Raw genomic sequence first — 57,671 nt, 5'->3', positions numbered from 1 at the left:
ACCACCTGTGGGACCTCGACGTCCGCGACCAGCCGTGGATCACCGGGCCCGAGATGGAGCCGCTGCGCCGCGACTTCCGGCCCGCCGACCTGCAGGCCGCGCTGAAGGGCAGCGGGGTGGACGCCACGGTGCTGGTACAGACGGTCTCCGACCCGGACGAGACCCCCGAGATGCTGGTGCTGGCCGACTCGGTGGACCGCATCGCGGCGGTCGTCGGCTGGGTCGACCTGACCGCCCGCGACGTGCGCGAACGGATCGGCCGCCTGCAGACCCACCCGTCCGGCGGCTGGCTGAAGGGCATCCGCCACCAGGTGGAGGGCGAACCCGACCCGGACTGGCTGGTCCGGCCCGACGTGCTCAACGGGCTGGCCGCGGTGGAGGACGCCGGCCTGGTCTACGAGCTGCTGGTCCGCACCGAGCAGCTGCCCGCCGCGATCAAGGCCGTCGGCCAGTTCCCGCAGCTGACATTCGTGCTCGACCACTGCGCGAAACCACCGGTTGCCAGCGGTGAGCTGCAGCCGTGGGCGGACCGCATCCGAGCGCTGGCGGCTCACCCGAACGTGGTGTGCAAGCTGTCCGGTCTGGTCACCGAGGACGACTGGGCCCGGCAACCTGATCCGGTGAGCCTGCAGCCCTACGTGGACGTGGTGCTGGAGGCCTTCGGCCCGCGCCGCCTGATGTTCGGCTCCGACTGGCCGGTGTGCCTGCTGGCGGCGGAGTACGGCCAGGTCATCGACGTGGCCAGGCGGCTGACGTCGGGCCTGGACGACCGGCACCGCACGGCGGTTTTCGACGCGAACGCCCGAGAGGTGTACGACATCTGAGGACTTTGTCCTCTGTCCGAGCCCGCGCCCCGACGTGTGCGGCCTGCTCCGTTCGGCGTAACCTGGCGATGCCCGCCCCACCCCGCCCCCTCGGTGAGGCGGGCTCTTCTCTAGTTTCCGCTGGCTGATCTGCGTGGCGGTGCGGGTGGCGGAACCTCAGACGCCGCCTCGACTGCGGGAGCCCGTTCTTATGTATGTCCGATGCACGGCGAACAGACTGTCCTCGCCAGGCGACGTCTGAGAACCCGCGGCGGTGCAAGCGGCGTGGGCGGGTTATGCGGCTGCGGCGCGTGCGGCACCTTCCGCGCGGTGCCAGCAGTGCGTTGCGGTCGCCGTTCACCGCCGAAAGCGGCTCCGCCGCTTGCCTGACGATGGCCGGCCCGCCGACTGGCCTCGCCACTTCACCTCGCCTCGCGGCTGCCGGGTTCTGGTCGGGGCCGGTTTCCGGGCTTGCCGCGCTGCTCCTGCTTCGGCGGTGGCGGCTGTTTCGGCTGGGCTTGGGTCGTGAGTGGTTTGCGGGGTTATGGCGCCGCAAAACGCTCACGGGCTTTGACCTGGCGAAATGGTGTGCGGGAGCTGGTGCGGGGCCTGCCGCCGTCGGCAGGCCCCGTCGTGGGTCAGCGGGTCCGGGTGACCTTGTTGAGGCCTCGGGGGTTGTCCGGGTCGAAGCCGCGGGCGAGGGCCAGGCCGAGGGCCAGCTGCTGGACCGGGAGGATCTCCAGGACCGGGGCCAGCTCCTCCGCGCAGGCCGGGACCGGGATCCGGTGGCTGGCCGGGATGTCCGCGGCCGCCGAGCCGATCGCGCAGATGTCCGCGCCGCGCTGGGACACCGCTTCCAGCGGTTCGCGCATCGCCGCGCCGCCGATGCCCTGGCTGGCCAGCGCGAGCACCGCGGTGTCCGCGTCGACCGCCGCGACCGGGCCGTGCAGCAGGTCCGCACCGCTGTAGGAGCGGGCCGACAGGTAGCTGGTCTCGGCCAGCTTCAGGGCCGCTTCGTGGGCCGTGGCCAGCGAGTAGCCGCGCGCGGTGGTGACCATCCGCTCCAGGAAGCGGTAGCGGCCGACCGCCTCGTCGACGGCGTCCTTGCCGTCCGCCAGGGTGGTCTCGGCCAGCTCCGGCAGCTTCGCCGCCTGCTCGCCGGTGCCGCCGCGCACCGCGTCGATCAGCAGGTAGAGCGCCAGCAGCGTGGCGCCGTAGGTCTTGGTCGCCGCGACGGCCTGCTCGCGGCCCGCGCGGACGTCCACCGACAGCTCGGCGGCCGAGTTCAGCGGCGAGTCGGCGGTGTTGGTGACCGCGACCGTCAGCGCGCCCTGCTTGCGGGCGGACTCGGTGACCTCCAGCAGGTCCGGCGAGCCGCCGCTCTGGCTCACCGAGATCAGCAGCACGTCGGTCAGGTCCGGCTGCGCGCCGAACAGCGTGGTGGTGGACGGCGAGGCCAGCCCGGCGGGCAGCTGCAGCAGGGTCTCGACCAGGTACTTCGCGTAGAGGGCGGCGTGGTCGCTGGAGCCGCGCGCGGCGAGCAGCGCGAAGCGCGGGCGGCGCTGCGCGATGGTCGCCGCGACCTCGGCGATCGCGTCCCGGGTGGCCAGCAGGTCGGCGAAGATCGCGGGCTGCTGGCGGATCTCGTCGGCCATGTGCTGGCCGTGGGTGGCGGTCATCGGCCCATCCCTTCGATTGAGGTCTAGACCAATCGTACTCGGGAACGGCCCCGGGGCTCAATCTTCGCCCGGAACGAAGGCGGCCGCCTCCACAGCCGGAAAGCCCGGCTCGTGGAGGCGGCCGTCGGCTTGTCAGCCCTTGACGGCTCCGGCGGTGATGCCGGAGACCATCTTGCGCTGCACGATCAGGAAGAACACCAGCACCGGCAGGGTGAACAGGGTCGCCGACGCCATCGTCGCTCCCCAGTCGGTGCCGAACGCGGTCTGGAAGGTCTTCAGGAACACCGGCAGCGTCTGCAGGTCCTCGGAGCGCATCAGCACCAGCGCGTACAGGAACTCGTTCCACGCGGTGATGAAGGCGAACACCGAGGTCGCCACCAGGCCCGGGCCCAGCAGCGGCAGGGTGACCCGGCGGAACGCCTCGGCCCGGCTGCAGCCGTCCACCATGGCGGCCTCCTCCAGGTCGATCGGGATCCCGTCGATGAACCCGCGCAGTGACCAGATGGTGAACGGCAGCGTGGTGATCCAGTACACCAGGATCAGCGCGGGCAGCTTGTTGAGCAGCCCGAGGTCCCGCATGAACAGGAACATCGGCACCATCAGCGCCTCGAACGGCACCATCTGGGCGACCAGCACGAGCATCAGGAAGCCCTTGCGCCCGCGGAAGCGGAACCGGCTCATCGCCAGCGCCGCCAGGGTGCCCGCGACCAGCGAGCACAACACCGCGGTGAGCGTGACCAGCAGGCTGTTGCCCAGGTAGCGCAGGAAGTCCGAGCCGAACAGCGCGGTCGTGTAGTTCTCCAGCGTGACCGCGCTGGGCACCAGGTCGTAGGACGTGGACAGCACCTCGCCGCGCGGCTTGATCGAGCTGGTGAACATCCAGTAGGTCGGGAACGCGAACACCAGCGCGATGGCCAGGGCCAGCGCGGACAGCCCGATTCGGCGGATCGTCACAGCTCTCCCTCCTGGGACCGCAGCAGCAGGCGCAGGTACTGGGCGCAGACGATGACGAGCACGATCACCATCAGCACGCTGACCGCGGCGGCCACGCCGAAGTGCTTGCCGGCGATGCCCTCCAGGTACTGCAGCACCGGCAGCGTGGTGCTCTCACCGTTCGGGCCGCCCTCGCGGACCGCCCAGACCTGCGAGAACACCTTGAAGTCCCACAGGATCGACAGGAACGTCACGATCATCAGCACCGGCTTCAGGTGCGGCCAGGTGATCGAGGAGAAGGTCTGCCAGCCGTTCGCGCCGTCGATCCCGGCCGACTCGTACAGGTCCTTCGGCACGCTGAGCAGCGCGGCGTAGAGCGTCATCGCCACGAACGGCACGGCCTGCCAGACGATCAGGATGCCGACCACGGTGAGCGTGCTGGTGCCGCTGGCGAACCAGGAGGCGCCTTCGAAGGAGTCGAAGCCCAGCAGCACCAGCGTCTTGTTCAGGATCCCGAACTGCTGGTCGAAGATCCACTGGAACACCGTCGTCGCGGCCAGCTGCGGCATCGCCCACGCCAGCAGCAGGCTGATCTGCAGCACCACCCGCGGCACCACCGGGATGTGGTTCATCAGCAGCGCCAGCAGCAGCGCGATGACGACCGTGGCGCCGACCATGGCGGCGGTGAACACCACGGTCCGCAGCGCGATGACCCAGAAGTCGGACCCGGTGAGGATCTGCGCGTAGTTGTCGAAGCCGGCCCAGACGACCTCACCGCGGGTGAGCTCGCCGAGGTCGAGCTTGCGGAAGCTGGTGATGATCACGTTCACCGCGGGCCAGCCGAGCAGCACGACCAGGGCCAGCACCGCGGGCGCCATCAGCAGGTAGGGCAGCGACACCGTCATTCGGGGGCGGCGCCGGGCGGGTGTGCGTGGCGGTCATGATCAGTTCTTCGCCGCCAGCAGCTTGTCGATCTTGTCGTTGGCCTCCACCGTGGCCTCCACGATGGTCTTCTGGCCGGTCAGCACGGCCGTCATCATGTCCTTCAGCGGGTTCTGCCCGGACTCGACGGCGGCCCACTGCGGAACGGCGGGCGGCACCTTGCCCGCCTTGGACGCGATCGCCATCGCGGCGCTGACCGGGTTGGACTCCAGCGCGCTGGTGTCCTGCGAAGCACCCGGCACGACACCGCTCTGGGCGATCTTGGTCTGGTACTTCTGGCTGGTCAGCAGCTTCAGGTAGTCCTTGGCGGCCTCGGCGTCGGCGCTGCCCGCCGGGATCGCCAGGTTCGAGCCGCCGAGGAACACCGGCGCGGTCTTGCCCGGGAACTTCGACGGGATCGGGAAGGCGCCGGAGATCTCGGCGATCCGCGGGTTCTGCTCGGCGGCGGTCTGCACCTCCCAGGGCAGCGCGATCATCATCGCGGTCTTGCCCTTGGCGTAGATCTCGGCCTGCTGCGGCTCGGCCTCGTCGGTGTCGGCCGGTGCCTTGGTGGCCGATTCCTTGACCAGCTGCTGGTAGAACGCGATGCCCTCGCGGGCCTGCTCGGTGTCCAGCGCGCCCTGGTAGTTCGGGCCCTCCTGCACCGCGAGCTCACCGCCGGAGTCCCAGACGAACGACAGCAGCGCGTACCAGGACTGACCGGGCAGGTAGAGCGACTGGAACTCGGGGTCCGAGCCGTGGGTCTGCTGCAGCTTGGCCAGGACGCCCAGCAGCTGCTCGCGGTTGGTGGGCATCTCGGTGATGCCCGCCTTGTCGAACAGCTCCTTGTTGTAGACCACCACGCGGTTGGCGGCGTAGAACGGCACGCCGTACTGCTTGCCCTCCCAGGCGCCGGACTCGCCCAGCGCCGGGACCCACTGCGACTTGTTCAGCGCTTCGGCGTCGGCGGTCAGGTCGAGCAGCGTTCCCTCGGCGGAGAACTGCGGGTTCTGGCTGTTCCCGAGCTCGATCACGTCCGGCGGGTCGTCGCTGGCCAGCGCGGTGGTCAGGCGGTCCTGGATGCCGTTCCACTGCTGGATCTGGTAGTCCACCTTCATGCCCGGGTGGGTCTGCTCGAACTCGGCGTTGAGCTCGTCGATCAACGCGTCGGACGCGGAACCGTCCATCAGCCAGACCGTCAGGGTGTTGTCGCTGGCGCCGGGTCCCCCACCGCATCCGGCTAACGTCAACGACAGCGCGGCCGCGGCCGCGAGCGCTTTCCAGGCCTTCAATTTTCGCCCCTTCCTCCGCCGCAGTGCGGAGTTGCAAGCTTTTGGTGTAGACCAATGCGATGAGGATTGTGGTGCCGCACACCCGATGTCAAGGGTTCGCGGGGTTACTGTTCACCCACGCATAAGGCTGGCTTGAGCTTCAGGAGTCGATCGCCGTCTGGCCCGGATGGGGCGACGGTGCTCGCCGCGCCGTTCGGTTCGGGCATGCTGAAGAGGTCTGGACGACTTCGGCGAGGCGACGACCACGGCGCTTCTGGGGTGGCAAGGTTGTGGCGGTAGGAGGAACGATGCTCGAAACGTCCGTGTCCGGCGGGGCGGACTCATCGGGTCGCGCGCAACGCGAACCGAAGTACTGGGGGCTCAAGCAACATCTGCTGGACATGCTCCGCTCGCTGCCGCCGGGATCGCCGATTCCCACCGAGCGGTCGCTGGCCGCCGAGTTCGACGTCTCCCGCACCACCGTGCGCCAGGCGCTGGCCGAGCTGACGGTGGAGGGCAGGCTGCTGCGGGTGCAGGGCAAGGGCACCTTCGCGGCCAAGCCGAAGGTCGCCCAGCGGCTGCAGCTGAGCAGCTACACCGAGGACATGCGGGCGCACGGCAGGCAGCCCACCTCCCGCCTGCTGGAGGTCGTCGAGGAGCCCGCCGATCCCGAGCTGGCCGCCCTGCTGGACACCCGGCCCAGCGCCACCGTGCTGCGGCTGCGCCGGTTGCGGCTGGCCGACGGTGAGCCGATGGCCATCGAGACCACCCACCTGCCGCTGAGCCGGTTCCGCGGCCTGACCGGCCGGCTGGAGTCCGGCGGCTCGCTGTACCAGGTGCTGCGGGAGAACTTCGAGGTCGAGCTCGGGCACGCCGAGGAGACGATAGAGACCGCGCTGGCCAGCCCGGAGGAGGCCGAGCTGCTGGGCTCCGAGGTGGGCCTGCCGATGCTGCTGCTGTCCCGGCACTCCTTCGACACCGAGGGCCGCCCGGTGGAGTGGGTGCGCTCGATCTACCGCGGCGACCGGTACAAGTTCGTCGCCCGCCTCAACCCGCCGAGCTGATCCACCCGCCGAGTCAGAAACCGCAGGTGGTTGTTCTGGCTGGGTGGCGGAACCCGAGTGCTTCCCCGGGCTGCGGGTCCCTCCCGATGCATGGCCGAATGCGCGGCGGAGGGGCCGCAGAACGCTCAGAACCCGCGGGTGCTCACTTCGCGTGCGTGCTCGGAGCACCAGCGCGGACGGCTTCGCCGACAGGCCGTTACGCGGAGTGGGAGTACTCACGAAACGCGCTGATCAGGAGAAAAGCCGCGCCATCGACCGTTTTCCGTTCTGGAGAGAGTGCGTTCGAAGTGCGTGGGAGCCATGGTCAGGCAGAAAGAGGATCCGCAGGGCGAGCCGGATGAGAAGGACTCGGACGAGGAGAAGTCCAAGAAGATCGAGATCAAGCCGGCGCAGGTCGCGGGGGCGGCCACCGCGTCGGTGACAGCGGCGTTCCTGGGTTCCAAGCTCGGGGTGGCGGGCACCGTCATCGGTGCGGCCATGACGAGCGTGATCATCACCGTCGGCGGCGCGCTGTACCAGCGCTCGTTCGAGAGCGCCCGGGACAAGGCGCTGCACGCTGCGGTGAAGGCCAAGCGCGCCACGCGCGCCCATGCCCGCCAGCTGGCGACCGAGGCCCGCGGCGCGGCGAAGGCGCAGGACGAGTCGACGCGCCTGCTGTCGCCGGAGGTGACCCGCCGGATCCGCGTGGAGTCCGGCATGCACTGGCCCGGCGGTGAGCAGGTCGTCGATTCCGAGGGCACCAGGAAGATCGACGAGTCGACCACGTTGCTGGCCGTGGAGAGGGCCGAAGCCCCGGTGTCGCCGCCGGTCGACCGGCGCAAGCGGAGGATGCGCTGGGTGGTGGCGGCGGCCACCTGCGCGGTCGCGTTCGTGGTGAGCATGCTGGTCGTCACCGGCTTCGAGGGGATCACCGGACGTCCGCTGTCCGGCGGCGAGAGCGGCACCACGCTCGGCCAGGTGCTGGACCGCGAGCCCCGCAAGGAAGTGGCTCCGCCCGCCGAGGAGGTCGAGAAGCCGGTGCGGACGCAGACCCGCGAACCCGCGCCGACCACCGAGGTCCGGCCGACGCAGGAGCCCACCCAGCAGCCGACGCCGGAGAACCCGCAGCCGAGCCGGCAGCCGACCCAGTCGCCGTCGACGGAGCAGACGCCGACCCAGCAGCCGACTCGGACGCAGGAGCCGAACCAGCCGACGCCGCCGACGGAGCGGTTCCAGGATCAGCTCCGTCCGGAGTGATCCGCCGGCTGTGCACAGTGCCGGTTCTGCCCGCGACCACCGCGCTTCCGAGTCCGGAATGCCCGGTTGGTCTTGGGCAGGACCGGCACTTCGCCGTTTGTGAGCGTTCTTCATATTTCCCGCTTCGCGTCCACCGTCGAAAGTGGCACCTCGGGCCGGTCGGCGGACCAATCCCCGGGTGGTGCGAACGGCCGCCGGGCTACCTCGATCAGGCCGTTTTTGCGCATGCTGAGGCAAAAGGTGGATGTGGGACCGCAGTAGTCCTCTGATACTGGCAGCGCGACGGGGGCTGAAGAGATCCAGCTCACAAAGAGGGAGACAACAGATGAAGCGCAGACTCGCGGCTCGGTTGGCCGGGTCCGTGATGCTGGCAGCCGGAACGGTGGCCGCCCTCACGATGCCGGCGACCGCTACCGGATCCGCTCCGCCGGAGACCCCGGCGGCGACGACCCAGCTCGATGCGATGCAGCGCGACCTCGGCCTGACCCGGGACCAGGCGCTGCAGCGGTTCGACCAGGAGGCCGAGGCCGCCCGGGTGGAGCAGACCTTGAGCCAGTCCTTGGGCGGCGCCTACGGCGGCTCGTACTTCGACGCCCAGCAGGGCAAGCTCGTCGTGCTGGTCACCGACCAGGCGCGCTTCGACGAGGTGCGCGCGGCGGGCGCGGTGCCGCGGCTGGCCAACTTCAGCGCTGAGCAGCTCAACGGCGTCATCGCGGGCCTCAACGCGCGCAGCGCCGACGCCCCGAAGGCCGTCTCGGGCTGGTACCACAAGGCCAGCGAGAACGCGGTCATCCTCACCACCCGGCCCGGTTCCGCGGCTCTGGCGGCCCAGTTCGTCCAGGCCACCGGCGTCCTCAGCGAGGCCGTGCGCGTCGTCGAATCCCTGGAGAACCCGCGGACCTACGCCGTGATCGGCGGCAACGCCTACTACATCGGCAGCGGCAGCCGCTGCTCGGTCGGCTTCTCGGTGCAGGGCGGGTTCGTGACCGCCGGCCACTGCGGCCAGACCGGTGCGACGACCTCCCAGCCCACCGGGCGCTTCGAGGGCTCGACCTTCCCGGGCAACGACTACGCCTGGGTCAGCGTCAGCTCCGACACCCCGGAGCCGCTGGTGAACAAGTACGACGGCACCACCATCGGCGTCGCGGGCTCGACCGAGGCCTCCGAGGGCTCCTCGATCTGCCGCTCGGGCTCGACCACGGGCTGGCAGTGCGGCACGCTGGAGGCCAAGAACCAGTCCGTGCAGTACCCGCAGGGCACGGTGACCGGCCTGACCCGCACCAGCGCCTGCGCCGAGCCGGGTGACTCCGGCGGCTCGTTCATCACCAACGACCAGGCCCAGGGCGTGACCTCGGGCGGCTCGGGCAACTGCAGCTCCGGCGGCACGACCTACTACCAGCCGGTGAACCCGATCCTGCAGACCTACGGCCTGACCCTGCTCACCCAGTAAACCCGTCTCCCCGCGCGGCCCCCGGTCCTCGACCGGGGGCCGCGTCGCGCAGGGGGTCGGTCGATTCCGCGCGGAATTGACGCCGATCTGGTCAGGGGAGGCGGTCGCGGAGTTCGCGGGCTGCTGCGCGGGGATCTTCGGCCTCGGTGATCGCCCGGACCACCACGACGCGCTCGGCGCCTGCCTTGAGCGCGTCGTCGAGGTTCTCCGGGCCGATGCCGCCGATGGCGAACCACGGCCGACCGTGGCCGCGGTGCTCCGCGGCGTGCCGGACCAGGTCGAGCCCGGCCGCCGCGCGGCCCGGCTTGGTCGGCGTCGTCCACACCGGGCCGGTGCAGAAGTAGTCCACGCCCGGCTCGGCCGCCGCGGCGTCGGCCTGCACCACGTCGTGCGTGGACCGGCCGATCGCGATCTGATCGCCGACGATGCGCCGCGCGATGTCCACCGGCAGGTCGTCCTGGCCCAGGTGCAGGATGTCCGCTTCGGCGGCGAGCGCGACGTCGGCGCGGTCGTTGACCGCGAGCAGAGCTCCGTGCCGGACGCACGCCTCGGCCAGCACCTCCAGCGCCGTCAGCTCGTGGCGCGCTTCCAGCGGTGCACCACCGGGCTGCTTGTCGCGCAGCTGCACGATGTCGACACCGCCGGCGAGCGCGGCGTCCACGAACTCCGCGAGATCGCCGCGCTCGGTGCGAGCGTCGGTGCACAGGTAGAGCCGCGCCTCGTTGAGGCGGGCGCGAATGCCGAAGCCGTCCATTCCAGGCATGTCCCACAGCGTAACTCCACTCGTTCGCGCCCTACTCGTCTCGCGGTGCGGGCGCCTCCGCCGGAACGAGCGCTCCGCGCTCGCGGCGGGGAAGGAATCCGCTGCGCGGGCGAACAGGGCTCGGAGTCGGCGATGTCGGCAGGTACGGTGTAAGGCGGTGAGCACGGGAGCCCGGTCGCCGGGCTGAGAGGGGGCGTTGGCCCCGACCGTCGAACCTGATCCGGGTCATGCCGGCGCAGGGAGCGTGGAGTGTCTGAATTGCGTACCGCACACGTCGTCGTGGTCGGCGGCGGAGTGATCGGGTTGTCGGTCGCCTGGCGCGCAGCAGCTGCCGGGCACCGCGTGCAGCTGGTCGATCCGGAACCGGCTTCTGGTGCGTCCTTCGTGGCCGGCGGCATGCTGGCGCCGATCGCCGAGGCCTGGCCCGGCGAGGAGGAGCTGCTGGAACTGGGCAGCACCTCGCTGGAGCGGTGGCCCGGTTTCGCCGACGAGCTCAGCCGCGCGTCCGGCCTGCCGTCCGGGCTGCGCCGCGAGGGCACGCTGGTGGTGGGCGTGGACAGCGCGGATCGCGCCGAGCTCGACGAGCTGGCCGGTTACCTCTCCCGCCAGGGCCGCAGCGTGACCAGGCTTTCCGGCCGCGAGGTGCGGCGGCTCGAACCGTCGTTGGGGCCCGCGGTGCGCGGCGGGCTCGAAGTCCCGGGAGATCTCGCGGTCGACAACCGCTCGGCGCTGGCCGCGTTGCGCGCGGCGGCGACGGCGGCCGGAGTGGAATTCGTCGCCGCGCCGGCGAGAGCCGTCCGCGCGGGCGTGGTGGAGCTGGAAGATTCAACTGTGGACTGCGATGTGGCGGTGATCGCCGCGGGCGCGCGCTCCGGCGAGCTGCACCCGTCGCTGCGCGGCCGGATCCGGCCGGTCAAGGGCGAGATCCTGCGGCTGCGCGCGCGGGCCACCGCGCTGCCGCCGCCGAGCCGCACCGTTCGCGGACCGGTGCACGGCCGACCGGTCTACCTGGTGCCGCGCGACGACGGGGGACTGGTGCTCGGCGCCACCCAGTACGAAGTCGGGTTCGACACCGAAGTCACCCTGGGCGGCGTGCGAGACCTGATCGCCGACGCCGAGCAGGTGATGCCGGGCATCGCGGAGTACCAGCTGGTCGAGGCCAGGGCCGGGCTGCGCCCGAGCACCGACGACAACCTGCCGGTGCTCGGCTGGCTGGAGCCGGGCGTGCTGGCCGCCACCGCGCACCACCGCGGCGGGTTCCTGCTCGCGCCGGTGACCGCGGACGCGGTGCTCGCGCTGCTGCGCGGCGACGAACCGGACGCGCTGATCAAGGCCACCGATCCGAACCGATGGGGAGGACAGCAGTGCACGTCGTGATCAACGGGCAGTCGAAGCAGGTCGCCGACGGCGCCGGGCTCGCCGCGGTGCTCGCCGAGTTCGGCGTTCCCGAACGGGGCGTGGCGGTGGCCGTGGACGGAGCGGTGGTGCCCCGCAGCAGCTGGCCCGGGACCGACCTGCGGCCCGGCGCCGCTATCGAGGTCCTCACCGCAGTGCAAGGAGGATGACGTGGACGACCCGTTGCTGATCGCCGGTCGCGAGTTCGGCTCGCGGCTGATCACCGGGACCGGAGGGGCGACGAACCTCGCGGTCCTGGAGCGCGCGCTGATCGCGTCCGGAACCGAGCTGACCACCGTAGCCATGCGCCGCGCGGACGCCGGTGGCGGCACCGGCGTGCTCGACCTGCTGCGCAAGCTCGGCATCGAAGCGCTGCCGAACACGGCGGGCTGCCGGACGGCGGCCGAGGCGGTGCTGACCGCGCAGCTGGCGCGCGAGGCGCTGGAGACGAACTGGGTCAAGCTGGAGGTCGTCGCCGACGACGACACCCTGCTGCCCGACCCGGTGGAACTGCTGGACGCCGCGGAACAGCTGGTCGACCAGGGTTTCGTGGTGCTGGCCTACACCAACGACGACCCGGTCCTGGCGCTGAAGCTGGAGGAGATCGGCTGCGCCGCGGTGATGCCGCTGGGCTCGCCGATCGGAACGGGGCTGGGCATCCGGAACCCGCACAACATCGAGATGATCGTCTCCCGCGCCTCGGTGCCGATCGTGCTCGACGCGGGCATCGGCACGGCCTCGGACGCGGCGCTGGCGATGGAGCTGGGCTGCTCGGCGGTCCTCCTGGCCACGGCGGTGACCAGGGCCCAGGACCCGGAGCGCATGGCGTCGGCGATGCGCTCCGCGGTCGAAGCGGGGCGCCTGGCGTCCCAGGCGGGCCGGATCCCCAAGCGCTTCTGGGCGGAAGCCTCCAGCCCGGGCCGCCCCATGGCCTGATCCAGCGCCCCCCCGGCAAGTCCTCCGCAATTTCAATGGAAATCAGCGCTTCGATTTCAATTGAAGTTGCGCACCCGTCGGCGTGTCGGCACCCGACACGCCGACGGGGCGTCGGGATCCGCGCAATTTCAATGGAAATCGCACGTCTGATTTCCATTGAAAACGCCTCCCCTCCGGCGTGTCAGGTCACGACACGCCGGAGGGCGCGGGCGCCGGAGGAGGCGGGCGCCGGAGAAGGCAGACGCCGGGGGCATGCGGAGGCCGCGCCGTCGTCCTGCCAGGGTTGGCTTTTCGACCGGGGTCGGCCGGTCGTCGAGGACTCAGCGGATGTGGAGGCGCTCCGGGCGCACGAAGGAGATCGTGTAGCTCTTCCACGGGTTGTCGTAGCCGAAGGTGCGGTCGATCGCCTGGCGGGCGTGCAGGGCGTTCTCCAGCAGCGAGCTGGCCAGCAGCTCCGTCGCCGGAGCGCTGCCCTCCGGGACGTCGGGGATCTTCGCCGTCGCCTTGCCGCCCAGCAGGTCGTCCACCGCGCGCAGCGCCGGGACCGCCACCGCCTGCTCGGCCTCCGGCCGGAACGCCAGCGTCGCGACGTCCTGGCGCAGGGCGTCGAGCGCGACCGCCGCGTCGCGCGTCGCGCGGTCGTCGTCGGTCTCCTCGCCCGTGCCGTCCAGCAGCGCTGGCATGCCCAGCAGGTCCTGAGTGCGCCGCAGCGCCAGCACGTTCGCCGCCTGCAGCGCCGCGGGCAGGTCGACGCCCTGGCCTGCCGCCCGGACGCTGCGCAGCAGCTCGGACACCGACCACACCGTCGAGCGCACCGCGCCCCGGACGTCCGGCAGGATGCTGCTGGGCAGCACCAGGTACGCGACGTAGCCGACGATCAGCGCGATGGCCGCGCCGACCGCGGTGTTCGCGGCGAAGCTGATCCCGACGTTCACCAGCGGCCGGTCCAGCCGCATCGCCTGGTCCACGACGGTGATCACGATCAGGCAGCCCAGCAGCGTCTGGTACTCGCTGCGCAACCGCGGCATGCTCAGCAGCATGCCGCCGATCACCAGCGGCACCAGCAGGAAAGCACCGGGCAGCAGGGTGATCAGGATGGCCAGCGCGGTCACGCCCAGCACCGCGCCGCCGGTGCGCTCCAGCGCGCCGGTCATGCTGTCGCGCGCCGCGGGCTGCAGCACCACGTACAGCGCGAGCAGCAGGCTCGACGCCGAAGGATCGCGCAGCAGCAGCACGATGACCATGCCGAAGGCGACCGCGAGCGTGCAGCGGATCGAGTGCCGGAACAGCGATGACCGGAACGACAGGTGCGCGCGCACCGCGCCGATCAGCCGCTCCCGGCGCGCTCCGGGCGCCTGCGGCGGCAGCGGGGTCTCGACGCGGCGGACCACGGTGGCCCGGATGCGGTCGAGGCCCTGGTTGATGCCGCGCACGGCCTCCGGCAGGTCCTGCCGCCCGCCGCGGGACAGCACCGCTTCCGACGGGTCGCGCCGCGCTGCGTAGGGCAGGCCGGTGCAGGCGCGGGAGCGAACGGCCCTGGCCAGCTCCGCAGCGACCTGATCGGCTTCCGCCACGATCCGCTGCAGCCGGTCGGCCTCGATGCGATCGCTCTGCTGGGCCTGCGCGAGCAGCGTCTCGCGCGCGGCGCGGAAGCGCGCGGCACCGGCCAGCACCTCGCCGAGCCAGGTGCTGGAGCCGTCCGCCCGCCAGGCAGCGGCAGCCGACTCCACCACGCCGGGGCCGGGTTCGAGCAGCGTCCGCGCGACGGCGACGCGGGTGGCGCGGCCGGGATCGCTCAGCCCGATGATCACCCGCAGCAGCAGGGCGAACGCCGCGCCGGAGGCGGAGGCGGCCAGCAGCATCCACACCGGCTGGTCGCTGCCGATGCCGGTCGTGGTGGACACCAGGGTCGCCGCGGCGAAGGTCTGCCCGCCGATCCGGTAGTGCTCGCCGAGCGCGGGCAGCATGCCGGAGCCGAAGACGACGAGCGCCACCACCAGGCCGGCCAGCACCGGGATGTTCGCCAGCAGCGGCCCGATCGTCATCACCAGCACCAGTGCCGGGGTGAACCAGACGAACCGGCGCAGGTCCGAGCGCAGCGACTGGCCGCCGGTGGCGACCAGCGCGAGCACCGCGGTCAGCCCGGCCAGCAGAGCGGGGGTCTGCAGGTCGAACAGCCAGCCCACCGCGGTCCCCGCGACCACTGCGACGAGCACCAGCACGGCGTACTGGCGCTGCCTCGGGTCCGGCGCGCCCGCCTCGGTGGCGAGCAGCTGCCGGGCTCGGGCGGCCAACGCCGACTTAGCAGTCCTGACCGATTTAGCCACGCTGTCGAAAACCCCTGTCATCGTCGTTTCGCGCAGCGCGCAAGGGACCGCGCGCTGCAGAGGCGTGCGGTCCTGGGAATTACGCGCATCTCGACCAGTTTGTCGATGAGGCACACCATTCGGGTTACAGATCCGGGATGGAAATCACTCTATTAGGGGCTCGGAGGTCAGAACGAGCGCGGGCTGACGCGCCAGAAGGTCGACACCGGCCCGACCCCGGCCCCGAGCGGGTAGGCGTGCGAGACGCTGCGCGTGACGAACCGCTTGCCGCTGCGCACCGCGTCCGGCATCGACGCGCCCTTGGCGAGCGCCGCCGTGATCGCGGAGGCGAAGACGTCGCCGGCGCCGTGCGTGTGCACCGTGGCGTAGCGCGGCCCGGCCAGCGGGATGGCCTCGGAGCCGTCGAAGAGCAGGTCGATGCACTCCGGGTCGTCGGGCAGGTGACCGCTCTTGATCAGCACCCACTCCGGGCCGAAGTCGTAGATCGCCTTGGCGGCGTCCAGCAGGTCGCCGCGGGTGCGCGCGTCGATGCCGGTCAGCAGCCGCACCTCGTCGAGGTTGGGCGTCACCAGGGAAGCGCGCGGGAAGGCCTCGTTGCGCAGCGCGTCGAGGGCGTCCGTCCGGAGCAGCGGTTCACCGCTGCGGGAGGCGGCGACCGGGTCCACCACGAACGGCGTGCGCCCGCCGCGGCCGATGCCGTGGGCGTCGCAGACCTCCAGCACCGCCTCGATGGTCGCCGCGGAGGCGAGCACCCCGGTCTTGGCGGCGTCCACGCCGATGTCGGAGGCCACCGCGTCGACCTGCGCGGCCACGGTCTCCGGCGGGATCTCCACCAGCCCGGTGACGCCGACGGTGTTCTGCACGGTCACCGCGGTGACCGCGGTCATCCCGTGCACCCCGCAGGCGAAGAAGGCGCGCAGGTCCGCGTGCATCCCGGCACTGCCCCCGGAGTCCGAACCGGCGATGGTCAGCGCGGTGGGTGGGGCGGTGTCGTGCGCGGGCCGTGCTTCGTGCTCCGCCGAGATCTCGTGCATCCACTCCATGCTACGGCCCCGCTCCTGCCTGCCTTCCCGGGTGCGCGCCGCCCCCGGCGCGCAATTTCAATGGAAATTGTAGGTGTGATTTCCATTGAAATTGCGCACCCTCCGGCGTGTTGCGTTACGACACGCCGGAGAGGTGTGCAAATTCCATTGAAATTGCGGATCGTCAGTCGGCCAGCGGTAGGTAGACCTTGCCGCCGGCTCCGGAGAACTCCTCGGACTTCTCGCGCATGCCTGCCTCGATCGCCTCGACGCTGGTCAGGCCGCGTTCCTCGGCGAACTTGCGGACGTCCTGGGTGATCTTCATCGAGCAGAACTTCGGCCCGCACATCGAGCAGAAGTGCGCCGTCTTGGCCGGTTCCGCGGGCAGCGTCTCGTCGTGGAACGCCCGCGCGGTGTCCGGGTCCAGGGAAAGGTTGAACTGGTCGGTCCAGCGGAACTCGAAGCGCGCCTTGGACAGCGCGTCGTCCCGCTCCTGCGCCCGCGGGTGGCCCTTGGCCAGGTCGGCGGCGTGCGCGGCGATCTTGTAGGTGATCACGCCGGTCTTGACGTCGTCCCGGTTGGGCAGGCCCAGGTGCTCCTTGGGCGTGACGTAGCAGAGCATCGCGGTGCCCGCCTGGGCGATCATCGCCGCGCCGATCCCGGAGGTGATGTGGTCGTAGGCCGGGGCGATGTCGGTGGTCAGCGGCCCGAGGGTGTAGAACGGCGCCTCACCGCACAACTCCTCCTCCAGCCGAACGTTCTCGGCGATCTTGTGCATCGGCACGTGGCCGGGGCCCTCGATCATCACCTGCACGTCGAGCGCGCGGGCGATGTGCGTCAGCTCGCCGAGGGTCTCCAGCTCGGCGAACTGCGCGCGGTCGTTGGCGTCGGCGATGGAGCCGGGCCGCAGGCCGTCGCCGAGCGAGAACGTGACGTCGTAGTCGCGCAGGATCTCGCACAGCTCGCTGAAGTGCGTGTACAGGAAGCTCTCCTGGTGGTGCGCCAGGCACCAGGCGGCCATGATCGAGCCACCGCGGGAGACGATGCCGGTGACGCGCTGGGCGGTCAGCGGCACGTAGCGCAGCAGCACGCCGGCGTGCACGGTCATGTAGTCCACGCCCTGCTCGCACTGCTCGATCACGGTGTCCCGGTAGATCTCCCAGGTCAGCGCGGCCGGATCCCCGTTGACCTTCTCCAGCGCCTGGTAGATCGGCACGGTGCCGATCGGCACCGGCGAGTTGCGCAGGATCCGCTCGCGGGTCTCGTGGATGCGCTTGCCGGTGGACAGGTCCATCACGGTGTCGGCGCCCCAGCGGGTCGCCCACACCATCTTCTCCACCTCCTCCTCGACCGAGGAGGTCACCGCGGAGTTGCCGATGTTGGCGTTGACCTTCACCAGGAAGTTCTTCCCGATGATCATCGGTTCGCTCTCCGGGTGGCACCGGTTGGCCGGGATCACCGCCCGGCCGCTGGCCACCTCGTCCCGGACGAACTCGGGGGAGACGCCCTCCCGCGCGGCGATGAACTCCATCTCCCGCGTGATGACGCCGGACTTCGCCCAGCCCAGCTGGGTCCGGTGCTCCCGCCCGTCGGTCCAGCCCGCTCGCATCCGGTGGAGTCCGCTGTGGACGTCCACGGTGGCGTTCTCATCGGTGTACGGCCCGGAGGTGTCGTACACGTCGAGGTGCTCGCCGTTGGTGAGCTCGATGCGGCGGAATGGCACTTGCAGGCCGGATTCGGTGCTGCGGAACACCTTTCGCGAGCCGCTGATGGCCCCGGTGGTGATCTCGCTGCCGTTCTCGGACGCGTTCGGACGCACGTCGGCCACTGCCAATCCACTCCCTACGCCGGCATTACCCGGTCAGGTTCATGCGGTCGGCGGCCCCGGAATTCTCCAGCCGCCCTCTCAGCCCGCTCTCGGTGCGAGCTCCCGCGGTGTTCGTTTGTCGCTGCCCGAGGCTAGCCGCACCCCTGCGGACTGCCAACCCCCGTTCACCCCGATGCCCGAGCACGGTGCCCTGAACAGGGGGAATGCGGGCCATCGGAACAGATCACCTTGCGCGCACGTAGTGACCGCGAACGGTGGTGACGGTGGGGCGTGTGCGACCACAACCCGATCGGGACACCTGGCGAGGGGCGGTGGACCTCACGCGATTTCCATTGAAATTGCCTGACTGCGCACTGCAGGTTTCCTCGGGGCGTCGGCAATTTCGATTGAAATCGCTGCACACCTCAAGGTGACCACGTGCCGCTTTGAACCCGACGTATCCCCGTACGCCGCCGCACTGCGTCTCGCAGGGTTCGACCGGTATCACCGCCGAAGGCTCAGTGGTGATACCGGGGATACCTCGTCATCGATGGGTGTCGTCGGGTTCGGGGCCGGGTCGGGTTCACTGCGGTAGGCGGTCGCTTTGCGTGGTGCAGCGATTTCAACCGAAATCGGCGACGTTCTCGACGAACCCTGCGGTTGGGGACGCAGCCAATTTCAATCGAAATCGCGTGAGGTTCGGCGCCGTTCTCTGGGTCACCATGGGCTTCTGTTCGGCGCCACTGCCTTGGCCACCGAGGACTCCTGTTCGGCGCCAGCCCTTGGGCACAGCGGACTTCTGATCAGTCCTCGTCGTCGGCGAAGGGGTCTCCGTGCTCGGCCGGGTCCCAGGTCAGGCCCGGCACGCCCCAGCCGTTGCGCTTGATCATCTTCTTCGAGGCGCGCTTGTGCCTGCCCACCAGGCGGTCCAGGTAGACGTAGCCGTCCAGGTGGTCGGTCTCGTGCTGCAGGCAGCGCGCGAAGAACCCGGTGCCCTCCACCTCGATCGGCTTTCCGTCCACATCGGACCCGGTGACCTTCGCCCAGCTCGCCCGGCCGGTCGGGTAGGACTCGCCGGGCACCGACAGGCAGCCCTCCCAGTCCTCGTCCGGGTCCGGCATCCCCTCCGGGATCTCCGAAGTCGTCAGCTGCGGGTTCACCACCACGCCGCGGTGCTGGACGCCCTCGTCGTCGGGGCAGTCGTAGACGAACAGCCGCAGGTTCACACCGATCTGGTTGGCCGCCAGCCCGACGCCGTTCGCCGCGGCCATCGTCTCGAACATGTCCTCGACGAGGGTGCGCAGTTCGTCGTCGAAGTGCTCCACCGGGCGCGTGGGGTTGTGCAGCACCGGGTCGCCGAAGACGCAGATCGGGTGAACAGCCATGGCCGCGACTTTATCGGTAACGCCGTCCACCGGTCCCGGGGTGCTCTTTTCCAGTAGCCCAGCGGTGTGATCCGCGCACCCGTGATCGGTGGGCATGGTGTAATCAAGGGGGGAATCACAGCCGTGTGATTCCGCGAACGCGCCGCAGGCCCGGATCGCGAGGCGAGGAGTCGGATGGACGCCGCCCAAATGCTGACCGCGCAGGAGATCGCTCGCCAGTGCGAGCAGCTGGCGCGCGGGCAGGATCAGCGCGCAACGCCGGAGGGGCGGCGGTTGCGGGCTGTCGAGCCGGTGGCCGAGCCGGTGGCGGAGCCGGCGCCCGCACCGGAGCCGGTGCCGGAGCCGGTGCCGGAGCCGTCCGGCGAGCTCACGAACCGGGAGCGCGGTGTGCTGGCGTTCGAGTCGCAGTGGTGGAAGCGCTCGGGTGCGAAGGAGCAGGCGATCCGGGAGCTGTTCGACATGTCTCCGTCGCGCTACTACCAGGTGCTGAACGCGCTGCTGGACAGTCCTGCGGCTTTTCGGGCTGACCCTATGCTGATCAAACGGCTGCGCAAGGCACGGGCGGCGCGGCAGCGCGAACGGGCCGCTCAACGACTGGGAATCGAGTTGCACTGATGACTTCAGGGGAATCCGCCGGACCCGCCAAGGCCAAGCTCATCGGCTTCGGGCTGATCGGGGCCGGTGTGATCGCGGGCGCCATCGGCATCGCCACGCTGGTCTCCGGCGGCGACGCGCCGAACTCCGCCCAACCGCTGCCCCCCGAACCGGGGAACTACCCGGCGAAGTCGTCGCTGGTGCAGCAGCCCCCGCCGCCGCCCGCCACCGAGCCGGCCCAGCAGCCCGAGAACCCGCCCGCGCCGCTGCCCTCCCCGGAGGACCAGAGCAGCCAGCAGGTGCCGCCGCCGCAGCAGCGACCCGACTCGCCCGGCGGTTCCGGCCAGCAGGCCGAGGTGGTCGTGGTGCGGGTCTACAACAACAGCACGATCAGCGGGCTTGCGCACCGCGCCGCGGAGGACTTCCGCCGCAACGGCTACGACGTGCCGGAGGTGGGCAACTACTCGGCGGGCCTCATCCCGACGACGACGGTCTACTTCCGCCCGGGCACCCCGGAGGAGGCCCAGGCCAAGCAGCTCGCGGCCCGCTTCGGCGCCCGCGTCGAACCGCGCTTCGACGGCATCCAGGACGCGACCCCGGGCCTGATCGCCATCATCACCAACGACTACAAGGGCCCCGTCGACGCCAAGTAACCCGATCGGGCAGCCCACGGCACCGGGCCCGCGTCAATTTCGTGCGAAATCGGCGCGGGCCCGGGTGACGGTCAGGGGCGGTGGGAGTGGGCGTAGGACTCCAGGGACGCGAGTTGGGCCGGGTCCAGGGAGGGGCGGACCGCTCGGCGGGCCGCGGTGAGGTGGGTCGCCGAGACCTCGGCCGCGGAGAGGGATTCGCGCATCGCCGTGAGGGCCGCTTCCCGGATCAGGGCTGCGCAGTCGGCCGCCGAGTAGCCGTCCAGGTCGGCCGCCAGGGCCGGGATGTCCACATCGGACGCCAGCGGGGTGTTCTTCGCCGCGGCTCGCAGGATCGCCTCGCGCGCTTCCGCGTCCGGCGGCGGCACGTAGACCAGGCGCTCCAGGCGGCCGGGGCGCAGCAGGGCCGGGTCGACCAGCTCCGGGCGGTTCGTCGCGCCGAGCACCACCACGTCGCGCATCGGCTCCACGCCGTCGAGCTCGGTCAGCAGCGCGGCCACCACGCGGTCGGCCACGCCGGAGTCCGAGGACTGGCCGCGGCGGGGCGCCAGCGCGTCCACCTCGTCGAGGAACACCAGTGCCGGAGCGGCGTTGGCGGCGCGCAGGAACAGCTCGCGGACGGCGCGTTCGGACTCGCCGACCCACTTGTCCATCAGCTCCGCGCCCTTGACGGCCAGCACGTTCAGCCGTCCGCTGCCCGCCAGCGCGCGGACCAGGAACGTCTTGCCGCAGCCCGGCGGCCCGTACAGCAGCACGCCGCGCGGCGGCTCCACGCCGAGCCGGGTGAACGAGTCCGGGTACTGCAGCGGCCAGAGCACCGTCTCGGTGAGCGACTGCTTCACCTCGGTCATGTCGCCGACGTCGTCCAGCGTCAGCCCGCCGGTCTGCAGGTTGTCCGATGTGGACATCGAGATCGGCCGCACCGAGGCCAGCGCGTCGACCAGGTCCTGCTGGCGGATGCGCGGATCGGCGGTGTCGTCCTGGTGCCGCAGGGCGGCTCCGACGGCGGCCTCCCGGCACAGCGCGACGAGGTCGGCGACGACGAATCCCGGGGCGCGCTCGGCGATCTCGGACAGCTGCACGTCGTCGGCCAGCGGCGCGTTGCGCAGCAGCACCCGCAGCAGGTCGGTGCGGGTGGTGTCGTCCGGGAGGCCGAGCGTGAGCTCCCGGTCGACCAGACCCGGTTCGCGCAGCCGGGGGTCGATGGACTGCGGCTGGGAGCTGGTGACGACCACGGCGAGCCGGTCGGAGCCGATCGCGGCGCGGATCGCGTCCAGCGCCACGGTGGCCAGCGGCGGCGGCTCGGTGCCCGGCAGCAGGCTCTCCACGTCGGTCAGCAGCAGCACGCGGTTGCCCTGGGCGCTGGTGGCGCGGTTGATCGCGTCTTGCAGCCTCTTCGCGGCGGCACCCGGTTCGAGCGCCGCGACGCTCGGCGCGGACAGCTCGACCAGCTCGGCGCCGATGTCGGCGGTGACCGCGCGGGCCAGCGTCGCCTTGCCGACCCCGGACGGCCCGCTGAGCAGCACGCCCAGGTGCGGTTCGGCGCCGAGTCGGCGCAGCAGGTCCGGCTGGTCGAAGGCCAGGCGCAGCCACTCGCCGAGCCGCTTGGCGGTGTCGCGAGAACCGACCAGGTCGGCGACCGGGACCACCGGCTCGCTCGGTTGCTCCACCGGTGCCGGTGGCGCTGCGACCGGTGCGGCGGCGGGCTCCGGGCTGCCGCCGTCCCGCCATTCGACCACTGTGGACGGACGCACGGCGACCGCGCCCGCCGGTTCGGTGGCCGCGATGGTGATCAGCTCGTTGGTCCAGGTCACGCCGATGGCGGTGGACAGCTTGCGGCGCACCTCGACGGCGTTGCCGGTGGTCGTGGGCGCCACGTCCTGCGGCAGCAGCGAGACCGAGTCGCCGGTGCCGAAGACCTTGCCGGTCAGCGCCAGCCGCAGCGTCTCGGGAGCGACGGTGGCCCGCGCGATCCGCGAACCGGCGATGACCACCCGCTGGGCCGCGCTGACCTGCACCGGAGCGATGCCGACCTCGGCTCCTTCGGCCAGCCCGAGGTTCATCAGCGCGACGTCGTCGAGCAGCACCACGCCGGTGGGGCTGCCGGCCTCGGCAGCGGCGGCGAGCGCCACGGTCACCCGCGCCCCGGTGAGCTGCACGGCGTTCCACGGCCGCAGCCCCAGCGCATCGAGCACTTCGGGGTGCAACCGCACCACCCCGCGCCGAGCGTCTTTGGCGGAGGGAGAAACCCGAGCGGTCAGCGTTATCGACGACACGCCGCGAGCTTAACCGCGCTCCACCGCCCCATCAGCGTTCTGCGATTTCAATTGAAGTCGTGTGTCCAACTTCAATTGAAATCGCGTCGCCCAGGGCGACGGGAGGTTGGTTCAGCGGTTGGTGTCGTTGCGGTCGCGGCGGAGCTCCAGGCGGCGCCAGCTGCGGCGGGGGCCGTTCGGGTGGCTGTAGCGGCGTCGCACGCGCCGCGCCGCGCCCGCCACGCTGCGGCGCAGGGGCGGGCGGAGACCGGTGCGGCGGCGGATCGCCCGTCGCTCGCGCGGCGGCGCTTCCCACGCCTCCGGGTGGTTGGCCAGCCAGTTGTGCCGGTAGACCGCGTAGGGCACGTGCAGCAGGTAGATCACCATGGCGATGGCCAGCGAGATCAGCGGGAACATGATGATCGCGGCGGCCAGCAGCGCCACCAGCACCAGCAGCGGCGCGACCAGTCGCGGCGGCACCTTGACGGTCTTCAGCGACAGCGTGGGGACCCGGCTGACGGCGAGCGCGGCGATCAGCACCATCCAGATCATCACCACGGTCTGGTCCGCCCACCAGCCCGGGTGGCCGAAGTGCGCGGTGATGATGAGCGGCAGCAGCGCGAGCAGTCCGGCCGCCGGGGCGGGCACCCCGACGAAGAACTCCTTGGCGTACGGCGGCTGGTCGGCGTCCTCCAGCAGCGTGTTGAACCGCGCCAGGCGCAGCACCATGCACGCCACGAAGATCAGCGAGGCCACCCAGCCGAGCCGGTTGTCCTGCAGCTGCCAGGCGTAGAGCGTCAGCGCCGGGGCGACGCCGAAGGACATCGCGTCGGACAGCGAGTCCAGCTCGGCGCCCATCTTGGAGGTGGCGTCGAGCAGGCGGGCGATCCGCCCGTCGAGGCCGTCGAGCACCGCGGCGACCGCGATGGACCCGATGGCGCCGGGCAGGTTGCCGGTGAGCGCGAACTGGACCGCGGACAGCCCGGCGCACATCGCCAACACGGTGATCGCGTTGGGCAGCAGCCGGACGCCGGGAGTGGTCCGCATGCTCATGAGTCGCCCTGGGGCAGCTCGGCGAGCGGCGTCTCGCCGCCGATGGTGCGCTGGCCGGGCTCGACCAGGATGCGGCTGCCCGCGGGCACGTAGAGGTCCACGCGGGAGCCGAAGCGGATCAGCCCGTAGGTGCTGCCCGCGGGCAGCACGTCGCCCTCGGCGACCGAGCAGACGATGCGCCGGGCCACCAGGCCCGCGATCTGCACCACGGCCACCCGGGTGCCGTCCGCGCCGCGGATGACCATCGAGTTGCGCTCGTTGTCCTCGCTGGCCTTGTCCAGGTCGGCGGAGAGGAACTTGCCCGGCCGGTAGGCGATGGTCTCGATCCGCCCGGCCAGCGGGATGCGCTGGACGTGCACGTCGAAGATGGTCAGGAACGCGCTGATCCGGATCATCCGCTCGTCGCCGAGGCCGAGTTCGGCGGGCGGCACGGCGGGCTCGATGTGCGAGATCGTGCCGTCGGCCGGGGCCACCGCGAGGCCTTCGCGGCTGGGCGTGGTGCGCGCCGGTTCGCGGAAGAACCACGCGCACCAGGCGGTCAGCACGCCGCCGAGCACGCCGGCGGGGCGCCAGATGCGGCGCAGCAGGAGGGTCGCGGCGGCGGCGCCGAGCACGAACGGACGGCCGGCCGGGTGCATCGGCGGGATGGTGTCGCGGGCCAGGCCGGCGAGGTGGGCCAGCGGGCTCTTCTTCGGTTCTTTCGCGGTGCTCATCGAGGTGCTTCGCCCCTGCGTCGGCGGGTCCTTGGTGCGGCCGCGCGGTCACCGGTCCCGCAGGTGTTCGGGTCCGGTGGCCGGTGCCGTGGTCGGTACAGCATCTCGGACGCCTCGGGCCAACCGACGCCAGGGGGCGTAGTTGATCAAGAACAGCCAAGCTGACCTGCGCATATGGCGCGGTGGAATGGTACCGCTGGGTTGATCCCGAAGTCACCCGACGGGGTGAGAACAAGAAACAGGGACCGTTCGGCGGCTCCCCGTAGTCGCCGAACGGCCCCTGCTCGCGCGGGTCCGTGCGCCCCCCGACGGCGCACGGCCCTCGAAATGTCCGCCGCCCACCGGGCAAGCAGTGGTGTTGAGCGGACGTCTAGTAGATGCGTCTGCGCGACTGTTCGTTACGCGGGTTTCAGTGTAATTGACGTCACACAAACTCCGTAGCCGCTTTCGGAGGATACTCGCGGCCCGTTACATGACTGGGAGTGATCAACTTGCGGTCCGAGATCACTCGATAGCGGCAAGCGGTTCTTCGACGTTCATTCGCGCGCCCATCAGCTCGCCGAGCCCCCGGTACGGGTCGCCGTGCTCCACTCCGTCGGCGCTGCTGCGCAGCACCAGCTCGGAGGAACCGTCCTCGTCGCCGCGCACCAAGCCGTCGTCCAGGTCGGACACCGCGTACTCGTCGAGGTACAGCTCCAGCGACAGCGACCAGCCCGCGCGGTCCTGGTCGAGCCGGGCGCTGGCCACGTCGCGGCTGTCCACCCACTGCGCGCCGGAGCGCTCGCGGAGCTCGCCGATCGGCGTCGCGGCCAGCTCGCCGAGCTGCTCCAGCTCCGCCTCGCGGAACCGGGCCAGGGTGCCGGCCAGCAGCCGCTTGGTGGTGCTCGCCGAGCTCGGCAGCAGCACCAGCCCGCGGTCGGTGACCAACAGGTCGTAGCTGCTGCCCGCGCACTGCACCGGGCTGACGATGCCGGCCAGCTCCGGCTCCGGCTCGGCCGCCGGGCGGCGCGCGTGGTTCAGCGGCACGCCCAGGTTGACCAGCGCGCGGTGCAGGCCGGGGATCAGCCGGGGGTCGACCACCGCGGGCCGCACCAGCCGGTCGGCGTCCAGCGGTTGGCCGTTGGCCAGCCGGACCAGCGGCGGACCGCCCCAGTCCAGCTCGTGGTGCGCGCGGCGCGCGCAGACCAGCGCGTCCACCACGACGCAGCCGAGCAGCTCGACCAGGGTGTCCTCGGCGGCCTGGTCGATGAGCTCCGGGCTCAGCCCGGGGTTGAGCACCGGGTTGATCAGGTCGCGGCCCTGGCCGCGGTGGATGGCCGCCAGCACTCCGGCGATGGACGGCTCGATCGGCAGCCCGCTCTGCTCCACCGCGGAGCTGAGCAGCGCGGCCTGCTCGGCGACGTGCGCGGCACCGGCCCGCTGCGCCAGCTCCGGCCACGGCAGCCGCTGGTCGAGGCCGTCGACCAGCAGCCGATCCTCCAGCGCGGGCACGCTCTTGCGCGGGTTCTTCAGCACGGCGAACGCGGGCCGCTCGTCGATCTCGCGGTCGCCGGTCTTGATCCGCTTCATCGCCTCGATGCGCCTGCGGGTGCGCGGCTCCTCGGCGATGGTCTGCTTGGCGCGTTCGGCCAGCCGCGGCTTGCGCGCCGGGTGGGCCATGAAGTTGCGGAAGCCCACCAGCACGTCCGGGGCGTGGCCGATCGCGGTGGCCATGCTCAGGTACTCCTCGGCGTACTCCCGCCAGCCGATCTCGACGGCCACCGCCTTGCGCAGCGCGAGCACCGCGGTGCGGGTCCCGGCCTCCCGGACGGCGACCGCGTCGGCGGCCAGCTCCAGGTCTTGCGCGGTGGTGGCGGCGACCGCGGTGAAGGCCCGCGCGTACCCGTTGAACAGCCACTTGGTCGGCCCGCCGGTGAGCCCGGCCGCGGTGCGCTCGACGCTGGCCGACGTGCGGTAGGCGAGCACGGTGAGCCGGTTTCGCCCGGTCAGGCGGCCGATCTCGCGGGCCATCGCGGCCCGCAGCTCGCTGACGTTGAGCGCCGCCAGCAGCGGCAGCCCGAGCTCCAGGTACCGGGTGCGGATGCGCAGGCCGAGCAGCGCGGTGTCCTCGCGGACGAGCACCACCGGCTCGGAGGTGATCCGGATCTCGTCGGGCTCGGGGGCTTCGGCCGAGGCGGCGATGGAGTTCGCCATCCGCCACAGCTGGGGTTGCTCCGCGCGGTCCAGCAGTACGCCGCGGGCTCGTACCCGCGAGCGCAGCACGGCGCGCAGGCCGACCGCGAACAGGGCGCCGACGACCAGCGCCGCCGCGGCGGCTTTGAGCCCGCTGGTCCGGTCGTAGCGGAAGGTGACGACAGCGATCGAGAGCAGGCCGAGGACCAGTGCGATCGGGGCGACGAAGAAGGCGATGTGCAGCGCCAGTGCTAGGGCGGCGCGCCAGGGGCCACGCACGTGCAGAACTCCGGAGGGGTGGGCGGGACGGTGGTGCAGTCTTCGCGACGTTGCCGGATCCGTCAATCCAGCAGCATCACGTCCACTGTGGACTCCGCAGCGAGTTCGGTGACGTCCTCGGGGATTTCCAGCAGGCAGTTCGCCTGCGCGAGCCCGGCGAGCAGGTGCGAACCGGGCGCGCCCTGCAGTCCGACGGTGCCGGTGGCCGGGTCGAACCGGCCGCGCCGGTACTGCCGCCGGTCGGTGGGCGCGGTGAGCGGTTCGGTCAGCACGGCCCGGCGCACCGGCCGCCGCGTCGTCCGGTGCCCGGCCGCGGCGAGCAGCGCGGGGCGCACGAAGACCTCGAACGACACCATCGAGCTGACCGGGTTGCCCGGCAGCGTCACCACGGCCATCCCGCCCCGGTAGCGCCCGCAGCCCTGCGGCATGCCCGGTTGCATCGCGACCTTGGTGAACTCGACGCCCTCGCCGGTCAGCGCGTCCTTGACCACCTCGTACGCGCCAGCGCTCACCCCGCCGGAGGTGATCAGCAGGTCGGTGCTCGCCAGGTGCGGGGCGAGCGCCCGGTGGAAGGCGTCGACGTCATCGGGCACGAACCGCAGCAGCGTCGCCTCGCCCCCTGCCTCGCGCACCGCGGCGGCGAGCATCAGGCCGTTGGACTCGTAGATCTGCCCGGGCTGCAACGCCGTACCGGGCTCGACCAGCTCCGAACCGGTGGAGAGCACGAGAACCCGCACCGGGCGGTGCACGGGCAGCTGCGCGGCGCCGATCGCCGCGGCGACGCCGAGCTGAGCAGCCGCGAGCGTGGTGCCCGCGGTGAGCACCGTCGAACCCGCGGTGACGTCCTCGCCCGCCCGGCGCACGTGCGCTCCCGGCTGCACCGAGGCGAACGCCCGCACGTGCTCGGTGCCCCGGTCGGTGCGCTCCACCGGGATCACCGCGTCCGCGCCCGGCGGCATCTGCGCGCCGGTCATGATCCGGTGCGCGGTGCCGGGCTGCAGCGGCGGCACGTCGATCCGGCCGGCCGGGATGTCCTCCTGGACCGGGAGCTCCACCGGCTGCTCCGGGCTCGCGTCGACCAGGTCCACCGAGCGGACCGCGTAACCGTCCATCGCGGAGTTGTCGAACGGGGGCAGCGAGATCGGCGCGACTAGGTCCTCGGCCAGCGCGTGTCCCAGGCAGTCCGCCAGCGGCTTGACCAGCACCGGGGTCGGCTGCAGCAGCGCCGCGACTTTCGCCTGGTGATCGGCGACCGCGGTCAGATCGGGTGTTCCGGTTCCGTTCGGCACGCCCCGATCATCGGCCATCACCACCCCCGCTGTCGCCACTGGCGTGTGAATCGACACCGGATCCTGCCGTGGCAGACTCGTCCGAGCGCGTTCGGACCGGTCCGGTCATCGCGGCGCACGTGTTCGGGGAACCGCAGGCCGGTGGCTCGTGCGCGGCGCCGGTCGAGCCGAGCGCCGTCGAACACGGGGAGGTATTCGTGCAGGTTCGGACCCGCCACACGCCGTCCTTCGGGGTGGCCAGGTTGATGCTGGCGCCGGGCGAACCGGTGCAGGTCGAGAGCGGCGCGATGCTCGCGACCAGCTACGGGGTCACCGTCGACGCCCGTGCTCAGGGCGGCTTCCTGAAATCGCTGGCCCGCGCCGCGCTGGGCGGCGAGTCGTTCTTCGTGTCCACCTTCACCGCGCCGCAGCAGGGCGGCTGGGTGGACGTGGCGCCGAACCTGCCCGGCGACCTCAACGTGCTCGAACTCGACGGGCGGGTCGGCTGGTGCATCACCAAGGGCTGCTGGCTGGCCTCGGCGAGCACGGTGCAGCTGGACACGCAGTGGGGCGGGTTCAAGAACCTCTTCGGCGGCGAGGGCGGGTTCATGACGCACGCCGCCGGGCAGGGCCCGATGGTGGTCTCCTGCTACGGCGCGCTGGACGTGGTGACCCTGCAGCCCGGTGAGTACGTCACGATCGACACCGGTCACGTGGTGGCTTATGCCGATACGGTGCAGAGCCGTTTGCGGCAGATGAGCCAGGGCGCGATGCAGTCGCTCAAGAGCGGCGAGGGCCTGGTCTTCGATTTCGCCGGACCGGGGCAGATCCTGACTCAAACGCGCAATCCGCGGGGACTCGTCAGCTGGCTCCAGGCAAATGGTCTCGGAGCCCGCTCCTGACCGAACCGGGCGCCCGGCGCAATCGGCTGTTCGGGTGATGGCGAAAGTCGGAACCGAAAACCGAATGCGGTGCCTGACCCGTTCGGGAAAGGCCGGGTAGGCGCCATTCCGCCAACCGGTGCAGTGCGCGGTCACGACCTGCGGGTGCGGATGCGGTATCAGCGGAACTCCGAGGTCGACGGCCCGTCCGAGGCTGCGCTCCGCCGGGTGCTTTCGCTCTGGGCGGAATGGATTGGTGCGGTTGGGGGAACATTGCGGCGGGATAACGGACGGTGTCCGGTTGCGGCACCCGTTCGGCCCAGCCGTTAACGGAAAAGTTGCATTGCCGAACCCGCGACGAGACCCGAATTCGGGGGTAGTGTGGCCGTTGCTCCAGCGGCGTTCGCGCCGTGCATCACTTTTCATGAGGAGGACGCCGTGGCGGTCGGCACGGTCAAATGGTTCAACTCGGAGAAGGGCTACGGATTCATCGCAACGGACGGTGGATCTGATGTGTTCGTCCATTACTCCGCCATCGACATGTCGGGTTTCCGCACCCTTTCCGAAGGAGATCGGGTGCAATTCGAGGTGAAGGCGGGGCGTGACGGCCGCACCCAGGCTGACGGGGTCCGCAAGGTCTGATCGAGCACGACTCGCGGCCCGGTTCCCGGTTTCGGGGCCGGGTCGCTGTGCTGGGACTCACCGGAGCCGATCGCGACCGGCTGCGCCAACCGTGAGACGAGCGTGATCTGGGCCCGTTACGCTGCTGCTCGTGTCGGAAGACCTCACCGGGAAGCGCCTCGGCCACTACAAGATCGACGGAGTGCTCGGTCGCGGTGGTATGAGCGTGATGTACCGCGCCACCGATGTCCGACTCGGCCGCAAGGTCGCCCTGAAAGTCATGGGCGAGCACATCACCGGTGATGCCGAGTTCCGCGAGCGCTTCGTCGACGAGGCGCGCAACACCTCGGCGATCGACCACGCCAACATCGTGCCGCTGTACGACTTCGGTGAGGTCGACGGCATGCTCTTCATCGCGATGCGGCTGGTCGACGGCTCCGACCTGGCGAGCCTGATCAAGGACGGGCCGATCTCGCCGAAGCGCACCCTGGAGCTGCTCTCGCAGATCTCCGAGGCGCTGGACATGCTGCACGAGCGCGGCCTGGTGCACCTCGACCTGAAGCCGGCCAACGTGCTGGTGACCTCGCGCGAGTCCGTCCACGAGCACGTCTACCTGGCCGACTTCGGGCTGACCCGGCGCGGCGCGACCGGCCACCGCACCTCCAGCGGCGACTTCCTCGGCTCGCCCACCTACGCGGCGCCGGAGCACCTGCGCGGCGAGCCGGTGGACGGCCGCACCGACCAGTACGCGCTGGCCTGCATGCTCTTCGCCTGCCTGACCGGCCGCCCGCCGTTCCAGGGGCAGGTGCAGGAGGTCATCCAGGGCCACCTCGCCGCCGAACCGCCGCCGGTCACCTCGCTGGTGGTGCTGCCCGCCGGCATCGACGAGGTGCTGCGCCGTGGCATGGCCAAGAAGGCTGACCACCGCTTCAGCAACTGCCAGGACCTCGTGTCGGCCGCGCGCGCCGCGCTCGGGCAGGCCGCGGGCGACGCCCCGCCGCAGCCGCGCCCGGTCGTGCCGATGCCCGGCCCGCAGCCGGTGCAGTACCCGCCGAGCCAGCCGATCCCGGCGCAGGGCTACCGGCCGCCGTACCCGCAGCAGCCGCCGCGCCCGCTGCCGCCGCCGAGCAACGACCCGGTGCGGCTGCGCCCGCCGATGCCCGCGGGCTCCTCGTCGTTCGCGACCACCTCGTCGAGCAGTTCGACGAAGTGGATCGTGCTGACGCTGGTCGGCGTCGCGCTGGTGCTCATCGTGGTGGTCTTCATTGTGATGGCCAGCTCGATCGGCGGTTCCGGCAGCACCGACACCTCGACGACCTCGGAAACCTCGTCGTACAACAGCAACGACCTGCCCACGACGGTCCCCACGGGCGACTGACCCGACACCCCGTCGCTTGCACTCGGCAGGGGAGAGTGCTAAACACGGTATTGGCACTCAGCAAGGTTGAGTGCCAGGTCGGGACGGTGAGGCCGTCTCCGGCGGTACCACCCGACGGTACCGCCGCCGGTCGTCCGTCGCGGGCACCGAGCCTGGCCGAGCACGAGTCTTGCCGTGGGGTGCGTACCCACCTCCGCGGCGTCCATACAGGTGGAGGACCACACCGCAATGGCCAAGATGATCGCGTTCGACGAGGACGCCCGCCGCGGTCTTGAGCGCGGCATGAACACCCTCGCCGACGCCGTCAAGGTGACGCTCGGCCCGAAGGGCCGCAACGTTGTGCTCGAGAAGAAGTGGGGCGCCCCCACTATCACCAACGACGGCGTCTCCATCGCCAAGGAGATCGAGCTCGAGGACCCGTGGGAGAAGATCGGGGCCGAGCTGGTCAAGGAGGTGGCGAAGAAGACCGATGACGTCGCGGGCGACGGCACCACCACCGCCACCGTGCTGGCCCAGGCCCTGGTTCGCGAGGGCCTGCGCAACGTCGCGGCCGGCGCCAACCCGATCGCTCTGAAGCGGGGCATCGAGAAGGCCACCGAGGCGATCGCCGAGCAGCTGCTCAAGAACGCCAAGGAGATCGAGACCAAGGACCAGATCGCCGCCACCGCCGCGATCTCGGCCGGCGACCGCCAGATCGGCGAGCTCATCGCCGAGGCCATGGACAAGGTCGGCAAGGAAGGCGTCATCACCGTCGAGGAGAGCAACACCTTCGGGCTCGAGCTCGAGCTCACCGAGGGCATGCGCTTCGACAAGGGCTACATCTCGCCGTACTTCGTGACCGACTCGGAGCGCATGGAGGCGGTCCTGGAGGACCCGTACCTCCTGCTGCTGAGCTCCAAGGTCTCCAACGTCAAGGACCTGCTCCCGCTGCTGGAGAAGGTCATGCAGGCCAACAAGCCGCTGCTGATCATCTCCGAGGACGTCGAGGGCGAGGCGCTGGCCACCCTGGTCGTCAACAAGATCCGCGGCACGTTCAAGTCCGTCGCCGTCAAGGCCCCGGGCTTCGGCGACCGCCGCAAGGCGATGCTGCAGGACATGGCCATCCTGACCGGCGGCCAGGTCATCAGCGAAGAGGTCGGCCTCAAGCTGGAGAACGCCGACCTGAACCTGCTGGGCCGCGCCCGCAAGGTGGTCGTCACCAAGGACGAGACGACCATCGTCGAGGGTGCCGGTGACGACGAGCAGATCGCCGGGCGGGTCAACGAGATCCGCGCCGAGATCGAGCGCTCGGACTCCGACTACGACCGCGAGAAGCTGCAGGAGCGGCTGGCCAAGCTGGCTGGCGGCGTGGCCGTCATCAAGGCCGGTGCGGCGACCGAGGTCGAGCTCAAGGAGCGCAAGCACCGCATCGAGGACGCGGTCCGCAACGCCAAGGCGGCCGTCGAGGAGGGCATCGTCGCCGGTGGTGGCGTCGCGCTGCTGCAGGCCGCGCAGGCCGCCTTCGACGGGCTGAAGCTGGAGGGTGACGAGGCGACCGGCGCGAACAGCGTCAAGATCGCCGTCGAGGCCCCGCTGAAGCAGATCGCCGTCAACGCCGGCCTCGAGGGCGGCGTCGTCGCGGAGAAGGTCAAGAACCTGACCTCGGGCCACGGCCTGAACGCCGCGACCGGCGAGTACGAGGACCTGGTCCAGGCCGGCGTCCTCGACCCGGCGAAGGTCACCCGTTCGGCGCTGCAGAACGCCGCCTCCATCGCCGCGCTGTTCCTGACCACCGAAGCCGTGGTCGCGGACAAGCCGGAGAAGGAGTCCGCGGGCGCAGCGGCCGGTGCCGACCCGATGGGCGGCATGGGCGGCATGATGTGATTCCTGCCCAAGGCAGCTGAAGAGGGCCGTCCCCATTCGCGGGGGCGGCCCTCTTCGCGTTGATTCCGGACTCGTTCTGCGTGGCGGTGCGGGTGGCGGAACCTCGGAGGTCGGTCCGCGCGCTGCGGGTCGGACCGCTGAGCCGGTTCGCGGTGGGTGCGGCTACCGTTCCGATGTGAGCGGGTTGCTGGAAGTCATCGCGTTCGACGCCGCCGACGCCGAGGCCGCGCAGGCGGGCGGGGCGGACCGGGTCGAGCTGTGCCGGGACCTGGCCGCCGACGGCCTGACGCCCGAGCTGCCGGTGGTGCGCAGCGTGCTCGCCGCCACGGACCTCCCGGTGCGCGTGATGGTGCGCGAGCAGGCCGGGTTCGGTGCCGATGTCGACCTGCTGCGGCGGCGGGTCGGCGAGCTGCTCGACGCCGGGGCGCGGGAGTTCGTGCTCGGGTTCCTGGACGAGCGCGGCCAGGTCGACGCCGACGCCACCGGCGCGGTGGTCGCCGAGCTGGCCGGTCGCCCGTGGACGTTCCACCGCGCTGTGGACCACGCCGCCCATTACCGGACGGCGTGGGCACGGGCGGTGTCGCTCGGCCCGGATGCCGTGCTGACCGCCGGCGGCCCTTCCGGTGTCGCGCAGGGCCTTGCCCACCTGCGGGAACTCGCCGCCGCGCAGGATGCCGACGGCGTGGAGCTGCTCGTCGGCGGCGGCCTCCGGCAGGAGCACGTCCCGGTCCTGCGGGAAGCCGGCGTGCGCGCCTTCCACATCGGCAGCGGCGCCCGCTCGTCCGGCCCGGTGCTCGCCGAACTCGTCCGGTCCTGGCGGGAACTCCTCGACTCCTGACCGGCATGGCGGTGTCGCACCGCTCGCGGCTGGCAGATGATCGTCGCGGGAGGGCAGGATGGGACACGAGTTCGACGAGATCACCGTCGATGAGCTGCGCGCCCGCGGCAGCCTGAAGTGGACGCTGCACGAGCCGGGCACGATCGGCGCGTTCGTCGCGGAGATGGACTTCCCCACCGCGCCACCGGTCATGCGCGCGGTGCGCGCAGCGGTGGAGGCGATGAACTTCGGCTACCTGCCGCCGCGACTCGCCGGTGAGATGGCGCAGGCCTGCGCCGACTGGCAGGCGCGGCGGTACGGCTGGCACGTGCATCCCGGGTGGATCACCGCGATCCCCGACGTGCACTGGGCGCTGGCGATCGCGATCGAGCGCTTCTCCCGGCCGGGCAGCGCGGTGATCATGCCGACGCCCGGGTACATGCCGTTCCTGGTGGAGCCCGGCGAGCTCGGCCGCGAGGTCATCACGGTGCCGATGGTCCGCGACGGCGACCGATTCGTCCACGACCTCGACGCGCTGGACGCGGCGTTTCGGGCCGGTGGCAACCTGCTCGTGCTGTGCAACCCGCACAACCCGCTCGGCCGGGTGTTCACCGCGGCGGAGCTGATGGCGGTCTGCGAGGTGGTCGACCGCCACGGCGGCCGGGTGTTCGCCGACGAGATCCACGGACCGCTGGTCTACCCCGGTCGGCAGCACGTGCCCTACGCGTCGCTGTCCGAGACGGCCGCCGGGCACGCGGTCACCGCCACTTCGGCGACCAAGGCGTGGAACATGCCTGGTCTGAAGTGCGCGCAGTTCATCGTCAGCAACGACGCCGACGCCGCGACGCTGGCCGCCGGCGGCCGTCTCGCGGTGCTCGACGCGAGCACGCACGGCGTGCTGGCCACGACCGCCGCCTACACCGAGGGCGAACCGTGGCTGACCGACGTGCTCGACTACCTGGACGGCAACCGGCGCGCGGTGGCGGAGCTGCTGGCCGAACACCTGCCCGAGGTCGGCTACCGCCCTCCCGAGGGCACCTACCTCGCGTGGCTGGACTTCCGCGCGCTCGGCCTCGGCGACCACCCCGCCGACTTCTTCCTGGAGAAGGCGCGAATCGCGCTCACCGACGGAGCGGCCTGCGGCGCGGAGGGCCGTGGCCACGCGCGGCTGACCTTCGCCACGCCGCGACCCGTGCTGGAGCGGATCATCAGCGGGCTGGCCGGGGCGGTGCGCGCCGGCTGAACCGGGCCGCACGACACACCGGGGCGTGTTGGATCTGGCGGAAACGGCCGGGTCAGGGGGTGGGTTTCAGGCGCTCGGGTGGGGCTGGACGCTGCCTGCCAGCGATCGAGACCGCGGTGTGATCTCCTTGAACGCGTTGGGAAATCCAGGCGAGGTGGGGTCATGTTCGGTCGAAGTGCCCGGCGGCGGTCGGCAGCGGTCGCGACGCTGATGTGCGCCGTGCTGGCGGGATGCACCAACGCCCCGCAGCCTGCCGAGCCCACCGCACCGCCGCCCGCGCCGGCGCTGCCCGCGACCGGGCTGCCGCAGGTGACTCCGCAGCCGAAGGAGATGCGGCGGCTCGGCGACGACATCGCGGTGCGGGGCAAGGCCGAGGTGGTCGTGGACCAGCTGGTCGACCAGCCCACCCGCGCGCTGGTCGAGCAGGTGCTGCGGATGGCAGGGGCGAGCGACGTCGTGGTGCGCGAGGAGGGGCAGCCGCCCGCCGAGGGCGCCGAGCTGCGCATCGAGATCGGCGCACGGGGGTCGCAGGCCATCGCGCAGGGACTGGGCGGGTTCGACCTCGCCGCACCGGCGAAGCTGCCGCCCGAGGGGTACGCGCTGGCCGGGCGCGGCGGAACGGACCCGGCGCTGGTCATCGGTGCTTCCGACGCGGCGGGCGCGTACTACGGCGCGCAGACGCTCCGCCAGCTCGCTTCGCCGGGGCGGATCGCCGGCGTCGGCATCATCGACCACCCGGACATGCCGCTGCGCGGCAGCGTCGAGGGCTTCTACGGTCCACCGTGGACGCACCAGCAGCGGATGGACCAGCTCGCCTTCTACGGCGACGTCAAGCTCAACACCTACATCTACGCGCCCAAGGACGACCCGTACCACCGGGAGAAGTGGCGCGAGCCGTACCCGCAGGACGAGTTCGCCGCGGTGCAGCAGCTGATCGGCCAGGCCGCGGCGCACCACGTGAAGTTCACCTTCGCGCTCTCGCCCGGCACGTCGATCTGCTACAGCGACGAATCGGACTTCCGCGCCCTGCTGGCCAAGCTCCAGGCGGTCTACGACTCGGGCGTGCGCGACTTCTCGGTGCCGCTGGACGACATCTCCTACACGCGCTGGAACTGCGCGGGGGACCAGGCGAAGTACGGCCGCCCGTCGCAGGACGCGGCCGGGCGGGCGCAGGCGGAACTGCTGAACCGGGTGCAGCGCGAGTTCGTCGACACCCATCCCGGCGTGGCGCCGCTTCAGTTCGTGCCGACCGAGTACTCCGACGTGGAGGACTCGCCGTACAAGTCGCAGATCCGGTCCACATTGGACCCGCGCGTGCTGGTGATGTGGACCGGGGACGGGGTGATCCCGCGCCGGATCACGGTGTCGGATGCGAAGCAGGCCGAGCAGGTGTGGGGCCGCAAGCTGTTCCTGTGGGACAACTACCCGGTCAACGACTTCGACGGCTCGGTCGGCCGCGTGCTGCTCGGCCCGTACGAGAAGCGCGAGCCGGGGCTGACCGAGCAGCTCACCGGCGGCGTGGTGAACCCGATGAACCTGGCCACGGCCAGCGAGGTGGTCGAGCTCGGCGCGGCCGACTTCTTCTGGAACAACGAGGATTTCGACGCGCAGCGGGCTTGGCGCGCGGCGGCCGACTACCTGGCGGGCAAGCGCCTCGCCGGTGGTGAGCCGGGGCTGGTCGCCGACCCGGCCACGGCCGGTGCGCTGCTGGCGTTCTTCGACCTGGAGCACATGGGCCCGCTGCCCAGCGGGCGACCGTGGTTGCCGCAGGCGCCGGAGCTGTCCCGGCGGATCGAGCAGTTCCGCGCCGGTTGGCAGAGCGGCGACCGCGCGACCGCGGTGCGGGAGCTGCGCGAGTACGCGCAGACGATCGCGGAGGCGCCGGAGCGGATCGGCGCGGGAGCACCAGCGGAGTTCGTCCAGGACGTCAAGCCGTGGCTGGCCGCCACCGAGCTGTGGGGCCAGGCGCTGGTGGCCACGGTGGACGGGCTGCAGGCACGGGCCGACGGCGACGAGGGCAGCACGTTCGGGCACTTCAGCGAGGCCAAGCAGCTCGCGGCCCGGGCCGCGCAGATCCGGACGGAACCGGGCAAGGTACGCCCGCAGGGGCCGGTCTACGTGGGTGACGGCGTGCTGGACACCTTCATCGAGCAGGCGCCCGGCATGCGCTGACCGCGGCTCACTCCTCCGGGACCACCAGCCAGCAGGCCAGGTACAGCAGGATGCCGGAGCCGAAGCCGAACAGCGTGACGGCGATCAGCGCGACCCGGGCGATGGTGGGGTCCACGCCCAGCGACTTGGCGGCTCCACCGCACAGCCCGGCGATCATCCGCTCGTCGCGGCTGCGGCGGAACTTCCGGTTGGTCGAGGTCTCGGTGGTGGTGGCGGTCGAGGTGGGGATCTCTGCGCTCATACCTGGATCCTCCGCTCCGGGAGCTCCCCGCACGTCCGGGAACAACCCCGACCCATCCCTGATCCGGCCCTGACCTTCCTCGGGCACCCCGTCGGTGAAGCCGTCCTCGCCTTTGCGAGCGGCAGCCGCTTGGGCCACGACCACCGACAGGCCTTCAGGAAGCGGTGCAGGGGCGGTGGATGTCGAGGAGATCGGCGCCGGTCTGCTCCCAGCGGTCGTAGAGCGCGTCGCGGCCGTAACGGGCGACCAGCTGCGCTTCGCCTCGGGTGATCGGGACGAGCGTGATGAGCTGCAGGACCGGTTGGCCGTTGGCGTCGAGCAGGACGTCGAACTCGTCGCCGAGGTAGGGGTGCGGCGCGGCCAGGGCACCGGCGATCTCCGAGTCCGGCAGCAGGACGCGGTCGTTCATGATCAGCGCGCCGTAGCCGACGCGGCTGTTGGACTCGGTGAGCAGCTCGGCGATCACGCCGGTCAGGTGCCGGGCGTGCAGCTCCTGGTCGGTCCGCAGCGTGCACACCAGCTCCTGCGGCAGCGGCGCGCCGGCGGTGCGCTCGCGCAGGCCGCTGGTCAGCACCGTGACGTGCGCGCCGTCGGCGTGGTCGCAGTAGACCAGGTGGTAGGCGCGCTCACGGCCGCTGGCGGCCCGGCTGTCGGCACCGCGAACCCGGCCGACGTGCTTCTCGATGTGCGCGGGAAACCCGCTGAACCGACTCATGCGCCTCCTCCCGAAGCCGTCGTGATCCTATCGGCGACCCCCGCTCCGCCAGTGCGCGCAGCAGGCGCACCCGCCAGGACCAGCGAGCAGGCTCGCGCACCGCGCCGGTGGTGGCCTCTTCGGCGCGGTCCAGGCAGTCCTCCAGCAGCGCGTCGTGCAGCGGTCGCCAGAGCACCCGCCAGGTGATCCGGGCCGGCCCGCGGGCGTGGATGGACAACAGGTGGTGCAGCGAGGTGCGCCCGTCTTCGCGCTGCACGGCGAACTCGTGGAACCCGTCGAAGCCGTGCGGAGCGGTGAAGCGGAACCGGATCCAGCGCCCGGGGGCGTAGCCGGTGATCCGGTAGCGCACCGGGCCGTGGCCGCCCGCGGCGCCCACGCCCAGCGGGCGGTCGAACCGCATCGGCGGCCACTCCCGGCTCGGCCACAGCCGGTCGTGCGGGCCGGCGAGCGAGTCGATCAGCGTTCCGGCGGTGTCCTCGTCCACCGGCAAGTGCCGGACGTGCACGTTCCGAACGGCCATCGAACCCTCCCGTTTTAGGCGGTTCTCTCTAAAACGCTATTAGAGCATATCCTCCAATACATGGGCAGGCCTCCGCGGCACGACGCCGACCGACTCCTGGACGCCGCTGTCTCGTTGGCCGCGGAGTCCGGTCCGCGCGGCGTGACCATGGCGGCGGTCGCGCGAGCCGCGGGTGCGCCGAGCGGCTCGGTGTACCACCGCTTCCCGGACCGGGCCGCGCTGCTGTCCGCCTTGTGGCTGCGCACCGTCACCCGGTTCCAAGACGGCTTCTTCGCCGTCGTCGAAGCGCCGCCGCTGGAAGCCGCCGTCGCCACCGCGCGCCACGTGATCGAGTGGTGCCGCGAGAATCCGGCCGAGGCGAAGGTGCTGCTGGCCGGTCCCGACGCCTACGGCAGGGCGGACTGGCCGGATGCGGCCCGGGAGCAGCTGGCGAAGGCGAATGCGCAGGTGGACGAGGCCCTGACCGGCTTGGCGGAGCGCCTCGGCCGATCCGGTATGGCCGGTCGGTCCCGGGTGTTCCTGGCCGTGGTCGACCTGCCCTGCGCCGTGGTCCGGCGGTACCTGGGGAGGGGCGAGGCGGTCCCGGCCTTGGAGGTTGGCACAGTCACCGACGCGGTCCGGGACCTGCTCGCCGGATGATCTGATGATCGCCCTGACCGCGGTCGGTCGCCTACGCTCGCGGTATGGCGGTGGATGACGCGTTCGACCTGAACTCCCCGGCCGAGGTCGCCAAGGCGCTGGACGACACCGGTTACCTGCCCGACGACGGCATCGCCACGGCGGCCTTCCTGGCGATGCGGATGCGGCGCCCGCTGCTGTGCGAGGGCGAGCCGGGCACCGGCAAGACCGCGCTGGCGCAGGCCCTGGCCACCGCGCTCGGGGTGGACCTGATCCGGTTGCAGTGCCACGAGGGCATCGACGCGGCGCAGGCGCTCTACGACTGGGACTTCCCGCGGCAGCTGCTGCACCTGCGCACCCTGGAAGCCGCCGCCGGGGGAGAGCTGGACGCCGAGTCCGCCGAATCCTCGCTCTACACCCGCAGGTTCCTGCTCGCGCGGCCCTTGTTGCGGGCGTTGCAGGAGTCGCCGTGCGTGCTGCTGGTCGACGAGATCGACCGCGCCGACGACGAATTCGAGGCCTTCCTGCTGGAGGTGCTGTCGGAGTACGCGGTGACGATCCCGGAGTTCGGCGTGGTGTCGGCGGTCCAGCCGCCGATCGTCGTCCTCACCTCCAACCGGACCCGCGAGGTGCACGACGCCTTGAAGCGGCGCTGCCTGTACCACTGGCTGGAGCACCCGGACCTGGAGCGCGAGGTGGCGATCCTGCGGCGTCGGCTGCCGGGGCTGGACGAGCGGCTGGCCGAGCAGGTGGCCGCGACCGTGCAGCGGATGCGGCAGATGGAGCTGCTCAAGCCGCCAGGAGTGGCCGAGGCGCTCGACTGGGCGCAGGCCTTGCAGGCGCTCGGGCAGGACGAGCTGGACACCGAGACAGCTGCGACGACGCTGGGCGCGGTGCTCAAGTACCGCGAGGACGCCGAGCGCGTCCGCGCAGCGGGCGTGCTGACCGCTGAGCGCTGAGGAATCCGGGAAGGGGGCCGGGATGCACACCGTGACCGGGCTGGTCGGATTCGCGCGTGCGCTGCGGCATTCCGGCATGGCCTGCGGCCCGACGCGCGTGCAGGCCTTCCTCGCCGCCGTCGAGCAGGCCGGGTTCGACCGCGACGCCGTCTACTGGGCGGGGCGCTTGACGCTGTGCTCCGACCCCGACGACCTGCCGCGCTACGACGCGGCCTTCGAATCCTGGTTCGGCAGTGCCGAGTCGTCCGCCGAACCGGTGGGCCGACCGCTCCCGCGGCCCGCGCAGATCGCTGCGCTGACCAGCGCCGACGGCGGCGCTGACGAGGGCGAGGCGGATCGGCCGCTGGCCGCCGCGGCCAGCGACGCCGAGGTGCTGCGCCGCCGCGACCTCTCCGAACTCGGCGTGCCGGAGCGCGAACACCTGCGGCGGATGCTCGCGGTGCTGCGCCCGGAGCCGCCGACGCGCCCAGCTCTCCGGCGTCGTGGGAGCAAGCGCGGTGCGCTGAGCTCGCGCGCGACCCTGCGCGAGATGCTGCGATCCGGTGGCGAGCCGGTGCGGCTGCGCAGGCAGCGCCGCTCCCGCCGACCGCGACGGGTCGTGCTGCTGGTCGACGTCTCGGGCTCGATGAGCGCCTACGCGGATGCGCTGCTGCGGTTCGCCCACGTCGTGGTGCGGAGAGCGCCCGCCAGCACCGAGGTCTTCACGCTCGGCACGCGGATGACGCGGGTGAGCAGGCAGTTGCGGCAGCGGGATCCGGAAGCCGCACTCCTGGCGGCTTCCCGCGCGGTGCCGGACTTCTCCGGCGGCACCAGGCTCGGCGAGACGCTCCGGGTCTTCCTGGACCGGTGGGGGCAGCGAGGTGTGGCGCGCGGAGCGGTGGTCGTGCTGTTCTCCGACGGCTGGGAACGCGGTGACGCCACCGAGCTCGCCGACCAGATGCGGCGGCTGCGGCGGTTGGCGCGCGCGGTGATCTGGGCGAACCCGCACGCCGGGCACGACGGCTACCAACCGGTGCAATCCGGGATTGTCGCGGCCATGCCGCACGTTGACCGGATGGTGGCCGGGCACAGCCTGCGTTCGCTGGAGGACGTCTGGTCCTGGGTCCGCCGGCTGTCCCAACCTGGTGCTGGAGGCGCGAAGTGCGAGAACTAGCGGCACGTTTCAGGTCCGACGCAACTTCAATGGAAATCAGGTGCGCGATTTCAATTGAAATTGCGGATCCGAGTGGTGCGGGGAGAGCGGAGGTGCGCTGTGCGTGACGTGTTGGACGAGTTGACCAAGCGGTGGGAGTCGGGCGAGTCCATCGGGCTGGGCACCGTCGTCGCGACGTTCCGCTCGGCCCCGCGGCCGCCGGGCGCGTCGATGCTGGTGACCAGCGGGGGCGAGGCCTTCGGCAGCGTTTCCGGCGGCTGCGTCGAAGGCGCGGTCTACGAGGAGGCGACCGCGACGCTGACCGGGTCCGATCCGGTGCTGCGCCGCTACGGCGTCAGCGACGACGACGCGTTCGCCGTCGGCCTGACCTGCGGCGGCATCCTGGACGTCTTCGTGGAGCGGGTCGACCGCGAGACCTTCCCCGAGCTGGACGAGGTCGCGGCATCGGTGCGCACCGAAGAGCCCGTCGCGGTCGTGACCGTCGTGGAGCACCCGGACTCGGCGAAGGTCGGCGCGCACCTGCTGGTCTGGCGCGACCGCAGCAGCGGTGGCCTGGGCTCCGCGCGGATCGATGACGCGGTGCTCGACGACGCGCGCGGCATGCTGGCCAGCGGCCGCAGCGGCGTGATCGAGTACGGGCCGGAAGGCCAGCGCCGCGGTGAGGGCCTGCGGGTGTTCGTGAACTCCTTCGAGCCGCCGCCGCGGATGCTGGTGTTCGGCGCGATCGACTTCGCCGCCGCGATGGCCCGGATGGGTGCTTTCCTCGGCTACCGCGTGACGGTGTGCGACGCGCGCCCGGTGTTCGCCACGCACAGCAGGTTCCCCGGCGTCGACGACGTGGTCGTGGACTGGCCGCACCGCTACCTCGCGGCCGAGGCGGCGGCCGGCCGGGTCGACGAGCGCACCGCGGTCATGGTCCTCACCCACGACCCGAAGTTCGACGTCCCGGTGCTGGAGGAGGCACTGCGCCTGAACCTCGGCTACGTCGGCGCGATGGGCTCCCGCCGCACCCACGACGACCGCCTCCGCAGGCTCCGCGAGCAGGGCGTCACCGAGGAGGCGCTGACCAAGCTGTCCTCCCCGATCGGCCTCGACCTGGGCGCCCGGACCCCGGAGGAAACGGCGGTGTCCATCGCGGCGGAGCTGATCGCCCTCCGCTGGGGAGGCCGCGGAGTCCGCCTGGCCGACTTGGACGGCCCCATCCACCACCACTCCTGACCAGCCGTCGGCCCGGGTGACGCCTGGTCAGGTGAGGGCGACCAGGGCGTCCAGGCCCGAGGGGGATTGGCAGTGCACGCGGTCGCCCGGGTTGAGCCTCGGGTCGGTGGCGTAGCGGTGGGCCAGTTCGCGTTCGGCGGCCTCGTCGCCGTTGTCGGCGGCGAGCAGCAGTGCGGCGATCTCGTCGACGAGGTCCAGGTCGAGGCCGTCGTCGGTGGTCGTCATCGCGCCCCAGAAGTCCCAGAGCAGGAGTTCGTCGCGGCGGCGGTGCGCCAGTTCGCGGAGCACGTAGTTGCCCGCGAACCAGGCGCCGCGCATCGGGTGGTCGGGGCCGACACCGCAGCGCTCCACGTCGATCCGCCCGCTCCGGTGGTCGGTCCAGATCTGCGCCGCCGTGACGAACGGCGCCGGGTCCGAGCGGGGCATGTCGCAGACGTCGAACGGCCAGTCCGCCTGGTCGAGCTGGGGATCGGCGAACACCCAGCGCTGCCCGTCCCAGTGCTCGACGATCACGTGGTCGGCGTGGAAGCCCTCGTGGAAGTAGGCGGCGAACCCGACGCGGCTGCGCGCCGGGATCCGGTGGTGGCGCAGTGCCGCGACGGTCAGCAGGGCGGCGTCCCGGCAGCACCCGACCAGCCGCTGCTCCAGCGGGCGCGGCGCGACCAGGTCCGGCGGGAACCTGCGCTGATCGGTGGCGAGCAGCCGCTCGGTCCAGCGCGAGTCGACCTCGGCCAGCCGATCACCGGTGAACGGGATGCCCTCGCCCCGGTAGTGCACGACGAGGCCGCGCACCACCTCCGCGACCTGCCGGACGTCCGCTGGCAACTGGTCGAGCAGCGGCGCGTAGCGGCCCGGATCGGTGTAGCGGGAATGGTGCGCGTATTCCTGCGGTGTCGTCATCGACTGTCCTCCCGGAGCGGACGATAGGGCGGATTTCCCGGGATTTTCAACGGCTTTTCCGGGTGCGCGCCGCGGTGCCGGGGAGGTCGCATCCGAAGAGGACTCGCCGCGGTGGTCCTGACGGCTACTCGGTGCGACTGAACGGCCATTCTTTTGCGCGCTTGCTCGGGTCCGTGTGGCGTAGCAGGCTCTATCGATGTGACGCCCGTCACCCAGGCGGAGTAGTCCGAGTTCCCGACCGTCCGCGCACCGCGGGCCAGTCCCTCCGAGGAGGCCGCCCAAATGCCGCGCATCACCGTCAACGTAGACGGCACCCACTACACCGATGAGGTCGAGCCGCGCATGCTGCTCGTCCAGTACCTCCGCGAACGAGCAGGCAAGGTGGGCACCGTCATCGGTTGCGACACCAGCAACTGCGGCGCGTGCACCGTCCACCTCGACGGCCGCAGCGTGAAGTCGTGCTCGGTCCTCGCCGTGCAGGCCGACGGGCACGACGTGACCACCGTCGAAGGGCTCGCCCAGGACGGCAGGCTGCACCCGCTGCAGCAGGCCTTCCACGACAACCACGCCCTGCAGTGCGGGTTCTGCACTCCCGGGATGATCATGCAGGCGCTCGACCTGCTGGCCGAGGTGCGCGAACCCGACGACCAGCAGATCCGGGAGGGCATGGAGGGCAACCTCTGCCGCTGCACCGGGTACCAGAACATCGTCCGCGCGGTCTCCGACGCCGCGCAGCGCATGCGACCCGGAGCCGGCCCGGAGATGGAGCACACCGAGGACACCCCGGCGCCGCGAACGCCCGCCGACGAGCACGCCGAGCCGAAGGTGACGGGAGGCCGCCAGTCATGACCTCGGTGCTGGAACCCGAACTGGGACGCGCCCGAAAGCGCAAGGAGGACGCGCGGCTGATCACCGGCCGCACCCGCTGGACCGACAACCTCAACCCCGCGGGCACCCTGCACCTGGCGGTCCTGCGCAGCCCGGTCGCGCACGCCCGCATCAGGTCGATCGACACCGCGGCCGCGCGCCGGATGTCCGGTGTGGTCGCGGTGTTCACCGGTCGCGATCTCGCCGACGAGCAGGGCAGCCTGCCGTGCGCGTGGCCGATCACCGAGGACATGAAGGCGCCGGTGGCGCCGCCGATCGCGGTCGACGAGGTGCGCTTCGCCGGGGAGGCGGTCGCGGTCGTCGCGGCCCGCAGCGCGGCCGAGGCGCGCGATGCGCTGGACGTCATCGACGTCGACTACGACGACCTGCCCGTGGTGCTGGACATGGAATCCGCGCTGCAAGCGGACTCCCCGCTGGTGCACGAGGACCTGGGCACCAACCGCAACGCCACCTGGACGTTCGACTCGGCGGAGGCGGGCACCGGCGGCTCGGTCGAGGAGGCGCTGCGCAGCGCGGAGGTGCGCGTCGAGCGGACCTTCCGGCAGCAGCGGCTGATCCCCGCCTTCATGGAGCCGCGCTCGGTGGTCGTCGACCCGACGGGCGAGCAGATCACCATGTGGTCGGCCACCCAGGTGCCGCACATCCTGCGGCTGATGCTGGCCATGTCGCTGGGCGTGCCGGAGCAGAAGATCCGGGTCATCGCCCCGGACGTGGGCGGCGGTTTCGGCGGCAAGCTGCAGGTGACGCCGGAGGAGTTCATCGCCTTCGTGCTGGCCCGCAAGCTCGGCAAACCGGTGAAGTGGACCGAATCCCGCTCCGAGACGATGGTTTCCGCGCACCACGGCCGCGACCAGGTGCAGAAGCTGTCGATGGCGGCCGACCGGGACGGCCGGATCACCGGGCTGAAGGTCGAGCTGCTCGCCGACATGGGCGCCTACCTGCGCCTGGTCACGCCGGGCATCCCGATCCTCGGCGCGTTCATGTTCAACTCGATCTACAAGATCCCCGCCTACCACTTCAGCTGCACCAACGTGTTCACCAACAAGACGCCCACCGACGCCTACCGCGGCGCCGGGCGGCCGGAGGCGACCTTCGCCATCGAGCGGATGATGGACGAGCTGGCCGCCGAGCTCGGCGTGGACCCGATGGAGGTGCGGCGCAAGAACTGGATCGCGCACGAGGAGTTCCCGTACGACACGGTCGCCGGGCTGACCTACGACTCCGGCAACTACGAGGCCGCCACCGACAAGGCGATGGAGCTGTTCGGCTACGAGGCGCTGCGCGCGGAGCAGGAGGAGCGTCGGCGCAGCGGTGATCCGGTGCAGCTGGGCATCGGCATCTCGACGTTCACCGAGATGTGCGGGCTGGCCCCGTCGCGGGTGCTCGGTTCGCTGTCCTACGGCGCCGGCGGGTGGGAGCACGCGTCGATCCGCGTGCTGCCGACCGGCAAGGTGGAGGTCGTCACCGGGACCTCGCCGCACGGTCAGGGGCACGAGACGGCGTGGAGCCAGATCGTGGCCGACCGGCTGGGCGTGCCGTTCGAGGACGTCGAGGTGCTGCACGGCGACACCCAGGTCTCGCCGAAGGGCCTGGACACCTACGGTTCGCGGTCGCTGGCGGTGGGCGGCATGGCGGTGGTGCAGGCCGCCGACAAGGTCGTGGAGAAGGCCAAGAAGATCGCCGCGCACCTGCTGGAGTGCGGTGAGGACGACGTGGAGTTCACCGCGGGCCGCTTCGGTGTGCGCGGCACCGACCGGGGCACCGCGCTCGGCGAGGTCGCGCTGGCCGCGTTCGCCGCGCACGACCTGCCCGACGGGGTGGAGCCGAACCTCGACGCCGATGCCACCTTCGACCCGGAGAACTTCTCCTTCCCGCACGGCACGCACCTGTGCGCGACCGAAGTGGACACCGAGACCGGCATGGTGAAGATCCGCAAGTACGTCTGCGTGGACGACATCGGCGCCGTGATCAACCCGCTGATCGTGGAGGGCCAAGTGCACGGCGGGCTGGCGCAGGGCATCGCGCAGGCGCTGTTCGAGGAGGCCGTGTACGACGAGACCGGCACCCTGACCACCGCCACGCTGGCCGACTACCTGGTGCCCTCGGCGGCCGACCTGCCGGAGTTCATCACCGACCGCACCGAAACCCGCGCGACGTCGAACGTCTTGGGCGTCAAGGGAGTCGGCGAGGCCGGCACCATCGCCTCGACGCCCGCGGTGGTGAACGCGGTGGTCGACGCGCTGCGACCGATGGGCGTCAACGACGTGGAGATGCCGTGCTCGCCGCAGCGGGTGTGGCGCGCCGTGACGGGTGCGCGTGAAAGCGGTGCCACCGCACCGGAAGCCGGTGGCGGTCTCGGTTCGGTGAATCCCCAGGGAGGTGCCCGGTGATCCCCGCCCAGTTCGAGTACGTCGCTCCCTCCACAGTGGAGGAAGCGGTGGCCGCGCTCGCCGAGTTCGGCGACGAGGCCAAGGTGCTGGCCGGTGGGCAGAGCCTGCTGCCGGTGCTGCGGATGCGGCTGGCCGACCCGCAGCTGCTGGTCGACCTCGGCCGCGTCGAGGACATGCGCGGAGTCCGCGAGGACGGCGACGCGCTGGTGATCGGCGCGATGACGACCCACCACGACGTGCTGCGGGATCCGCTGGTGCGGCAGCACGCCGAGCTGATCGCGCTGGCCACCCGCACGGTCGCCGACCCGCAGGTGCGCCACCGCGGCACCTTCGGCGGCTCGCTCGCGCACGCCGATCCGGCCGGTGACCTGCCCGCCCCGGCGCTGGCGCTGGACGCGGAGATGGTGCTGGTCGGGCCCTCCGGTCAGCGCACCGTGCCCGCCGCGGAGTTCTTCACCGACTACTTCACCACCGCGCTGGAACCGGCCGAACTGCTGGTCGAGGTGCGGGTGCCGAAGTGGACCGGGTGGCGCGCGCACTACGAGAAGTTCAACCGCGTGGCCCAGGCGTGGTCGATCGTCGGCGTGGCGGCCGCGGTGCGCGTCGCCGACGGGCAGATCGCCGAGGCCCGCATCGGCCTGACCAACATGGGCCCGACGCCGATCCGCGCGACCGGCGTCGAGCAGGCCCTCGTCGGTCAACCGGCCACGCCGGAGGCGATCCGCGCGGCGGCCCGCCACGCCACGGAGGGCACCAGCCCGACGGCCGACGCCAGCGCCGACGTCGACTACCGCTCGCACCTCGCGGAAGTCCTCACCGGCAGAGCGGTCCTCACCGCAGCCTCCGGCTGACCCCGCGGCCTTGACGGCCAAGCCACCCGGCTTGGCCGTCAAGACCCGCCCCCGGCCCGGCTGCCCGCCCCCGGCCCGGCTGCCTGCCCCCGGCCCGGCTGCCTGCCCCCGGCCCGGCTGCCTGGCTCGGTCTGGCTGCCTGGCTCGGTCTGGCTGCCTGGCTCGGTCTGGCTTGGCCTGCTGGCTCGGTTTGGCTTGGCTGTCCGTCCCCCGGTTTGGCTCCCCGTCCCAGCCCGCCTGCCCGGCCCGGCTTGGTCTGGCTTGGCCCGGCTGCCCGGCGGGGAGCCGCGGCCAGGACGGGAGTCCGCTGTGAAGTGAGAGTCGAAGTCCTAGATCCGCGAGGTCCTCTTGCCCCGGACGAGGAACGTCGTGGTGGTCCCAAGTCCCCTCCCGGACGCACCCCCGGTGCGTCCGGTCCCCGACACTCCGACGGGCCGCGCAGACCTCGCCAGCTCCGGAGACGACTTGTGCAATTTCAATGGAAATCGAAGAGCTGATTTCAATGGAAGTTGCGCCACGTCGGCGTGTCGTTGGCCGACACGCCGACGTGGCAGTCAATTTCAATGGAAATCAGACCTCCGATTTCCATTGAAATTGCGCAGGAAGTGGTGACGGGCGTGAGTTGACGGCGGGTGGTGGGGCCTGCGGAGGGTGTGCGTTGTGCGACTGGGTCGCCCGGTCGGGTGGGGTTGGTGTCGTGAGGACGGTGGAATGCGTGGCCGGTCCGGGTCGTGGTGGTGATCATGGATGCCGCTCGATGATCCGAACGGGGTAGAGGTCGGCCGCCGAGGCTGGGAAGCTGGAAGCTGATGCCTCAGCAGAGAGGACGGCCCGTCCCGCCGGGCCGAGTTCGTTCGAACCAGGAGGACTCCCCGTGCAGATGCAGCACCAGTTCAGCGTTCCGGTGCCGGTCGAGGTGGCCTGGCAGGCGCTGCTCGACCCGGAGCGGGTCGCACCGTGCATGCCCGGCGCGACCCTCACCAAGGCCGAGGGCAACGAGTTCTCCGGCTCGGTGAAGGTCAAGCTCGGCCCGGTGACGCTGCTCTACAAGGGAACCGGCACCTTCAAGGAGATCGACGAGGACGCCCGCCGCGTGGTGATCGACGCCAGCGGCAAGGACTCCCGCGGCAGCGGCACCGCCGCGGCGACGGTGGCCGCGGTGCTGACGTCCGAAGGCGACACCACCGCGGTCACGGTGGACACCGACCTGAAGGTCACCGGCAAGCCCGCGCAGCTGGGCCGCGGCCTGATCTCCGAGGTCGGCGGCAAGATCCTGAACCAGTTCGCGGCCAACCTCGCCAAGCAGCTCACCGAGGAAGGCGCCCCCGCCGAGGCCAAGCCGGCGGCCGGATCGGCGCAGCCGACCGGTGCAGCCGGGGCGAAGCCCGGCGAAGCGAAGCCCGGCGGAGCCGAGGCGGAGCCCGAGAAGGCCGAAGCCGCAGCGGCGAAGCCCGCGGAGGCGAAGGAGACGAAGGCTTCGAGCGCCGCAGGCGCGGCGAAGCCGAGCTGGCGGGTCACGCCGGCAGGCGGTCAGGGCGAGCCCGCGAGCCCGGCGAAGGCGGAGCCTTCGCGGCGGGAGGCAGCGACCGCCGGAGGCGGCGCGGCGTCGGACGACGCGATCGACCTGCTCGGCACGGCCGGGGCTCCGGTCCTCAAGCGCCTCGCCCCGCTCGCGGTCGCGGTCGTCGCTCTCGGCATCGTCTTCCGCCTCGTCCGTCGTCGCCGTCGTCGTCGCGCCTGATCCCGTCGCCCGGCGGCCGAGGCGTTGCGCGAGACCATCATCGGTCCCGTTTCCGCTGGTCAGGTCCCGTGAGTGCTTTGAGGGGCTATAGCACCACAAAGCACTCACGGGCTGTTACCAGCGGAAACGGAGCCAGAGTTGGCGACGTGGCCCAGGGTGCCGCGGCTTTCCCGGCGCGTCAGGCGCAGCGGAGGGCGTTGACGCGGGTGAGGCGTTCCAGCCAGTAGTGCTGGACGTCGGCTGTGGGCGTTGCCGCCGCTACCAGGGCCGGGTCCGGTTCCGGGGGGCGGCGGAGCACCGGGAGGTGGCCGTTCGCCGGGAGCAGGGAGTTCGCGACGACGTCGCCGTCCAGGAGCGCCATCGTGCCCAGGCCGCAGGCGAACGGGAGTTCCGGCAGGGCCCCGGCCAGGGCGAGCTGGGCGGCGAGGCCGATGCTCGTCTCCACCGCCGATGACACCACGCACGGCAGCCCGCACGCCTCGGCCACCTGCAGCGCGCGCCGCACGCCGCCCAGCGGCGTCGCCTTGATGATCGCCACGTCCGCGGCTCCGGCCACCGCGACGCGCAGCGGATCTTCGGCGCGGCGGATGCTCTCGTCCGCCGCGATGCGCACGTCCACCTGGCGGCGGACGGCGGCGAGCTCGTCCACCGTCGGGCAGGGCTGCTCGGCGTATTCCAGACCACCGGCCGCCCGGTCCAGTTCGCGGATCCTGGCGACGGCCGTGTCGACGTCCCACGCGGCGTTGGCGTCGATGCGGATCGCGCCGTCCGGGCCCAGCGCGTCGCGCACGGCGGCGACGCGCTCGACGTCGTCGCCCGCTGCCTGCCCGGGCTCGGCGACCTTGACCTTCGCCGTGCGGCAACCCGATGCCGCGACGATCGCGTGCGCCTTGTCCGCCGACACCGCCGGAACCGTGCAGTTCACCGGGATGCTGGTGCGCACCGGCTCCGGCCAGGGATCGGTGCAGGCCTCGAGCGCGGCCGTCAGCCACGGCACCGACTGGGCGTCGTCGTAGTCCTCGAAGGGGCAGAACTCGCCCCACCCGGCCGGGCCGCTGAGCAGTACTCCGCGCCGGACCGTCACCCCGCGGAACCTGTTGCGCATCGGCAGCGCGTAGACCCGAACCGCATCCAGTTCCGCGAGGTCGATCGTCATGGCCCCGATCCTGTCACCCCGCCGCCGCCACGGCGTGCCAGGGGACGCGGTGCCGGGCTGCACCCGTGCGGAGCAGCGGGCCGGGAAATGCATCGATGAAGGTTCACGCATTAGTCCGAACCACCATCGCCGCGCTGGTAGCTCCGCCCGCGACCGGATCGGGGGCGCGATGCGAGGGATTCCGACCAGCGCGGTCATCGCCGTTGCGGCGCTCGGCCTGCTGCCCGCGGTGCCGGAGATGGACGGGATCGCGCCGGTCCGGCCGACGACGAGGAGCTGATCATCGATCAGGGCGGCGGCGCTGCGGACGTGGTGATCGCGTCGGCGCCAGCGACGTCCACGACTGCGCCTGACCGCCTCTCAAGCGACGCTGGGGCGTCCGAGGTCGAAGACGTCGACCTCGAAGCGGGCCCACTGCTGGCGCAGCGCCGTCACCCCGTTGTCGAGGATGTAGTTCAGCTCGCCGAGCGTCACCGGGAGCAGGGTGAACACCTGGAGCTGCTCGACGCCGTCCGGGTCGGTGAACCTGGTGAACTCCGGCGCGAACATCGGGTGGCCGCTGGCCAGCACGCCGTGGAACTCGGTGCCCGGCAGCAGCGGCTCCTCGTTCGGCACGATCTGGTCGGGCACCAGGAAGGTGCGCTGCTGCACCAGCACCTCGGCGGTGAGGTCGACCAGGTGCCGCGCGGCCTCGGCCTGCTCCTTGTAGACCGTGCAGGCCAGTTCCTGGGCCGGTTCGGCGCCCAGCGGCTGGAAGCGCAGGCCGCTGCTGATCACCGTGGTCAGGTGGTACTTCTCCAGGTTGAAGAAGACGAGCCCGTAGCCGCGGTTGGTGCCGCGCGCGTTCGGGGGTTCGGCCGCCGTCGGCGTCCCGGCGTGGCGTTCGAGGTTCTCCGCGAGCCCGACGAACCGGTGCGCGCCGCCGAGGGCGGTGCGTTCGTGCTCGGTGGTCATCCGATCTCCATGGTCCCTGCCTGCGGTGCGCGCCCGCACCCGTCTTCCCCCAGGCGTTCCGTCAGCCGCGTATCACCGGTCGTCGCTGCGCTCCGCGGTTCGGCGCATCTGGACCGACGTGCCTGGTCAGCTCGCGTGCGTCCACCGCAACCGTAGCGGCTACCGGTCCCAGCGTGGACACATTTGGGTGACAGCTGATCGGGTAAGTCCCGGAATTGTCCTCACCCGACGTCCGGGATCGGCGGACCGAGCAGGTCGTCGGCGTCGACGATCCGGTACGCGTAGCCCTGCTCGGCGAGGAACCGCTGCCGGTGCGCCGCGTAATCGGTGTCCAGCGTGTCCCGCGAGACCACCGAGTAGAAGTGCGCCTGCTTGCCGTCGGCCTTCGGCCGCAGCAGCCTGCCGAGCCGCTGCGCCTCCTCCTGCCGCGACCCGAAGGTGCCCGACACCTGCACCGCCACCGAGGCCTCCGGCAGGTCGATGGAGAAGTTCGCGACCTTCGAGACCACCAGCCGGTTGATCTCCCCGTTGCGGAAGGCGTCGAACAGCGCCTCGCGCTCCTTGTTCTTCGTCGAGCCCTCCACGATCGGCGCGTCCAGCGCCGCGCCGAGGTCGTGCAGCTGGTCCAGGTAGGCGCCGATGACCAGCGACGGCTCGCCCGGGTGCCGGTCCAGGATCGCCTTGACCACCGGGGCCTTGGTGCGTGCCGTGGAGCACAGCTTGTAGCGCTCCTCGGCCTCGGCCGTGGCGTACTCCAGGCGCTCGTTGTCGGTCAGCGTCACCCGCACCTCGACGCAGTCGGCCGGGGCGATCCAGCCCTGCGCCTCGATGTCCTTCCACGGCGCGTCGTAGCGCTTCGGGCCGATCAGCGAGAACACGTCGCCCTCGCGGCCGTCCTCGCGCACCAGCGTGGCGGTCAGCCCGAGGCGCCGCCGGGACTGCAGGTCGGCGGTCATCCGGAACACCGGCGCGGGCAGCAGGTGCACCTCGTCGTAGACGACCAGGCCCCAGTCGCGGGAGTCGAACAGCTCCAGGTGCTTGTACTCGCCCTTGGAGCGGCGGGTGATCACCTGGTAGGTGGCGATGGTGACCGGCCGGATCTCCTTCTTCTCGCCGGAGTACTCGCCGATCTCCTCCTCGGTCAGCGAGGTCCGCTCGATCAGCTCCCGCTTCCACTGCCTGCCCGCGACCGTGTTGGTGACCAGGATCAGCGTGGTCGCCTGCGCCTCGGCCATGGCCGCCGCGCCGACCAGCGTCTTTCCCGCGCCGCAGGGCAGCACCACGACGCCCGAGCCGCCCGCCCAGAACGACTGCACCGCCTGCGCCTGGTAGTCGCGCAGCACCCAGCCGTTCTGCTCCAGCTTGATCGGGTGCGCCTCGCCGTCGACGTAACCGGCCAGGTCCTCGGCGGGCCAGCTGACCTTGAGCAGCATCTGCTTGAGCCGCCCGCGCTCGCTGGGGTGCACCACGACGGTGTCGTCGTCGATGCGCTGGCCGAGCATCGGGGTGATCTTCTTGTTCCGCAGGATCTCCTCGAGCACGGCCCGGTCGAAGGACTTCAGCACCAGCCCGTGCGCCGGGTCGTTGACCAGCTGCAACCGCCCGAAGCGGCCCATCGTCTCGACGATGTCGACCAGCAGCGGCTGCGGCACCGGATAGCGCGAGAAGCGCACCAGCCCGTCGACCACCTGCTCCGCGTCGTGCCCGGCGGCGCGCGCGTTCCACAGCGCCAGCGGGGTGATGCGGTAGGTGTGCACGTGCTCCGGGGCGCGTTCCAGCTCCGCGAACGGGGCGATGGCGGTGCGCGCCTCGTCGGCCAGGTCGTGGTCGACTTCGAGCAGCAGCGTCTTGTCGGACTGGACGATCAGGGGTCCGTCGGTCACGGGTGCGAGCTCCCTCGGGTCCGCAGGCGATCAGTGACCTCGCCGACACGCCCGCGCGGGGCGTGTGCGCTGGTCACACGACACCTACGAGGGTACTTGCCCGGTCGGCGGCGTGGAGCCGGAGCGGCGAGCGCGCGGTGCGCCGGGGCACGCTGCCGACCGCACCTGCTCAGCGATGGCCCGACGCCCTCGGCGCCGTTGCTGTCCGGGGCGAGCCGCTGCCGCGCACCTCGACCCGATCGTCCGAAGTGGACACCAGGTCGCCGTGTCCAGCGGGAGCGGCCCAGCGGCCGCCGAGATGCCCGGCGGCGGGCGGGCACCCCGGGCTTCCCGGAGGCGGAATGGCAGGTCATGCTGTTGATCGGGAAGGCTCCTGACCGGTGTGGCGCACGCTTCCATATCAGCCGATCGCGCACCGAAGTCCGGGCGGGCGGTTAGCCTTCTCGGGGTGAACGAATATACGGAGGAGCAGTGAGCTACCCACAGCAGCCGGATCCTTACGGATCGCAGTCGGGGCCGTACTCGAACCAGTACCCCAGTGGTCAGTACCCGACCGGCGGCTATCCGACCGGTGGTTACCCGCCGCCCAACGAGTCCGACGACTTCTGGCGCCACGTCGCCGGGAGTCAGCCGCCGCAGCCGCCGCAGCCGCCGAAGAAGAAGTCCACCGGGCTCATCCTCGGCCTGATCGGCGCCGGCGTCGCGGTGATCGGCGTGGTCACGCTGGTGGTCGTGATGATCATCAACGTCAACAGCCGTCCGCAGGCGAACCCGAAGCCGCCGGCCGGCGCTGATCCCACCCAGAGCCGGACCACCGAGAGCGAGGTCGACTCCGGCCCGATCACGGTGGGCGACTGCATCGACCTGGCCGACGAGCGCGGCGGCGAGATGACCCCGGCCAGCTGCGGTTCGATCGACTCCGACTACGAGGTCGTGAAGGTCTCCAACAGCACCGACCGCTCGGTGTGCGGTGACGACTACAGCAACATCACCGGCGGCAAGACCTACTGCATCGTCCTCGACGTCGAGGCGGGCGACTGCATCACGCCTTATAACGAGGCGAGCAACCAGATCCCGCTGAAGCTCGACTGCGCCGAGGCGAAGGACCAGATCACCAGGGTCGCCCCGCGCGGCGAACCGGCGCAGGTCTGCGGCGAGGGCGACGGCTACTACAACTTCGCGGAGAAGACCTTCTGCTTCAACGACGTCAAGGGCGCCTGATCCCCTCGGCGTGAGCTGCGTTGCAATGTGGTCGAGCTGATCACGCAGGAACGGCGGATTCGCTAGTTTTTCGCCGTTTTCAGCTCATCCACTGGGGGATTTCCGTGACTCAGCCACCGCAGTTCGGCCAGCATCCGCAGCAGCAACCGCAGTGGGGCCGACCGCCTCAGCAGCAGTGGGGGCAACCGCAGCAACCGGTTCCACCGCAGGGATATCCGCAGCAGCCGCCCGTGCCGGCGCCGGGATATCCGCAGCAGCAACAGATTCCGCCGCAGGGCTACCCGGGCGGCCCGCCACCGCAGGGCTACCCGGGTGGCCCTGCGCCGCAGAAGAGCGGTGTCGGGAAGAAGATCCTCGGCGTGGTGGGCACGTTGGGCCTCGGCATCGTCGGCGTCGTGGTCCTGGCGCTGCTGCGCAGCGTCGACGGTGGTGGCATCGCCGTGGGCGAGTGCGTCGACATCACCAGCCCGAGCATGGCCCGCGCGGACTGGGAAACGGCGGCCTGCGGGACGTCGAAGTCCGACTTCAAGGTCGCCAAGCAACTCGACGGGCGCGCCAGCTGCGGCGATGACTACGACTCGGCGGAAAGGCCCGGCGACTACGTGCTGTGCCTCGTGCCGGACGTCGCGGTCGGCGACTGCCGGACCGATTCGCCGACCGAGCTCCAGGTCAAGGTGCCGTGCACGGATCCGGACGCCAAGCACCGGATCACCGCCGTGGCCGACAACGCCAGCGGTCCTCCCGAGTGCGCCGAGGGCGATCCCGACCAGTACTACATGGTCTGGAACGAGCCTGCCCTGACCATCTGCTGGAAGTCCGCCTGAGAGGTCCCACCCGGTGGTCCTCGTGCGGGACCACCAGGTGGTTTCGGACACCTCGTGCGGGAAGAGCCCAGTTCGGCCCCCCGCGATTCCGGCCAGTGACCAACGCGATCTGGTCCAGACCTGGCTGATGTGTTCTCGTTGCAGGGACAACCTCGCAGGTGAGCGGGGTTGTTCGCATGATGAGGGAGGCTTCGATGCGCAGCGAGGACCGCACGGTCCGTAACATCACCCGGACCCTGATGCGGGAACTCGGGTTGACCACCGTGTTCGGGAACCCGGGCACGACCGAGGTGCCGTTCCTGACCGGCTGGCCGGACGACTTCCGGTACGTGCTCGGCCTGCAGGAGTCCGCGGTGGTCGCGATGGCCGACGGTTTCGCGCAGGCGCGCCGCGAGCCGGTGCTGGTCAACCTGCACTCCGCGGGCGGGGTGGGGCACGCGCTCGGCGCGATCTTCACCGCCTACCGCAACCGCACGCCGATGATCATCACGGCGGGCCAGCAGACCCGCAGCCTGATGTTCGGCGAGCCGTTCCTCGGTGCCACCGACGCGCCGAACTTCCCGCAGCCGTACGTGAAGTGGAGCTACGAGCCCGCGCGCGCCGAGGACGTGCCCGCCGCGCTGGTGCGCGCCTACCAGCTGGCCACCACGCCGCCGTACGGCCCGGTGTTCCTGTCCATCCCGGCCGACGACTGGGATCAGCCCGGCGTCCCGGTGCCCGCCCGGCCGCGCACTCCCGGCTTCGCGCCGGATCCGGCCGCGGTGTCCGAGCTGGCCGAGGCGCTGCGCGGCTGCGAGCGCCCGGCGTTCGTGGTCGGCCCGGCGGTGGACGGCGACCGGGTGGTCGACGAGATGGTGCAGCTGGCCGAGAAGTCGAAGGCCGCGGTGCTGGTGGCGCCGATGTCGCCGCGCTGCTCCTTCCCGGAGGACCACCCGCAGTTCGCCGGGTTCCTGCAGCCCGAGCAGCGCGCGCTCACCGCGGAGCTGGCCGAGTACGACCTGGTCGTGGTGTGGGGCGCGCCTGCGTTCACCTACCACGTGTACCGCGGCGAGAGCGAGGTCGAGCTCCCGGAGATGTTCCTGGTGCACGACGACCCGGAGGTGCTGGCCCGAGCCCGCCAGGGGCGCGGCGTGCTGAGCACGTTGGCGCACGCGGTGCAGCAGGTGAACGCGCAGGTCGAGGACGTGCAGCGGCCCGCGCCGCGGACCTACGCCCGGCCGGAGAAGCCGGTCGCGGCCACGCCGCTGAGCGCGGCCTACGTGTTCGACGCGATCTCCGAGGCGCTGCCCGCGGACGCGGCGGTGGTGGAGGAGACGCCCAGCCACCGCAACGACCTGCACGAGCACTTCCCGATCCGGTCGACCGACGGCGGGTTCTTCACCGGCTTCTCCGGTGCGCTCGGTTACGGCATCTGCGCGGCGGTCGGCGTGGCGATGGCCGACCCGAAGCGGCGCACGGTGGCGCTGCTGGGCGACGGCTCCAGCATGTACGGCATCCAGTCGGTGTGGACGGCGGTGCGCGAGCAGGCACCGGTCACCTTCGTGATCATGGACAACTCGCGCTACGCCGCGGTGGCGGTCCTGGGCGAGGCGGCGGGCGGCGACAAGCTGCCCGGCGTGGAGCTCGGCGGCATCGACTTCACGGCCCTGGCGACCAGCCTCGGCTGCCCGTCGAAGCTGATCGAAACCCCGGAGGACCTGGCCGAAGCCCTCACCGAGGAGTTCGCGGCCGACAAGCAGGGCCCGACCCTCCTCCACGTCAAGGTCGACCCGAACCAGCGCTACCTGTACTGATCACCGGTTCCGCCTGCACAAGGCCCGTGAGCGCTTTGGGGTGCCATAGCCCCACAAAACACTCACGGGCCTTTCGCGTTGGATGCCGTTCACCGGGTGGTTGCTGAGTGGGGGTGGCCGGTCGGCGCGTTGGGGAGGGGCGCTGCGCCGACCGGCCGGTAGAGCCCTGGCCGCGTGGTCGGGGGCGTGCTGCGGCGGGGCTCTGGCTGTGGTGGTTTCGCGGGGAATCGCGTGGTGTTACGGGTGGCGGAGCGCTTCGTGGGCGCGGTGGTGGAGTTCGAGGGGTGGGGCGTCTGGTGTGGACGGTGGTGGTTGTGGGTGGGGTTCGCGGAGGCGGTGGCGGCCGGTTCGTTCGCGTTGGCGGCGTTCGGCTTCGACGTGGGCGATGAGCTGGTGGACCGTGAGTGCGCCTTCGCCGCTGCCGGAGTGCTGAGGGCGGTGGGTGTTCCAGTAGATCGCGAGCAGGTAGAACGCGATGCCTGCGGTGATCATGATGATGCCGGGCAGTGCGGTGGCCATGTCAGTTGCTCCGTGCGGTCGTGGTGGTGGGCAGTTCTCGGGCGATTCGGTGCGCTTCGGTGTTGCAGCTGTCGCAGGTGGGCCACAGCCAGCCGATCTCGGAGTTGTCGGCGATGACCTGCTCCCGGCACAGCGTCGCCACGGAAGTCCCGCTGGGATAGGCCAAAGCTCCCTCG

49 protein-coding genes and 2 riboswitches (1 of these 51 running past the window's edge) are annotated in these 57,671 nt (G+C 71.4%); of the genes, 27 read left to right on the top strand and 22 right to left on the bottom strand.

Going from position 1 to position 57,671, the window contains the following annotated elements:
- On the top strand, positions 1-824 hold the 3' portion of the coding sequence (locus C4T78_RS34685) for an amidohydrolase family protein (protein WP_093357791.1). 19 nt of this gene lie to the left of the window's left edge; only the last 824 of its 843 coding nucleotides appear in the window; its start codon lies off the left edge, out of view; the stop codon is at positions 822-824.
- A gap of 617 nt (positions 825-1,441) precedes the next feature.
- On the opposite strand, the gene C4T78_RS34680 is transcribed toward C4T78_RS34685, so the two are convergent.
- From C4T78_RS34680 to C4T78_RS34665, 4 genes are all read right to left on the bottom strand, one after another.
- The gene (locus C4T78_RS34680; protein WP_093357792.1) at positions 1,442-2,482 is read right to left on the bottom strand and encodes an SIS domain-containing protein; all 1,041 of its coding nucleotides are present in this window, start codon (positions 2,480-2,482) and stop codon (positions 1,442-1,444) included.
- A 132-nt stretch (positions 2,483-2,614) separates the two neighbouring features.
- Entirely contained in the window at positions 2,615-3,436 is an 822-nt protein-coding gene (locus C4T78_RS34675) for a carbohydrate ABC transporter permease (RefSeq protein WP_093357793.1), read from the bottom strand.
- Positions 3,433-4,320: a carbohydrate ABC transporter permease gene (locus C4T78_RS34670; protein ID WP_103908197.1), complete on the bottom strand. Its 888-nt coding sequence runs from the start codon at positions 4,318-4,320 to the stop codon at positions 3,433-3,435. The genes C4T78_RS34675 and C4T78_RS34670 overlap by 4 nt, the downstream gene beginning before the upstream one ends.
- Before the next feature lie 39 nt (positions 4,321-4,359).
- On the bottom strand, positions 4,360-5,628 hold the full coding sequence (locus C4T78_RS34665) for an extracellular solute-binding protein (protein WP_093357795.1): 1,269 nt from the start codon (positions 5,626-5,628) through the stop codon (positions 4,360-4,362).
- Between the two features lie 287 nt (positions 5,629-5,915).
- On the opposite strand from C4T78_RS34665, the gene C4T78_RS34660 reads away from it, so the two are divergent.
- The 3 genes from C4T78_RS34660 to C4T78_RS34650 all read left to right on the top strand — a co-directional run bounded on the left by C4T78_RS34660 (position 5,916) and on the right by C4T78_RS34650 (position 9,357).
- The gene (locus tag C4T78_RS34660) at positions 5,916-6,671 is read left to right on the top strand and encodes a GntR family transcriptional regulator (RefSeq protein ID WP_093357796.1); all 756 of its coding nucleotides are present in this window, start codon (positions 5,916-5,918) and stop codon (positions 6,669-6,671) included.
- A gap of 300 nt (positions 6,672-6,971) precedes the next feature.
- Positions 6,972-7,907: a hypothetical protein gene (locus tag C4T78_RS34655; RefSeq protein ID WP_093357797.1), complete on the top strand. Its 936-nt coding sequence runs from the start codon at positions 6,972-6,974 to the stop codon at positions 7,905-7,907.
- 325 nt (positions 7,908-8,232) lie between these two features.
- Entirely contained in the window at positions 8,233-9,357 is a 1,125-nt protein-coding gene (locus tag C4T78_RS34650) for a S1 family peptidase (protein ID WP_093357798.1), read from the top strand.
- Between the two features lie 91 nt (positions 9,358-9,448).
- Here C4T78_RS34650 and thiE read toward each other — a convergent pair whose 3' ends face one another.
- Positions 9,449-10,120, bottom strand: a complete 672-nt coding sequence (thiE, locus tag C4T78_RS34645; protein WP_093357799.1) for a thiamine phosphate synthase — start codon at positions 10,118-10,120, stop codon at positions 9,449-9,451.
- 153 nt (positions 10,121-10,273) lie between these two features.
- A riboswitch (TPP riboswitch) is annotated at positions 10,274-10,379 on the top strand.
- Between thiE and thiO the strand changes: the two genes are divergently transcribed.
- The 3 genes from thiO (at position 10,379) to C4T78_RS34630 (ending at position 12,451) form a co-directional block, all read left to right on the top strand.
- Positions 10,379-11,497, top strand: a complete 1,119-nt coding sequence (gene thiO, locus C4T78_RS34640; protein ID WP_093357800.1) for a glycine oxidase ThiO — start codon at positions 10,379-10,381, stop codon at positions 11,495-11,497. Its footprint overlaps the riboswitch before it by 1 nt.
- Entirely contained in the window at positions 11,485-11,685 is a 201-nt protein-coding gene (thiS, locus tag C4T78_RS34635; protein ID WP_093158442.1) for a sulfur carrier protein ThiS, read from the top strand. Before thiO ends, thiS begins: the two co-directional genes overlap by 13 nt.
- Before the next feature lies 1 nt (position 11,686).
- Positions 11,687-12,451 (top strand): thiazole synthase, encoded by a 765-nt coding sequence (locus C4T78_RS34630; protein WP_093357801.1) that lies wholly within the window; start codon positions 11,687-11,689, stop codon positions 12,449-12,451.
- A gap of 320 nt (positions 12,452-12,771) precedes the next feature.
- Here C4T78_RS34630 and C4T78_RS37360 read toward each other — a convergent pair whose 3' ends face one another.
- From C4T78_RS37360 to C4T78_RS34610, 4 genes are all read right to left on the bottom strand, one after another.
- Positions 12,772-14,778 carry an FUSC family protein gene (locus C4T78_RS37360; RefSeq protein WP_268876696.1) on the bottom strand — a complete coding sequence of 669 codons (2,007 nt, stop codon included), beginning with the start codon at positions 14,776-14,778 and terminating at the stop codon, positions 12,772-12,774.
- A gap of 167 nt (positions 14,779-14,945) precedes the next feature.
- Positions 14,946-15,812 carry a bifunctional hydroxymethylpyrimidine kinase/phosphomethylpyrimidine kinase gene (thiD, locus tag C4T78_RS34620; protein WP_093357846.1) on the bottom strand — a complete coding sequence of 289 codons (867 nt, stop codon included), beginning with the start codon at positions 15,810-15,812 and terminating at the stop codon, positions 14,946-14,948.
- A gap of 172 nt (positions 15,813-15,984) precedes the next feature.
- Positions 15,985-17,628, bottom strand: coding sequence for a phosphomethylpyrimidine synthase ThiC (gene thiC / locus C4T78_RS34615; RefSeq protein ID WP_093357803.1), 1,644 nt, complete (start codon positions 17,626-17,628; stop codon positions 15,985-15,987).
- A riboswitch (TPP riboswitch) is annotated at positions 17,623-17,744 on the bottom strand. Its footprint overlaps the gene before it by 6 nt.
- A 666-nt stretch (positions 17,745-18,410) precedes the next feature.
- On the bottom strand, positions 18,411-18,992 hold the full coding sequence (locus C4T78_RS34610; protein ID WP_093357804.1) for a peptide deformylase: 582 nt from the start codon (positions 18,990-18,992) through the stop codon (positions 18,411-18,413).
- A 303-nt stretch (positions 18,993-19,295) separates the two neighbouring features.
- Between C4T78_RS34610 and C4T78_RS37225 the strand changes: the two genes are divergently transcribed.
- Both C4T78_RS37225 and C4T78_RS34600 read left to right on the top strand, forming a co-directional pair.
- Positions 19,296-19,607, top strand: coding sequence for a DUF3263 domain-containing protein (locus tag C4T78_RS37225; protein ID WP_374703925.1), 312 nt, complete (start codon positions 19,296-19,298; stop codon positions 19,605-19,607).
- Complete coding sequence (locus tag C4T78_RS34600) at positions 19,607-20,239, top strand: LytR C-terminal domain-containing protein (protein WP_093357806.1); 633 nt, start codon at positions 19,607-19,609, stop codon at positions 20,237-20,239. Before C4T78_RS37225 ends, C4T78_RS34600 begins: the two co-directional genes overlap by 1 nt.
- A 71-nt stretch (positions 20,240-20,310) precedes the next feature.
- On the opposite strand, the gene C4T78_RS34595 is transcribed toward C4T78_RS34600, so the two are convergent.
- The 5 genes from C4T78_RS34595 to moeA all read right to left on the bottom strand — a co-directional run bounded on the left by C4T78_RS34595 (position 20,311) and on the right by moeA (position 28,015).
- A complete protein-coding gene (locus C4T78_RS34595; protein ID WP_093357807.1) occupies positions 20,311-22,512 on the bottom strand; it encodes an AAA family ATPase in 2,202 nt (733 codons plus the stop codon).
- 111 nt (positions 22,513-22,623) lie between these two features.
- Entirely contained in the window at positions 22,624-23,544 is a 921-nt protein-coding gene (gene pssA / locus C4T78_RS34590) for a CDP-diacylglycerol--serine O-phosphatidyltransferase (protein WP_093357808.1), read from the bottom strand.
- Positions 23,541-24,257: a phosphatidylserine decarboxylase gene (locus C4T78_RS34585; protein ID WP_093357809.1), complete on the bottom strand. Its 717-nt coding sequence runs from the start codon at positions 24,255-24,257 to the stop codon at positions 23,541-23,543. Before C4T78_RS34585 ends, pssA begins: the two co-directional genes overlap by 4 nt.
- Positions 24,258-24,761: 504 nt before the next feature.
- A complete protein-coding gene (locus C4T78_RS34580; RefSeq protein ID WP_093357810.1) occupies positions 24,762-26,708 on the bottom strand; it encodes a M48 family metallopeptidase in 1,947 nt (648 codons plus the stop codon).
- 62 nt (positions 26,709-26,770) lie between these two features.
- Positions 26,771-28,015: a molybdopterin molybdotransferase MoeA gene (moeA, locus tag C4T78_RS34575; RefSeq protein WP_093357847.1), complete on the bottom strand. Its 1,245-nt coding sequence runs from the start codon at positions 28,013-28,015 to the stop codon at positions 26,771-26,773.
- Between the two features lie 179 nt (positions 28,016-28,194).
- Between moeA and C4T78_RS34570 the strand changes: the two genes are divergently transcribed.
- The 7 genes from C4T78_RS34570 to C4T78_RS34535 all read left to right on the top strand — a co-directional run bounded on the left by C4T78_RS34570 (position 28,195) and on the right by C4T78_RS34535 (position 36,951).
- Positions 28,195-28,878 (top strand): TIGR00266 family protein, encoded by a 684-nt coding sequence (locus tag C4T78_RS34570; protein ID WP_093357848.1) that lies wholly within the window; start codon positions 28,195-28,197, stop codon positions 28,876-28,878.
- A 417-nt stretch (positions 28,879-29,295) separates the two neighbouring features.
- The gene (locus C4T78_RS34565) at positions 29,296-29,499 is read left to right on the top strand and encodes a cold-shock protein (RefSeq protein ID WP_093158410.1); all 204 of its coding nucleotides are present in this window, start codon (positions 29,296-29,298) and stop codon (positions 29,497-29,499) included.
- 130 nt (positions 29,500-29,629) lie between these two features.
- Positions 29,630-30,856, top strand: a complete 1,227-nt coding sequence (locus tag C4T78_RS34560; protein WP_093357811.1) for a serine/threonine protein kinase — start codon at positions 29,630-29,632, stop codon at positions 30,854-30,856.
- A gap of 228 nt (positions 30,857-31,084) precedes the next feature.
- Positions 31,085-32,719 (top strand): chaperonin GroEL, encoded by a 1,635-nt coding sequence (gene groL, locus C4T78_RS34550; RefSeq protein WP_093357812.1) that lies wholly within the window; start codon positions 31,085-31,087, stop codon positions 32,717-32,719.
- Between the two features lie 175 nt (positions 32,720-32,894).
- The gene (locus tag C4T78_RS34545; RefSeq protein ID WP_093357813.1) at positions 32,895-33,557 is read left to right on the top strand and encodes a copper homeostasis protein CutC; all 663 of its coding nucleotides are present in this window, start codon (positions 32,895-32,897) and stop codon (positions 33,555-33,557) included.
- 58 nt (positions 33,558-33,615) lie between these two features.
- Positions 33,616-34,779 carry a MalY/PatB family protein gene (locus C4T78_RS34540; protein WP_093357814.1) on the top strand — a complete coding sequence of 388 codons (1,164 nt, stop codon included), beginning with the start codon at positions 33,616-33,618 and terminating at the stop codon, positions 34,777-34,779.
- 162 nt (positions 34,780-34,941) lie between these two features.
- Positions 34,942-36,951 carry a glycoside hydrolase family 84 protein gene (locus tag C4T78_RS34535; RefSeq protein WP_093357815.1) on the top strand — a complete coding sequence of 670 codons (2,010 nt, stop codon included), beginning with the start codon at positions 34,942-34,944 and terminating at the stop codon, positions 36,949-36,951.
- A gap of 7 nt (positions 36,952-36,958) precedes the next feature.
- Here the strand turns inward: C4T78_RS34535 and C4T78_RS34530 are convergent, their stop codons facing one another.
- From C4T78_RS34530 to C4T78_RS34520, 3 genes are all read right to left on the bottom strand, one after another.
- The gene (locus C4T78_RS34530) at positions 36,959-37,192 is read right to left on the bottom strand and encodes a PspC domain-containing protein (protein WP_093357816.1); all 234 of its coding nucleotides are present in this window, start codon (positions 37,190-37,192) and stop codon (positions 36,959-36,961) included.
- 154 nt (positions 37,193-37,346) lie between these two features.
- Entirely contained in the window at positions 37,347-37,907 is a 561-nt protein-coding gene (locus C4T78_RS34525) for a suppressor of fused domain protein (protein ID WP_093357817.1), read from the bottom strand.
- Positions 37,819-38,427, bottom strand: coding sequence for an SRPBCC family protein (locus C4T78_RS34520; protein WP_218161734.1), 609 nt, complete (start codon positions 38,425-38,427; stop codon positions 37,819-37,821). Before C4T78_RS34520 ends, C4T78_RS34525 begins: the two co-directional genes overlap by 89 nt.
- Positions 38,428-38,487: 60 nt before the next feature.
- Here C4T78_RS34520 and C4T78_RS34515 point away from each other — a divergent pair, with 60 nt between their 5' ends.
- From C4T78_RS34515 to C4T78_RS34500, 4 genes are all read left to right on the top strand, one after another.
- Complete coding sequence (locus C4T78_RS34515) at positions 38,488-39,066, top strand: TetR/AcrR family transcriptional regulator (RefSeq protein WP_093357818.1); 579 nt, start codon at positions 38,488-38,490, stop codon at positions 39,064-39,066.
- A 44-nt stretch (positions 39,067-39,110) separates the two neighbouring features.
- Positions 39,111-40,004 (top strand): AAA family ATPase, encoded by an 894-nt coding sequence (locus C4T78_RS34510; RefSeq protein WP_093357819.1) that lies wholly within the window; start codon positions 39,111-39,113, stop codon positions 40,002-40,004.
- A 22-nt stretch (positions 40,005-40,026) separates the two neighbouring features.
- Complete coding sequence (locus C4T78_RS34505; RefSeq protein WP_093357820.1) at positions 40,027-41,157, top strand: vWA domain-containing protein; 1,131 nt, start codon at positions 40,027-40,029, stop codon at positions 41,155-41,157.
- A 99-nt stretch (positions 41,158-41,256) separates the two neighbouring features.
- Positions 41,257-42,375, top strand: a complete 1,119-nt coding sequence (locus tag C4T78_RS34500; protein ID WP_093357821.1) for an XdhC family protein — start codon at positions 41,257-41,259, stop codon at positions 42,373-42,375.
- A 27-nt stretch (positions 42,376-42,402) separates the two neighbouring features.
- Here C4T78_RS34500 and C4T78_RS34495 read toward each other — a convergent pair whose 3' ends face one another.
- Positions 42,403-43,275, bottom strand: coding sequence for a transglutaminase-like domain-containing protein (locus C4T78_RS34495; protein ID WP_093357822.1), 873 nt, complete (start codon positions 43,273-43,275; stop codon positions 42,403-42,405).
- Positions 43,276-43,557: 282 nt separating this feature from the next.
- Between C4T78_RS34495 and C4T78_RS34490 the strand changes: the two genes are divergently transcribed.
- From C4T78_RS34490 to C4T78_RS34475, 4 genes are all read left to right on the top strand, one after another.
- Complete coding sequence (locus tag C4T78_RS34490; protein ID WP_093357823.1) at positions 43,558-44,124, top strand: (2Fe-2S)-binding protein; 567 nt, start codon at positions 43,558-43,560, stop codon at positions 44,122-44,124.
- Positions 44,121-46,553, top strand: coding sequence for a xanthine dehydrogenase family protein molybdopterin-binding subunit (locus C4T78_RS34485; protein WP_093357824.1), 2,433 nt, complete (start codon positions 44,121-44,123; stop codon positions 46,551-46,553). Before C4T78_RS34490 ends, C4T78_RS34485 begins: the two co-directional genes overlap by 4 nt.
- The gene (locus tag C4T78_RS34480; RefSeq protein WP_093357825.1) at positions 46,550-47,404 is read left to right on the top strand and encodes an FAD binding domain-containing protein; all 855 of its coding nucleotides are present in this window, start codon (positions 46,550-46,552) and stop codon (positions 47,402-47,404) included. Before C4T78_RS34485 ends, C4T78_RS34480 begins: the two co-directional genes overlap by 4 nt.
- 874 nt (positions 47,405-48,278) lie before the next feature.
- Entirely contained in the window at positions 48,279-49,145 is an 867-nt protein-coding gene (locus C4T78_RS34475; protein WP_093357826.1) for an SRPBCC family protein, read from the top strand.
- Between the two features lie 178 nt (positions 49,146-49,323).
- Here C4T78_RS34475 and C4T78_RS34470 read toward each other — a convergent pair whose 3' ends face one another.
- From C4T78_RS34470 to C4T78_RS34460, 3 genes are all read right to left on the bottom strand, one after another.
- A complete protein-coding gene (locus C4T78_RS34470) occupies positions 49,324-50,301 on the bottom strand; it encodes an o-succinylbenzoate synthase (RefSeq protein ID WP_093357827.1) in 978 nt (325 codons plus the stop codon).
- 360 nt (positions 50,302-50,661) lie between these two features.
- On the bottom strand, positions 50,662-51,255 hold the full coding sequence (locus tag C4T78_RS34465; protein WP_093158359.1) for a suppressor of fused domain protein: 594 nt from the start codon (positions 51,253-51,255) through the stop codon (positions 50,662-50,664).
- 221 nt (positions 51,256-51,476) lie between these two features.
- Positions 51,477-53,138, bottom strand: a complete 1,662-nt coding sequence (locus tag C4T78_RS34460; RefSeq protein ID WP_093357828.1) for a DNA repair helicase XPB — start codon at positions 53,136-53,138, stop codon at positions 51,477-51,479.
- A 471-nt stretch (positions 53,139-53,609) separates the two neighbouring features.
- On the opposite strand from C4T78_RS34460, the gene C4T78_RS34455 reads away from it, so the two are divergent.
- From C4T78_RS34455 to mdlC, 3 genes are all read left to right on the top strand, one after another.
- Positions 53,610-54,359, top strand: coding sequence for an LppU/SCO3897 family protein (locus tag C4T78_RS34455; protein WP_093357829.1), 750 nt, complete (start codon positions 53,610-53,612; stop codon positions 54,357-54,359).
- A 104-nt stretch (positions 54,360-54,463) separates the two neighbouring features.
- Positions 54,464-55,183, top strand: a complete 720-nt coding sequence (locus tag C4T78_RS34450; RefSeq protein WP_143186037.1) for an LppU/SCO3897 family protein — start codon at positions 54,464-54,466, stop codon at positions 55,181-55,183.
- A 194-nt stretch (positions 55,184-55,377) separates the two neighbouring features.
- The gene (gene mdlC, locus C4T78_RS34445) at positions 55,378-56,976 is read left to right on the top strand and encodes a benzoylformate decarboxylase (protein ID WP_093357831.1); all 1,599 of its coding nucleotides are present in this window, start codon (positions 55,378-55,380) and stop codon (positions 56,974-56,976) included.
- 237 nt (positions 56,977-57,213) lie between these two features.
- Here the strand turns inward: mdlC and C4T78_RS34440 are convergent, their stop codons facing one another.
- Positions 57,214-57,495, bottom strand: a complete 282-nt coding sequence (locus C4T78_RS34440) for a hypothetical protein (RefSeq protein ID WP_103908194.1) — start codon at positions 57,493-57,495, stop codon at positions 57,214-57,216.
- Between the last annotated feature and the right edge of the window lie 176 nt (positions 57,496-57,671).

This window comes from Saccharopolyspora kobensis, assembly GCF_900108315.1.
Classification (GTDB): Bacteria; Actinomycetota; Actinomycetes; order Mycobacteriales; family Pseudonocardiaceae; genus Saccharopolyspora; species Saccharopolyspora kobensis.
Note: the sequence above shows the minus strand (reverse complement) of the source record. Positions and strands in the feature narration are given on the sequence as shown.

What these genes read in the sequence shown, in the direction of transcription:
- C4T78_RS34470 (WP_093357827.1), bottom strand. Translation starts at nt 50,301, where the DNA reads ATGACGATCGACCTCGCGGAACTGGATGCGGTTCGGGTCTACGCGCTG.
- thiE (WP_093357799.1), bottom strand. Translation starts at nt 10,120, where the DNA reads ATGCCTGGAATGGACGGCTTCGGCATTCGCGCCCGCCTCAACGAGGCG.
- mdlC (WP_093357831.1), top strand. Translation starts at nt 55,378, where the DNA reads ATGCGCAGCGAGGACCGCACGGTCCGTAACATCACCCGGACCCTGATG.
- C4T78_RS34610 (WP_093357804.1), bottom strand. Translation starts at nt 18,992, where the DNA reads ATGGCTGTTCACCCGATCTGCGTCTTCGGCGACCCGGTGCTGCACAAC.
- C4T78_RS34535 (WP_093357815.1), top strand. Translation starts at nt 34,942, where the DNA reads ATGTTCGGTCGAAGTGCCCGGCGGCGGTCGGCAGCGGTCGCGACGCTG.
- C4T78_RS34655 (WP_093357797.1), top strand. Translation starts at nt 6,972, where the DNA reads ATGGTCAGGCAGAAAGAGGATCCGCAGGGCGAGCCGGATGAGAAGGAC.
- C4T78_RS34650 (WP_093357798.1), top strand. Translation starts at nt 8,233, where the DNA reads ATGAAGCGCAGACTCGCGGCTCGGTTGGCCGGGTCCGTGATGCTGGCA.
- C4T78_RS34485 (WP_093357824.1), top strand. Translation starts at nt 44,121, where the DNA reads ATGACCTCGGTGCTGGAACCCGAACTGGGACGCGCCCGAAAGCGCAAG.
- pssA (WP_093357808.1), bottom strand. Translation starts at nt 23,544, where the DNA reads ATGAGCATGCGGACCACTCCCGGCGTCCGGCTGCTGCCCAACGCGATC.
- C4T78_RS34540 (WP_093357814.1), top strand. Translation starts at nt 33,616, where the DNA reads ATGGGACACGAGTTCGACGAGATCACCGTCGATGAGCTGCGCGCCCGC.
- C4T78_RS34490 (WP_093357823.1), top strand. Translation starts at nt 43,558, where the DNA reads ATGCCGCGCATCACCGTCAACGTAGACGGCACCCACTACACCGATGAG.
- C4T78_RS34670 (WP_103908197.1), bottom strand. Translation starts at nt 4,320, where the DNA reads ATGACGGTGTCGCTGCCCTACCTGCTGATGGCGCCCGCGGTGCTGGCC.
- C4T78_RS34465 (WP_093158359.1), bottom strand. Translation starts at nt 51,255, where the DNA reads ATGACCACCGAGCACGAACGCACCGCCCTCGGCGGCGCGCACCGGTTC.
- C4T78_RS34440 (WP_103908194.1), bottom strand. Translation starts at nt 57,495, where the DNA reads ATGGCCACCGCACTGCCCGGCATCATCATGATCACCGCAGGCATCGCG.
- C4T78_RS34515 (WP_093357818.1), top strand. Translation starts at nt 38,488, where the DNA reads ATGGGCAGGCCTCCGCGGCACGACGCCGACCGACTCCTGGACGCCGCT.
- C4T78_RS34680 (WP_093357792.1), bottom strand. Translation starts at nt 2,482, where the DNA reads ATGACCGCCACCCACGGCCAGCACATGGCCGACGAGATCCGCCAGCAG.
- C4T78_RS34520 (WP_218161734.1), bottom strand. Translation starts at nt 38,427, where the DNA reads ATGGCCGTTCGGAACGTGCACGTCCGGCACTTGCCGGTGGACGAGGAC.
- C4T78_RS34530 (WP_093357816.1), bottom strand. Translation starts at nt 37,192, where the DNA reads ATGAGCGCAGAGATCCCCACCTCGACCGCCACCACCACCGAGACCTCG.
- C4T78_RS34495 (WP_093357822.1), bottom strand. Translation starts at nt 43,275, where the DNA reads ATGACGACACCGCAGGAATACGCGCACCATTCCCGCTACACCGATCCG.
- C4T78_RS34510 (WP_093357819.1), top strand. Translation starts at nt 39,111, where the DNA reads ATGGCGGTGGATGACGCGTTCGACCTGAACTCCCCGGCCGAGGTCGCC.
- C4T78_RS34600 (WP_093357806.1), top strand. Translation starts at nt 19,607, where the DNA reads ATGACTTCAGGGGAATCCGCCGGACCCGCCAAGGCCAAGCTCATCGGC.
- groL (WP_093357812.1), top strand. Translation starts at nt 31,085, where the DNA reads ATGGCCAAGATGATCGCGTTCGACGAGGACGCCCGCCGCGGTCTTGAG.
- thiD (WP_093357846.1), bottom strand. Translation starts at nt 15,812, where the DNA reads ATGCACGAGATCTCGGCGGAGCACGAAGCACGGCCCGCGCACGACACC.
- moeA (WP_093357847.1), bottom strand. Translation starts at nt 28,015, where the DNA reads ATGGCCGATGATCGGGGCGTGCCGAACGGAACCGGAACACCCGATCTG.
- C4T78_RS34585 (WP_093357809.1), bottom strand. Translation starts at nt 24,257, where the DNA reads ATGAGCACCGCGAAAGAACCGAAGAAGAGCCCGCTGGCCCACCTCGCC.
- C4T78_RS34505 (WP_093357820.1), top strand. Translation starts at nt 40,027, where the DNA reads ATGCACACCGTGACCGGGCTGGTCGGATTCGCGCGTGCGCTGCGGCAT.
- C4T78_RS34660 (WP_093357796.1), top strand. Translation starts at nt 5,916, where the DNA reads ATGCTCGAAACGTCCGTGTCCGGCGGGGCGGACTCATCGGGTCGCGCG.
- C4T78_RS34525 (WP_093357817.1), bottom strand. Translation starts at nt 37,907, where the DNA reads ATGAGTCGGTTCAGCGGGTTTCCCGCGCACATCGAGAAGCACGTCGGC.